This window comes from Actinomadura sp. 21ATH (assembly GCF_041951345.1).
Lineage (GTDB): Bacteria > Actinomycetota > Actinomycetes > Streptosporangiales > Streptosporangiaceae > Spirillospora.
Map to the genome: position 1 here is coordinate 1,126,428 of NZ_JBGNUR010000001.1, position 56,557 is coordinate 1,182,984.

Genomic DNA, 56,557 nt, shown 5'->3' on the forward strand with positions numbered 1-56,557 from the left:
CGCGGTCGCTGGCCGTGGGCGGTGTCGCGCTCTACAACGCGTGCGACAAGGTCGTCGACAAGGCGCGGCGGCTGGCGGCGCACCTGCTGGAGGCGGGCGAGCAGGACCTGGAGTTCAGCGGCGGCCGGTTCAGCGTGCGCGGCGTCGCCGAGGAGGGCCGCACCCTCCAGGAGGTCGTGACGGCGGCGTTCGCGGCGCACGACCTGCCGGACGGGATGGAGCCGTCGGTGGACGCGGACGCTACGTTCGACCCGGAGAACTTCTCGTTCCCGCACGGCACGCACCTGTGCGCGGCGGAGGTCGACACCGAGACCGGCATGGTGCGGCTGCGCTCGTACGTGGCGGTCGACGACGTCGGCAAGGTCGTCAACCCGCTGATCGTCGAGGGCCAGGTGCACGGCGGGCTCGCGCAGGGCATCGCGCAGGCGCTGTACGAGGAGGCCGTGTACGACGCGGAGGGCAACCTGACGACGACCACGATGGCCGACTACCTGGTGCCGTCGGCGGCCGACCTGCCGGAGTTCACCACCGACCGCACCGAGACGCCGGCGACGTCCAACCCGCTCGGGGTGAAGGGCGTCGGCGAGGCCGGGACGATCGCGTCCACGCCCGCCGTGGTCAACGCGGTCGTCGACGCGCTCCGCCCGTACGGCGTCGACGACGTGCCGATGCCGTGCTCGCCCGAACGCGTCTGGCGCACCCTCCGCGAAGCGCAAGGCAGATCGGCGGGCGGCGGAAGCGGCGTGCAGCCGGGCGCCGGCGGCGGTCTCGGATCCGCATCTCCCCCGGCCGACCGACCCCGACCGACCTCCCGGGGAGGCGCACAGTGATCCCCGCGCAGTTCGAGTACGTGCGCCCGTCCTCGCTCGACGAGGCCGTGGCGGCGCTGGCGGAGGCGGGCGAGGACGCCAAGGTGCTGGCGGGCGGGCAGAGCCTGATGCCGCTGCTGCGGCTGCGGCTCGCCTACCCCGACGCGCTCGTCGACCTCGACCGGGTCGACGCGCTCCGCGAGATCCGGGACGAGGGCGACGCGCTCGTCATCGGCGCGATGGCCACGCACCACCAGGTCTTCCGCGACCCGCTGGTGAACGAGCACGCGCCGCTGATCGTGGAGGCGACGGCGACGGTCGCCGACCCGGCCGTACGGCACCGCGGCACGTTCGGCGGCTCGATGGCGCACGCCGATCCGGCCGCCGACCTGCCGGCGGTCGCGACGGCGCTGGACGCGGTGTTCCTGGCGCGGTCGGTGCGCGGCGAGCGCGCCATCCCCGCGGCGGAGTTCTTCGTGGACTGGATGACCTCGGCGCTGGAGCCGGACGAGCTGCTCACCGGCGTCCGGGTGCCCAAGCTCGGGCCGGGCTGGGGCGTCCACTACGAGAAGTTCCGCCGGACCGCCCAGGCGTGGTCCATCATCGGCGTGGCGTGCGCGCTGCGCCGCGACGACGGAGCGGTCGCCGAGGCCAGGATCGGGCTGACCAACATGGGCCCGGTACCGGTACGGGCGGCCGCGGCCGAGGAAGCGATCCGGGGCCGGCCGGCCTCGGCGGAGGCGTTCCGCGCGGCGGCCGACACGGCCGCCGAGGGAACGGCGCCGCCGGCCGACCTGCACGGATCCGCGGAGTACCGCGAGCACCTGGCCCGGGTGCTCACGGCGCGGGCGATGGCCGCCGCGGCGGCCGTCCCCCGCGAGGGGGCCGTCTGGCGGCGGGGCGGACGACGGTCGTAGGGTCACGGACAAGCCCCCGGATGAGAAGGACCGAACAACATGGAGCTCGACCACGAATTCACCGTCCCCGTACCGGTGGATCAGGCCTGGTCGGTGCTGCTCGACGTGGAGCGGGTGGCGGCCTGCATGCCGGGCGCCACGCTGGACTCGGTGGACGGCGAGGAGTACGCGGGCCGGCTCAAGGTGAAGGTCGGCGCGATGACCATCACCTATCGGGGGACCGCGCGCATCACCGCGGCCGACGAGAAGGCCGGCACGGTCACGCTCGACGCCTCGGCGAAGGAGGCCCGCGGGTCGGGCACGGCGGCGGCGACCGTGGTGTCGCGGCTGCACGACGAGGGCGGCTCGACGCGGGTGACGGTGCACACGAAGCTGAACGTGACCGGGCGCCCGGCGCAGTTCGGCCGCAACATCCTGTCGGAGGTGGGCGGCAAGCTCGTCGCACGGTTCGCGAAGGCGCTCGCGGAGGAACTCGAGAACCCCACCGCGCCCGCAGCCACCGACACGGCGTCCACCGGCACGGCGTCCACCGGCACGGGCCCGGCGGACACGACGCCCGCGGAACCGAAGGCCGCTGACACGACGTCCACCGGCACGGGTCCCGCCGACACGACGGCCGCCGACACGTCCACCGGGACCGCGGGCAGCGTGGGCAAGGCGGACGCGGGCGAGACGGCGCCGGGCGAGATCGCCGCGGCCGCGAGCGCGCCCGCCGCACCGCCGTCCATCACGCCGAAGGTCCCGCAGCAGCGGCCCGCCAGCCCGATGGAGTCGACGGACGCGCCCGACGCCGTGGTGTCGCCGATCCGGCCGCGCCGGGAGAGCGACGACGACGCGATCGACCTGCTGGAGGTCGCGGGCCCGTCGGTGGCCAAGCGCGCCGTCCCGGCGGCCGGCGCGCTGCTCGCCCTCGTCCTGGCGATCCGGTTCCTCGCCCGCCGGCGGCGCCGGAAGTAGCCGGCGGCCGGGCGCGCCCGCCGAGGCGAAGGGCAGGAAAAAGCCAGGTCAACGATCCCATCGCCACCGGCGCAGCGACTGGCACCGCGCGCCCGCGATGCAATCGGCTGGTCCCGTGGACACGATCGAGATTCAGCGGATCGTCGAGGTCGAGGACGACAACTGGTGGTACCGCGAGCGCCGCCGCATCGTCGCCCGCGAGCTGCGCCGCACCGGGGGGCGCGGCCTGGCCGTCGACATCGGCGCGGCCGGCGGCGGCAACACCCGCGTGCTGAAGGACCACGGCTGGCGCGCCGTCGCCGTCGACTCCTCCGCGACCGCCGTGGACCTCTGCCTCGCGCAGGGCATCGAGGCCGTCCACGCCGACGCGTGCTACCTGCCGCTGCCGTCCGGGGAGCAGGACCTCGCGCTGGCGCTGAACGTCCTGGAGCACGTCGACGACGACCGCGCCGCCGTCGCGGAGATCGTCCGGGTGCTGCGGCCCGGCGGCGCCGCGCTGGTCGCCGTGCCGTGCGACATGGCGCTGTGGTCCGCGCACGACGTGGCGCTCGGCCGCGTCCGCCGCTACTCCCGGCGCGCGCTCACCGACCTGCTGGAGGAGGCGGGGCTGTCCGTCGACCGGATGTGGAGCTGGAACGTGCTGCTCCGCCCGCTGATCCGGCTGCGCCGGCACCGCACCCCGCACTGCGAGGACATGGCGCACCTGCACCCGTACCTGAACGAGGCGCTGCACCTGGTGACGGCCATCGAGCGGCACCTGCCGGTGAGGTCGTGGCCGGGCGTCACGCTCTTCGCCCGCGTCACCCGTCCCTGAAAGCGCGGACGGCGACCGCCTCCGCGGGGTGGCCGGATGACTGCGGCGGCGGGTCGAAGCCGAAGTTGACCCGGCGGCCCGCGGCGAAGCGCCGCGCGCCCTGCCAGAACCGGAAGATCAGCGCGAGCTCGAACAGCAGCAGCATCCCGCCCGCGATGGCGACGGCCGGGATGACCTGCCCGGTCAGCGGGCCGATGATGAACGCGGCCATCTGGAACTCGATGCCGCTGATCAGGTGCATCCGGATCCGGCGCCGCAGCAGGTACGCGCGGATCCGCGCGTACCCGCCCCGCGGCCGCGGAGCGGGCTCCGGCCCGGCGTCCGCGTCGTTCTCGGCCTCCGCGTCCGCCTCCGCCTCGGCGTCGGCCTCCGCGGCCGGCCCCGCGTCCGCGGCGCGCAGCACGATGTCGGGGGACTCCTCGGCCAGCGCCGCCGCGGCCTGCCGGGCCGCCTTCTGCCGCTCCGCGCGCATCGACCGGCGCGCCTTGGCGACCTGGGAGCTGTTGAGGTAGCGGAACATGTCCAGGCCGAGGATCGCGAAGCCCACCCACAGGTACGCCTCCTGGCCGGTGGCCGAGTACATGCCGACGGCCAGCGCGATCGCGCACACCGCGTCCCGTACCCGGTCCAGCATGAAGTCCAGCCAGCCGCCGAACGGCGAGCCCAGCCCCTTGAGCCGCGCGATCTTACCGTCGCAGCAGTCGAGGACGAACCCCACGTGGTACAGCAGCGCGCCGGCGACCAGCCACCACGTGGACGCCTGCGCGAAGCAGACGGCCGCGCCGATGCCGAGCGCGAACGCGACCATCGTGATCTGGTCGGGGGTGATCCGCGTACGGGCCAGCAACTGCGTCAGTCGTATCGCGAAGGGGTCGACGAGCAGCACGGTCCACCACGCGTCGCGCTCCTTGCAGACGGCTCGGACTTCATCCAGAGAGAACCTGCCCATGCGCGCCAGCATGGTGAGAAATCTTACTCGGGCGGGCCCGCATCGCGCTTGAAGCACCATTGCGAGACACAGACTTGACCTCCGCGTGATGCGTCCCCCGGCGGCGGGAACGTCACTCGCCGCGTCCCCGCACCCGCACATCCGTCGCCGAGTCGTCCTCCACGGCGTTCCGCACCACCGCGGCCAGCGCCTCGAACTCGGCGGCGCGCGGCGAGCTGGCGCGGTGGCCGAGCCCGATGCGGCGGTACGGCGCCGGCGCCGCGAACCGGTGCGCCTCCAGCCCGGGCGCGCGGCGGGTCTCCACCGGCAGCGCCGTCTCGGGCACCAGCGTCACGCCCAGCCCGCCGGAGACCAGCTGCACCAGCGTGGCCAGGCTGGTCGCGTACGTCGCGGCCGCGGCCCGCGCGCCGACCTGGCGGCACACGTCGAGCGCCTGGTCGCGCAGGCAGTGCCCCTCGTTGAGGAGGATCACGTCGAGGTCGTTCAGCGCGGTCCTCGGGAGCACGCCGGGCAGCTCGTACGAGCGCGGCGCGACCAGGACGAAGTCCTCGTCGTACAGGGTGAGTTCGGTCACCCCGGACACCGGGGAGGGCGGCGCGAACACCACCACGTCGAGCCGCCCCGCGACCAGTTCCGCGATGATCGCGTCGGTCTGCTCCTCGTGCACGGTGAGCTCCAGGTCGGGGAACTCCTCCGCCAGCCGCGGCAGCACCACGGGAAGCAGGTAGGGCGCCACGGTCGGGATCACGCCGAGCCGCAGCGGCCCCACCAGCGGCCCGCCCGCGGCCCGCACCTCCTCCACCAGCCGGTCCAGCTCGCCCAGCACGCGCTCGGCACGGCGCGCCACCCGCTCACCCGCCGGAGTCAGCAGCACCCGCCGTGTCGTACGCTCCACCAGCCGCGCGTTCAAAGTCTCCTCAAGAGCCGCCACGGCCCCTGACAGGGCCGGTTGACTCATCCGCAACGCCGCCGCCGCGTCCCGGAAGTGCAGATGCTCCGCGAGGGCGAGAAACGCCCTGAGCTGCGCGACCGTCGGCCTACTGATAGCAAACCCCTATCACTCTCAGGAGATAGATCGATTCTCCCGAGGTTAACCGCCCGCCCGCCCGCACGCCCCGTCGGCGGCGGGCCGGCCTGGTGGCGCGTCACCTTCCGTCATTGAAGACTACTCAGCGCTACTCATCTGTTACGGTCACGCCATGCCCCCCGACGCGGCGACGAGCGATGCCCTCCCGATTCCGGTCGGCGCCTACCTCCGCCTCTCCGAGGACAAGGCCCTGAGGCGCAGTGCCGCGGACTGGCGAGAGGAAGGCGACCAGGTCGCCGACCAGCTCACCAGGATCACGGCCATGGCCGACGCGAGCGGCTGGACCATCGTCCGGGTCTACAACGACAACGACACGCCGGCGTCCGATCCGCTGGCCGTCCGCAGGGGTTTCGAGCAGATGCTCCGAGACCTCGAAGCCGGAGTGATCCGCGGAGTCGCGTTCTACCACGCCGACCGGCTCGTCCGGCTGGACTACGACGCCGCCCGCATCACCCGCCTCTTCCTCACCACCCCCGGTCTCGTGGGCGCCGCCGTTGAAGGCGGCATAGACCTGTCCACGCAGGAGGGGCGCGCCATGCTCATGATGCAGACCGTCATGAGCGGCATGGAGGTGGCCCGCACCAAACGCCGCGTCGCCGTGACCCACGAGCGGCTCGCCGGTAAGGGCGTCATGCGCGGCGCCCCCAGGGCGTTCGGCTGGGCCGAGGACCGGCTGACCCTTCATCCCGCCGAGGCCGAGGATCTCGCCGAAGCGATCCGCGCCGTCCCCGGCGGCAAGACGGTCGGTGCGGTCCGCAGAGAATGGATCGCGAAGGGGTACGCGCCCGTACGGACCAAGAACAGCCGATCCGCACACAACCTCACTCATTCCACCGTGGAAGCCCGGCTGGTGAATCCCCGCAATTGCGGATACGTCACTTACCTGCCGCAGACCGAGCGGCGAGGAGGCCGGAAGCCCTGGACGCCCGACCACGTCGTCTACAAGGGCGGCGAGCCCGTCACCGGCCCGTGGACACCGGTCGTCACTCCGGCGGAATGGGCGGCCTGCGTCGAAGCCATCAAGGCCCGCAAGGACGCGCGCAGGGCGGGCCTCGCAAAGCCGCACGAGACGTCCACGAAATATCTGTTGTCCGGTATCACCCGGTGCGGCAAGTGCATGTTCCCTCTGGCCGCCAACTGGTACAGCAAGAACTCCCCCTCCTACGAGCGTTACGGCTACCGCTATGCCTGCCTGAGCAGTCTGGGCGGGTGCGGCGGCGTGTCCCGAGTCGGGCCGCCGATCGAGGAGTTCGTGGAAGAGGCGTTCCTCGGGGAGGTCCGCCGGTCCCTGAGAGCGGCGGTCGAGGAGGAGCGGGACGAGACCGTCCACGACGTGCGCCTGGCGGAGATCCAGCACGAGATCGAAGAGGTCGGCGATCGGCGGAGGGCGCGGCGCATCCCGCTCTTCCTGGCTCTTGACCTGGTCGAGGACCTGGAGCGGGAGCGGGCGGAACTGGCGCGGCGGCGCCGGACGCTCATGGCGCCGAGAGTCCGGCGCAGGACCGAGTACCCGACTCTGCTGAGAGATTGGGAGCATTACTCCGTCGCCGAGAAGAAGCACCGGATCAAGCAGGACATCCGCGCCGTGGTCGTCCAGCCGCAGGGCCGGGGGCGGCAGCCCTTCGATCCCCGGCTGATCGAGATCGAGTGGATGCCTGCGGGGACCCCTCGGTGACCAGGCGGTCTGTGATGTGCGACTCACCGGACGGAGCGGCCGGGACGAAGCACTCCTCCCGGCTCGGGTGATAGGACCTGCCTATCGACGCGATCCGATTGAACGATTTCTCAAGTCAATCTTGAGCTGCCACGCTAAGTGACATCCCACGGTCGCGGCCTGGCCCGTCTCGCCGGAGCCTGCCTGGCCAGAGGCCAGATGACGTGGATCACAATCACGGAACCAAGGAGCGTAATTGCTTACCGTCGGTGACCAGTTCCCCGAGTTCGAGCTGACCGCGTGCGTCTCGCTGGACGCTGACAACGCCTTCGAGACGATCAACCACAAGACCTACGAGGGCTGGAAGATCGTGTTCTTCTGGCCCAAGGACTTCACGTTCGTGTGCCCGACGGAGATCGCCGAGTTCGGCCGGCTGAACGAGGAGTTCGCCGACCGCGACGCGCAGGTGCTCGGCGCCTCCGTCGACAACGAGTTCGTCCACTTCGCGTGGCGCAAGGACCACCCGGACCTGCGCGAGATCCCGTTCCCGATGCTGTCGGACCTGAACCGGGAGCTCTCCTCGGCCCTGGGCATCCTCACCGCGGACGGCGTCGCGCAGCGCGCCACCTTCATCGTGGACCCGAACAACGAGATCCAGTTCTCCATGGTGACCGCCGGCTCCGTCGGCCGGAACGTCAAGGAGGTCCTGCGGGTCCTGGACGCCCTGCAGAGCGACGAGCTCTGCCCCTGCAACTGGAACAAGGGCGAGGACACCCTGGACGCCACCAAGCTGCTGGCCGGCGCCGGCGCCTGAGCTCCGCTCCAGGGACGAAGCACGACGGCGGCCGGTCGCACGCGCGGCCGGCCGTTCCGCATGAAGGGACAAGAACGTGAGCGTTGACGCGCTGAAGAACGCCCTCCCGGGCTACGCCAAGGACACCAAGCTGAACCTCGGCTCGGTGACGAGCACGTCCCAGCTGTCCGACCAGCAGCTGTGGGGCACCGTCCTGAGCTGCGCCATGGCCACCGGCAGCGCCCGGGTCATCGCGGAGCTGGCCGAGGAGGCGGGCGACTACCTGTCCGCCGAGGCGTTCGAGGCCGCCAAGGCCGCGGCGTCCATCATGGCCATGAACAACGTGTACTACCGGGCCACCCACCTGATCGGCGACGACACCTACGCCACCCTCCCCGCGAAGCTGCGGATGAGCGTCATCGGCAAGCCGGGCGTCGAGAAGCTCGACTTCGAGCTGTGGTGCCTGGCCGTCTCGGCGGTCAACGGCTGCGGCCGGTGCCTGGAGTCGCACGAGAAGGTGCTGCGCGACGGCGGCATGTCGCGCGAGCTGATCCAGGAGGCGCTCCGGATCGCCGCCGTGGTGAACGCCACGGCCGCCACGCTGGAGGCCGAGGCCGCGCTGGCCCCCGCCGGCGTCTGAGCGTGACGGAAGGCCCGGGTGGAGTCGTCCACCCGGGCCTTCGCGCGTCCTATTCCCACTCGATGGTGCCGGGCGGCTTGCTGGTGACGTCCACCACGACCCGGTTGACCTCGCGGACCTCGTTGGTGATCCGGGTGGAGATCCGCTGCAGCACCTCGTAGGGCAGGCGGGCCCAGTCGGCCGTCATCGCGTCCTCGCTCGTGACGGGGCGCAGGACGACCGGGTGGCCGTACGTGCGGCCGTCGCCCTGCACGCCGACGGAGCGGACGTCGGCCAGCAGCACCACCGGGAACTGCCAGATCTCGCGGTCCAGCCCGGCCCGGGTCAGCTCCTCGCGGGCGATCGCGTCGGCGTCCCGGAGGATGTCCAGCCGCTCGCGGGTGACCGCGCCGATGATCCGGATGCCGAGGCCGGGGCCCGGGAACGGCTGCCGCCACACGATCTCGGCGGGCAGCCCGAGCTGCTCGCCGAGCGCGCGCACCTCGTCCTTGAACAGCGAGCGCAGCGGCTCCACCAGCTGGAACTGGAGGTCGTCGGGCAGGCCGCCGACGTTGTGGTGGGACTTGATGTTGGCCGCGCCGGTGCCGCCGCCGGACTCGACGACGTCCGGGTAGAGGGTGCCCTGGACGAGGAACTCGACCGGCTCGTCGGCGGCCTCGCCGACGACGGCGCGGGCGGCCTCCTCGAAGACCCGGATGAACTCGCGACCGATGATCTTGCGCTTCTCCTCGGGGTCGGTGACGCCGTCCAGCGCCGCCAGGAACCGCTCCTGCGCGTCCACCACGTGCAGGTTGACGCCGGTGGCGGCGACGAAGTCCTTCTCGACCTGCTCGGCCTCGCCCTTGCGGAGCAGGCCGTGGTCGACGAACACGCAGGTGAGCTGGTCGCCGATGGCGCGCTGGACGAGCGCGCCCGCGACCGCCGAGTCCACGCCGCCCGACAGGGCGCAGATCGCCCGCTTGTGGCCGACCTGGGCGCGGACGGCCTCGATCGACTCATCGGCGATGTTGACCATGGTCCAGTTCGGGCGGCAGCCGGCGCCCTCGTACAGGAACCGGCGCAGGATCTCCATGCCGTGCTCGGTGTGCAGCACCTCGGGGTGGAACTGGACGCCGAAGAAGCCGCGGTCGCGGTCCTCCATGCCGGCCACCGGGGTCACCTCGGTGCTGGCGGTCACGGTGAAGCCGTCCGGGGCGCGGCTGACGAAGTCGCGGTGGGACATCCACACCGCCTGCTCCCCCGGCAGCCCGGCGAACAGCATCCCCGGCGCCGCCACGGCCACCGTGGCGCCGCCGTACTCGGCGACGTCGGAGTTCTCCACCGTGCCGCCGAGGGCCTGCGCCATCACCTGGTGCCCGTAGCAGATGCCGAACGTGGGGACGCCCAGGTCGAACAGGCCGTCCGGGGCGATCGGCGCGCCCTCCTCGTACACCGAGGCTGGGCCTCCGGACAGGATGATGGCCTTGGGCTTCTTCGCGAGCATCTCGGCCGCCGGCATGGTGGACGGGACGATCTCGCTGAACACATGGCACTCGCGCACCCGCCGCGCGATCAGCTGCGCGTACTGCGCGCCGAAGTCGACGACGAGGACGGTGTCAAAGGACTGGTCTACGGCCACCAAGAACGCCTTTCGCGGGACCTGAATCGGTGGAGAACCTCCAGTCTATGGGCGGCCCGCCCCTGCTAGAGGAACCCCGTCGGCCTGCGGTGATGCAAGACACGCCCGCCGGTCGGTCACATTTTGCATCCGGCCGGTAACGGTCCGCCTGCTTTTCGCCTGTCGGGGAACACGAGGCCGTGTCGTTCTGATACCAATCAGTCACGTTCTGTGTCCACCCACTTTCCCGGGAGTGCCGTGAAGCCGCTCGTCGCCGCCACGCTGATCGCCGCCCTTGCGCCCGCCGTACCGGCCACGTCCGCCGCTCCCGGGCCGGCCCCGGCGCCCGCCGCCGCGGGGCCGGACTGCCCGCCGGCGGCGGCCCGCGTCCGCCCGGGCTCCCAGGTGCGCGAGCGGAACGAGCTGACCCCCGCGGAGGCGACCGGTGTCGAGCGCGAGCTGCGCGCCCTGCTGGACCGGCTGGGCCTGCTGGCGCCGCAGGCCCCGTCGCCCCGGGACCCGTCGCCGCGCCCGCCGTACCGCGCCGAGGGCCGGGTGAACGTCCCGGTCTACTTCCACGTCCTGCACGACGGCGCGTCCGGCAACGTGTCGCGTGCCACGGTGCAGCGCCAGATCGAGGTCCTGAACCGGGCGCACGCCGGTTCGGGCGCCCGCGCGGCCGCGACCGGCTTCACGTTCACGCTCAAGGGCGTGACGCGTACGGACAACGCCGGCTGGTACCGCGATCCCGAGCGCCACGAGGCGACGTTCAAGCCCCGCCTCCGCAAGGGCGACGCCCGCACCCTGAACCTGTACAGCGCGGACATGGGCGAGGACCTGCTGGGCTGGTCCACGTTCCCGTGGAAGTACCGCGCCGAGCCGAAGATGGACGGCGTGATCGTCCACCCGGGCAGCCTTCCCGGCGGCACCATCCCCAACTTCGACCAGGGCCACACCGCCACGCACGAGGTCGGCCACTGGCTCGGGCTGTACCACACGTTCCAGGACGGCTGCGGCGGCGAGGGCGACCGCGTCGCCGACACCCCGGCGGAGCGCGACCCGGCCAACGGCTGCCCCGACGGCCGGGACACCTGCCCCACCCCGGGCAAGGACCCGGTGCACAACTACATGAACTACTCCCACGACAAGTGCATGCACGAGTTCACGAGGGGCCAGTCCACGCGCATGCACCAGATCTGGACCGCCTACCGCGCGGGCAACGGCTCGGTCTGACGCTCAGCCGTCCACTTCGAGGGGCTCGGCCGCCCAGGGCGCGTCGGCGGCGGTGAGGCGGCCGCGTGGTACGCGGGCCCGCGCCAGGACGTCCAGGACGCGTGCCGGGTCGCAGCCGTACACGCCCGCGCCCCAAGCGCTGTTGGCCTCAACGACCGCCCAGCCGTGGCCCGCGATCCGGCCCACGTCGATGACGATTCCGGCGGGCACGTCGACTTCCGCCAAGACCTCGGCGGAGTAGTCGCGCGCTTGCGACCGTTCCTCCGGGGAGGCGTGCCACCGGCCGTCCGCGCCCTGGGCGAGTTCGCCTCCCCGGAGGTACGGGGACAGCGTGACGACCCGGCTCTCCAGGACGAAGCACCGGAACTCGACCTCCCACGTCACGGGGTCGGCCACCAGCACCGGAGTGTCGTCGGGCCGGGCGGCCGCGGGCGGGAGGCCCGCGCCGTCCGTGTAGACGGCGCCCGCGAAGCCTTTGCGGCCGTCGGCCGGCTTGACGAAGACCGGTCCCGGCAGCGTCCGGGCCTCGCCCAGCGTGCTGAGTTCGATCCGGCGGCCGAGGTGGCGTGCGGGCAGGGCGGGCAGCCAGCCGGCCGGCGCGTCCAGCATCGCCAGCCCGAGCCGGGCGGCGATGACCTCGACGAAGAGCGGCTCGCCGTACGGCACGACATCGCGGCCGAGCAGCCAGTCGGGGACGCGCCAGCCGCCCAGCCGTTCCACGCCCCAGCCGGCGGCGACGGCGGCCGTGCGGAGCGTGCGCGAGTCGGTGGTGTAGCGCGGGGACAGGACCAGTGTCGGCATTGTCCTGAGACGGTACCGCCCGCCGTCCGGATCCACCGGACGGCGGGCGGCCGGCCTCAGCCGGTCCCGACGATGGGGAGGCGGAGGGCGGCCGGCGCGTCGGCGGGGACGGCCGGGTGCTTGGGCGGCACGGCCTGGATCCGCCGGTAGGCGGCGCCCGGTTCGGGACGGGTGTCCTCGCCTCCCTTGTTGGGCCAGAACGCCATCGCCCGCTCGGCCTGGGCGGTGATGGTGAGCGAGGGGTTGACGCCCAGGTTGGCGGAGATCGACGAGCCGTCCACGATGTGCAGGCCGGGGTGGCCGTGGACGCGGTGGTACGGGTCGATGACACCCGTGTCCGGGGAGTCGCCGATGACGCAGCCGCCGAGGAAGTGGGCCGTGAGCGGGATGTCGAACAGGTCGCCCCAGGCGCCGCCGGGCATCCCGCCGGTCTCCTCGGCCAGCAGCCGCACGGCCTCGTGGCCTTCGGGGATCCAGGTGGGGTTGGGCTCGCCGTGGCCGCGGGTCGCGCGGACGTCCCAGCCGAAGGGGCCCTTCTTCGGCTCCAGGGTGATGGAGTTGTCGCGGTTCTGCATGACGAGGGCGATGACGGTGCGTTCCGACCAGGTGCGCATGTCGAGGAGCTGGAGGAGGTCCTGCGGGCGGCGCGCGATGTGGCCGGCGAACTTCAGGACGCGCGGCCGGTGCTTCTCGCCGGGGCGGTCGCCGTCCACGAGCAGGGTCTGGAGCATCGCCATCAGGTTGGAGCCCTTGCCGTACCGCACGGGCTCGATGTGGGTGTCGGGCGCCGGGTGGAACGACGAGGTGATCGCGACGCCGCGGGAGAAGTCCGGGCCGGGCCGGCCGTTGCGGCGGCCGGCGCCGAGGATCGCCTCGGAGTTGGTGCGGGTGAGCGCGCCGAGGCGGGGCGACAGGTTCGGCAGCCGCCCGGTCCTGCGGAGCTTGTGGAGGAGCTTCTGCGTGCCGTACGTCCCGGCGGCGAAGACGACCTGGTCGGCCGTCAGCGTCTTGCGGTGCCGGCCGAACGACCCGGTGCGGACGATCTCGACCCGGTAGCCGCCCTCCGGCCGCGGCGCCACGTCCGTCACCCGGCTCAGCGGCATGATCCGGGCGCCGGCGCGTTCGGCCAGGTAGAGGTAGTTCTCGGTGAGCATGTTCTTGGCGCCGTGCCGGCAGCCGACCATGCACTCGCCGCACTCGGTGCAGCCGCGGCGGCGGGGGCCGGCGCCGCCGAAGTACGGGTCGTCGCTCTCGACGCCCGGCCCCGCGCCGAAGTGCACGCCCACCGGGGTGCGGACGTAGGTGTCGCCCTTGCCCATCCGCTCGGCCACCCTCTTGATCGCCTTGTCGGCGTCGGTGGTGGTGGGGTTCTGGACGACGCCGAGCATGCGGCGGGCCTGGTCGTAGTACGGGGCGAGCTCGTCCTGCCAGTCGGTGATGTGGGCCCACTGCCGGTCCTTGAAGAACGGCTCGGGCGGCACGTACAGCGTGTTGGCGTAGTTGAGGGAGCCGCCGCCGACGCCGGCTCCGGCCAGCACCATCACCCGGCTGGACTTCGCGCCCCGGATCAGGTGGATGCGCTGGATGCCGGTGAGGCCGAGGGCGGGCGCCCACACGTACCGGGAGATCTTCCAGTTGGTCTTCGGCAGGCCGGGGTGGCGGGCGCCGGGCCCGGCTCCGGGGCCGGGGGTGTCGTAGCGGCGGCCCGCCTCGATCACCCCGACCCGGTAGCCCTTCTCGGTCAGCCGCAGCGCGGTGACGCTGCCGCCGAACCCCGATCCCACGACCAGGACGTCGAAATCGGTCATTTGATGCGCAGCCGCTTCATGGTCCTGATGCCGGACGCCATGACGTCGGCGAACTTCTCGTACGACAGCGAGCCGGGCGGCTCCAGGTCCGCGATGTGCTGGCTGGCGATCGTCTGCGGTTCGGTGAACTTCAGCAGGCCCTCCGCTCCGTGCCGGCGGCCGACCCCCGACTGCTTCATCCCCCCCATCGGGGCGTCGTACGAGGCGTACGCGGCACCGAAGCCGTCGTTGACGTTGACCGTGCCGGCCTGGATGCGGGCGGCGACGCGGCGGCCGCGGGCGGCGTTCTTCGTCCAGACGGAGGCGTTGAGGCCGTAGTCGGTGTCGTTGGCGCGCTCGATCGCCTCCTCGTCGGAGGCCACCTTGTAGATCGCCACGACGGGGCCGAACGTCTCGTTCGCGCACAGGTCCATGTCGCCGGTGACGCCGGTGAGGACGGTCGGCTCGTAGAACAGCGGGCCGAGGTCGGGGCGGGCCCTGCCGCCGGCGAGGACGGTGGCGCCGGCCTCGACGGCCTGGTCGACGTGCCGGGTGACGGCCTCCAGCTGGCGCGGGTACGTCAGCGAGCCCATCTCGACGGCGAAGTCCAGGTCGGTGCCCAGCTTCATGTTCCGGACGAGTTCGGCGAACCGCGGCACGAACCGGTCGTAGATCGCCTCGTGGACGTACATCCGCTCGATCGAGATGCACAGCTGCCCGGCGTTGGTGAAGCAGGCCCGGATGGCGCCGCGGGCGGTGCGCTCGACGTCGGCGTCCGCCAGGACGATCATCGGGTTCTTGCCGCCGAGCTCCAGGGAGTAGCTCACGAGGCGGGGCGCGACCTTCGCGGCGATGGCCTTGCCGCCCCGGGTGGACCCGGTGAACGAGACGTAGTCGGCCTCCTCGATCAGCGGGTCGCCGATCTCGGCGGGGTCGCCGACGACGATCTGCCACAGGTCGCGCGGCAGGCCGAGCGAGACCAGCAGGTCCAGCACCCACAGGCTGGACAGGCAGGTCTGGGTGTCGGGCTTGTGGATCACCGCGTTCCCGGCCATGAGCGCGGGGGCGATGTCGCTGGCGCCGAGCGCGAACGGGTAGTTCCAGGGCGCGATGAGCGCGACGACGCCCTTGGGGTGGCGCAGTTCCTGGACGCGGGTGAGGCCGGGCATCATGCCCTGGCGCCGCTTCGGCTTCAGCAGCCCGCTCGCGCGGCGCGCGTAGTACAGCGAGCACAGCGCGACGTCGAGGAACTCCTCCAGCGCGTGCCGGCGGGCCTTGCCGGTCTCGATCTGGATGATGTCGAGGATCTCGGCGCGCCGTTCGACGAGGGCGTCGGCGAGCCGCAGGAACGGTTTGACGCGCTCGCTGACCGGGAGCTTCGCCCAGGCGCGCTGGGCCTCCCGCGCGCGCTCGTGGGCGCGGCGCACGTCGCCGGCGCTCGACAGCGGGACGGTGGCGAGGTCCTCGCCGGTGAACGGGGTGGGGATGGTGGTGCTCTGGCCGCCGCCCGCGACGATGTGGGAGGTCAGCCGCTCGATCAGGGCCTGGGGAAGGCTGTGCGCCGCCGCGCTTCGGGCGGGGACCGTGGGGGATGCCATACCGGGCAGACTATGACCCCCCGGCCATTCGTGACTACCCACCAGTAATACCGGCCTCTCGGTGATGTGGGTCACCCGAGATTCGGCAACTGCCGGATTGACCATGCCCTGCCGGTGTATTCCGGATTGTGACGGAGACCAGCGCCGCCACCGCCGGCTTCCCCGGGCCCTCGCTGCCGCGTGCCCGGGCGGCCGGCGGGGCGCGCACGAGAGAGGGTGACTTCATGATCGACGCCCAGAGCAAGGGCGCCGACCCGTACGAGGGCGGCAGCGGCGAGGCCGACGACCGGAGGGTGCACGGCAGGAGCAACGGGGTACGGCGGGAGCGGCGGGAGCAGACCAGGACGGCCCTGCTCGGCGCGGCCGAGCGGCTCTGGGCGGAGCACGGCATCCACGGGGCGTCGCTCGACGACATCGCGTCGGCGGCCGGGCTGACCAAGGGCGCCGTCTACTCCAACTTCTCCGGCAAGACCGACCTGCTCCTCGCCCTGCTGGAACGCTGGACCGCCCAGCTCAACGGCCCTGAGGCGTACACCGACCTGCGCGACCCGGCCGTCCCGCCGGAGGAGCGGTTCGAGCGCGCCGGACGCGCGTACGCGCGCTGCCTCGGGGGCGAGAACGCCCGCCTGCTGGCCCTGATGCTGGTGGAGTTCTGGCTGTACGGGATGCGCGACTACACGGCCGGCTGGCGGGTCGCCGAGTGGTACGCCGAGCGCCGCACCACCCTCGCCCGCAACCTGCGCGAGGTGGACGGCCTGCGCGCCCAGGAGCGGGCGACGCTCGCGGTGGCGCTGGACTTCGGTCTCGCCCTCCAGCACCTGCTGGATCCCGAGCGGGCGCCCGCCGACCTCTACGCGCAGGGCATGCGGCTGGTGCTCGGCCGGGCCCTTACCTGAGAGTGACACCTTGCTAACGGGCCGCACCGCCCGCCGCCCGCCGCCGTCCCGGGGACGCTCCACGGTCCCCGGGCCGGCGCGGTCCCGGCGCCGGTCAGTACGGCGCCGGCCACAGGACCGGCAGGGCGCGGGTCACGGCGTGGCGGTCGGGACGATGTCGGGCGCCCCGCGGCGGCGGGCGTCCGCCTCCTGGTCGCCCTCCTGGCTCTGCGAGGCGCGCTCGGCCTCGATCCGCTTGCGGTAGTACTCGATCTCCCGGTCGCGCTGCTTCTTCGACCAGCCCAGCACCGGGGCGACCAGGTCGGCGGCCTCCTGGACGACGCCGAGGCCGCGGTCCCACGTCTCGATCGAGATCCGGGTCCGGCGGGCCAGCACGTCGTTCAGGTGCCGCGCGCCCTCGTGCGACGCCGCGTACACGATCTCGGCGCGCAGGTAGTCGTCGGCGCCGGACAGCGGCTTGCCCAGGTCGGGCTGCTCGCGGATCAGCTCCAGCAGGTCGTCGACCAGCACCCCGTACCGCTGCAGCAGGTGCTCGATCCGCGCAACGTGCAGCTTGGACACCGCGGCCAGCCGGTAGCGGGCGTTCCACATCGCCTGGAAGCCCTCGCCGCCGACCAGCGCGATGCCGTCGGTGCACGACTCGGCGACCTTGCCGTCCAGGCCGTGCGCGACCGCGTCGATCGCGTCCTTGGCCATCACCCGGTACGTGGTGTACTTGCCGCCCGCGACCAGCACCAGCCCCGGAACGGGATGCGCCACGACGTGCTCGCGCGACAGCTGCGAGGTCTCCTCGGTCTCCCCCACCAGCAGCGGCCGCAGCCCCGCGTACACGCCCTCCACGTCGTCGTGCGTGAGCGGCGTGTTGAGGATCGCGTTGACGTGCTCCAGCACGTAGTCGATGTCGGCGCGGGACGCCGCCGGGTGCGCCTTGTCCAGGTCCCAGGCCGTGTCCGTGGTCCCGATGATCCAGTGCCGGCCCCACGGGATCACGAACAGCACCGACTTCTCCGTGCGGAGGATGATGCCGGTCGAGGAGTGGATCCGGTCCTTGGGGACGACCAGGTGGATGCCCTTGGAGGAGCGGACGTGGATCTGCCCGCGGCCGCCGACCAGCTCCTGGATGTCGTCGGTCCACACGCCCGTGGCGTTCACGACCTGCTTGGCGCGGACCTCGGCGGTGGTCCCCGCCTCCAGGTCACGGATCTTGACGCCGGTCACCCGCTCGCCCTCACGCAGGAAACCCACGCACTGCGTCCTGGAGGCGATCTTCGCGCCGTACGCGGCGGCCGTGCGCAGCACCGTCATCACGTACCGGGCGTCGTCGACCTGCGCGTCCCAGTACTGGATGGCCCCCGCGAACGCGTCCTTGCGCAGCGAGGGGGCCAGCCTGAGGGCGCCGCGCCGGGTCAGGTGCCGGTGGTGCGGCACGCCGCGCGAGCTGCCCATCTGGAACGCGAGCGCGTCGTACAGCGCCACCCCCGCGCCCAGGTAGCCGCGCTCCCACACCCGGTGCGTCGTGGGGAGCAGGAACGGCACCGGCCGGACGAGGTGCGGCGCGATCTGCAGCAGCAGCGCCCGCTCGGTCAGCGCCTCGCGCACCAGGTCGAAGTTGTACTGCTCCAGGTAGCGCAGGCCGCCGTGGATGAGCTTGGAGGAGCGCGAGGACGTCCCGGACGCGAAGTCGCGGGCCTCCACGACCGCCACCGACAGCCCGCGGGTGGCCGCGTCCAGCGCCGCCCCGGCGCCGACGATGCCCGCGCCGACCACGACGACGTCGAACTCCTCGCGCGCCATCCGGTCGAGGGAACCCGCCCGCTCGGCCGGTCCCAGGCGTGCGCTGCCCAGTCCGGTCACCGGTGATCCCGTCATCGCGATTCCCCCTGTGCGGTCGGCTGTCCGAAGAGCTACCTACCCCACAGTAAGGACGCGTCCACCCCGGGATTCACCGTTTCGGCCGAGAGCGCGGTCTCGGGGTGGTGAGACGCCCCACATCCCGCCGCGGCGGGACCGGGCGGCCCGGCCGTCAGGCGGGCGGGGCCACCACGACCTGGACCCGCTGGAACTCCTTCAGCTCGGTGTACCCCGAGGTGGCCATCGCCCGGCGCAGCGCGCCGATGAGGTTCATCGAGCCGTCGGCCACGTGCGACGGGCCGTACAGGATCTGCTCCATGCTGCCGATCGTGCCCAGGTCGATCCGGGTGCCGCGGGGCACGTCGCCGTGGTGCGCCTCGCTGCCCCAGTGGAACCCGCGCCCCGGCGCCTCGGTGGACCGCGCGAACGGCGAGCCGACCATGACCGCGTCGCTGCCGCAGGCGAACGCCTTGGCGATGTCGCCGCTGTTGGTCATCCCGCCGTCGGCGATCACGTGCACGTACCGGCCGCCGGACTCGTCCAGGTAGTCGCGCCGGGCCGCCGCCACGTCCGCGACGGCGGTCGCCATCGGCACCGCCACGCCCAGCACGGTGCGGGTCGTGTGCCCCGACCCGCCGCCGAACCCGACCAGCACCCCGGCCGCGCCGGTGCGCATCAGGTGCAGCGCCGCCGTGTACGTGGAGCAGCCGCCCACGATCACCGGGACGTCCAGGTCGTAGATGAACTGCTTCAGGTTGAGCGGCTCGGCCCGGCCGGACACGTGCTCGGCCGACACGGTGGTGCCGCGGATCACGAACAGGTCCACCCCGGCGTCGATCACGGCCTTGTGGAACTGCGCCGTGCGCTGCGGTGACAGCCGCGCCGCGACCGTCACCCCGGCCTCCCGGATCTCGGCGATCCGGCGGCCGATCAGCTCCTCCTTGATCGGCTCCTGGTAGATCTCCTGGAGCCGGTGGGTGGCCGCCGCGTCGTCCAGCGAGGCGATCTCGGCCAGCAGCGACTCGGGCTGCTCGTACCGCGTCCACAGCCCTTCGAGGTCCAGCACCGCGAGCCCGCCCAGCCGGCCGATCTGGATCGCGATGTCCGGGCTGACCACGCTGTCCATCGGCGCGACCAGCAGCGGCATCTCGAACCGGTAGGCGTCGATCTGCCAGGCGACGCTGACCTCCTCGGGGTCGCGCGTCCGCCGCGACGGGACGATGCCGATCTCGTCGAAGGCATAGGCCCGGCGCCCGCTCTTGCCCCGGCCGATCTCAACCTCAGCAGCCACTGCCAGTCTCTCTTTCCATCGTGAACGTGCGGACTTCCTGCCCGCCCACGGCGGAGAACGGAGCGAACGGAGCCCCGGCGAGTTTACCCAGCCCGGTGCGGGTCTAGCGCCCCTGGTAGTTGGGGGCCTCGACCGTCATCTGGATGTCGTGGGGGTGGCTCTCCTTGAGGCCCGCGGACGTGATGCGCATCAGCTGACCGCGCTCCTGGAGCTCGGGGATCGTGCGGGTGCCCGCGTACCACATCGACTGGTGCAGGCCGCCGACGAGCTGGTGGGCGACGTTGGCGAGCGGGCCCCGGTAGGGGACCTGGCCCTCGACGCCCTCGGGGATCAGCTTCTCCTCCGACGACACGTCCGCCTGGGCGTAGCGGTCCTTGGAGAACGAGCCCCCGCGCTCGCGGTTGCGCATCGCGCCGAGCGAGCCCATGCCGCGGTACGACTTGTACTGCTTGCCGTGCACGAAGATCAGCTCGCCGGGCGACTCCTCGATCCCGGCCAGCAGGCTGCCCAGCATGACGGTGTCGGCGCCGGCCACGATGGCCTTGGCGATGTCGCCGGAGTACTGGAGGCCGCCGTCGCCGATGACCGGGATGCCGGCCTCGCGGGCGGCGCGGGCGGCCTCGGAGATCGCGGTGATCTGCGGGACGCCGACGCCCGCGACCACGCGGGTGGTGCAGATGGAGCCGGGGCCCACGCCGACCTTGACGGCGTCCGCGCCGGCCTCGGCCAGCGCCTTCGCGCCCGCGTAGGTGGCGACGTTGCCGCCGACGACCTGGACGCTGGAGTTCGCCTTGATCGCGGCGATCGTGTCGGCGACGCCCTTGGAGTGGCCGTGCGCGGTGTCGACGATGATCACGTCGGTGCCCGCGTCGATCAGCGACTGGGCCCGGCGGATCGCGTCCTCGCCCACGCCCACGGCGGCGGCGACCAGCAGCCGGCCGTCGGCGTCCTTGGTGGAGTCGGGGTACTGCTCGCTCTTGGTGAAGTCCTTGACCGTGATCAGGCCGCGCAGCCGGCCCTCGGCGTCCACCAGCGGCAGCTTCTCGATCTTGTTGCCGGCCAGCAGCGCGAACGCGTCCTCGCGGGACACGTCCACCGGGGCGGTGATCAGCGGCATCGGGGTCATGACCTCGCGCACCGGGCGGGCCAGGTCGGTCTCGAACCGCATGTCGCGGTTGGTGACGATGCCCACGAGCACACCGCGCACGTCGGTGACCGGAACGCCCGAGATGCGGTAGCGGGAGCACAGCTCCTCGACGTCGGCCAGCGTCGCGTCCGGGAGGCAGGTCACCGGATTGGTGATCATCCCGGCCTCGGAGCGCTTGACCCGGTCGGCCTCGGCGGCCTGCTCCTCGACCGGCATGTTGCGGTGGAGGACGCCGATGCCGCCCTGGCGGGCCATCGCGACGGCCGTGCGGGACTCGGTGACGGTGTCCATGGCCGCCGACACCAGCGGGATCCGCAGCTCGACCGACCGGGTCAGCCGGGTCGTGGTGTCGGCCTCCCCCGGCTGCAGATCGGAATAGCCCGGAAGCAGGAGAACGTCGTCGAAGGTCAGGCCCGTCGGGATGACGGCGGGCTCGGCGGCGGGATTCATGACTACCTTCCCCTTGGGCGTCTGGGTGTACGGCCAGGTCACGGCGGCCTTGCTCCATGGTAGGACCTGGCCCGGCGGCGGGAGCGGCACTTGCCGCTCGCGGCCTAGTGGTCTTCGTGACACCCGTGGCGTCGTGACATGTGGGAACGTCCAGGCCGCGGGCGGCATTCCCGCGCGGGTCCGGAACGCCCGGCACGCCCGGCCACGGGGGTCGCCGGACCTGGCCGTTCCGGGGCGGATGCGGCCCGGGGGGTGCACCGGGACCGGCCCGGAGCAGTAGCGTGGGGGTGTGCACGACGATGCTCCGCTGGACCCGTTCGCCGGCGACCCGGAGGACCCGGCCGCCTCGCTCGGCGACCCGGGCGAGGACGTCGCGCCCCTCAGCGTGACCGAGCGGGAGGACGTGCTCGCCGATCTCGCCGACCTCGAGGTGTTCCGGGCGCTGCTGGAGCCGCTGGGCGTGCGCGGGCTGACCGTGGACTGCGGCGACTGCGGCAAGGTCCACTACATCGACTGGGACCTGCTGCACGGCAACCTGCGGCACCTGCTCGACCAGGGCCTGCCCCGGGTGCACGAGCCGGCGCTGGCGCCGGACCCCGTCGACTACGTCAGCTGGGAGTACGCGCGCGGCTATGTCGACGGCGTGATCGACAGCGAAGAGGGCCGCGAGGACTCCTGACGGCCGGGCGGGCCCGTTCCCGCCCCGGTGACCCGTGCCCCGGTGCCCCGTTCAGAAGCGGTCGCCGAGGTCGCGGTACGGCGGCTTCAGGCGCCGCTGGACCCGCTCCCGGACGCCGTCCAGGCCGCGCGGAACGCGGGCATGGCCCGCGCCGTACCCGGCGGGACGCGGACGCGCCCACCAGCCTTCGGCGTCCCGCCCCTGCCCGGGGCCCGTTCCGGGACGGCGCGGGCGCGTGCCGTGCTCGGCGATCTGGGCGATCCGCTCCTTCACCTGTTCCGGGGTGCGCCTGGCCTCCCGGTCCGGCCCGTCCTCGGCCGCGCGCGGGCGGGGGCGTGCGGCGGGCTCGGCGGCCGGTACGGGCCGTGCCGGCGGTGCGGCGCGCGGCAGCAGCGTCGTGACGGACTCCACGGGCTCGGGCGCGCGCGGGATCTTCTGCTCGGACGGGCCCATGGCCCGCTGGGAGGCGGGCGGGCCGCCCGTGCCGCCGCCCGCCGCGGCGACGCCGCCGGTGGCCAGCACGGCGCCGGCCACGCCGAGCGCGACGATCGTCCGGGAGCCGCGGCGGCGCGGGCCCGCGGGCGGTACGGGCCGGTCGCCGTCGCCCGGGTCGCCCGGCGCGGGCTCCGGCGCCTCCTCAGGGGCCGGTGCCGGGGCCGGGGCGTGGGCGTGGCGGACGGGGGCCAGCTCGTCGACATCCCTGATCAGCGCCCGCAGCAGCCGCGCGGCGGGGTCGTCGGAGCCCACCGGGCCGCGGGCGGCGAGGGCGTCGATGAGCGCGTCGGTACGGCGCACGCCGCCCAGGTCGCCCGCCAGGGCCGGGAAGGCCACCACGGAACCCGTGGCCGGCGTGCTCGGGGACGGCCGCCCCGGGGTCGAGAGCTCGGCCGGATCCGGGGCGCCCTGGCTCCGTTCCGTCAAGCGATCGACTCCTCTCGGGCCATCGTGCGGAGCCGGGCCAGGGCGCGGTGCTGCGCGACCCGTACCGCTCCGGCGGTCATGCCGAGCACATTACCGGTCTCCTCGGCGGACAGGCCCGCCACGACCCGGAGCAGGACGAGCTCCTGCTGGTTCTCGGGGAGCCGGGTGAGCAGGTCGCGGGCGCGCTGCGCCTCGATGTGCCGCACCACGGTCTCCTCCGGCCCGGGCCGGTCGTCGGGGCCGTCGGGCAGGTCCTCGGTCGGCACGGCCGCCCGGACCGCGCTGCGCAGCGCGTCGGCGATCTTGTGCGCGGCGATGCCGAAGACGAACGAGGCGAACGGGCGTCCCATGTCGCGGTAGCGGGGCAGCGCCGACAGCACCGCGATGCAGACCTCCTGGGCCACGTCGTCGGCGATGTGGTACTGCCCGGACACCCGGCCGAGCCGGGCCCGGCAGTAGCGGACGACCATCGGGCGGACGTGCGCGATCAGCACCTCGATGGCGCCGGGATCGCCCTGGACGGCCAGGGAGGTGAGTTCCTTGAGGTCCCCTTCGTCGGCTCTCGCCATGCGCGGCGCCCGGCCCCCGCGGCCGGCATCGCGGGGTGGTCGAGGAGGGGTCGCCCCCTCCGAGGGCTCTCCGGCGCGCGCGGTCGTGGTCCCGGCGAAGCATCCCTCGGTCACGTTCAGCATGATGCCCAGCGGGCCGGGGCCTGTCTCCACTGTCGTCGACAACGGAATGGTCACAGTGCGGGGACAGGGCTTCCAGAGGCACCGGGCGTGTCCGGGCGAATCTGGAGCGTGACCTTGCTTACCGACATCAGAGACATTGAATGACAAAGAGGGAGATTCTCGCCCGTAAGGCAAGAATCTCCCTCCGGTGTCACGGCCGGACCCGGCCGCGACGCGAGGTACGCGAGGTACCCGTCAGTGCCCGTGGCCGTGACCGTGGCCGTGGCCGCCGCCGGCGGACTCCTCTTCCTCCTCCGGCTTCTCGACGACGAGAGCCTCGGTGGAGAGCAGCATGCCCGCGATGGACGCGGCGTTGGTGACGGCGGAGCGGGTGACCTTCACCGGGTCGATGACGCCCTGCGCGATCAGGTCGCCGTACTCGCCGGTGGCCGCGTTGTAGCCGTGGCCGGCCTTCAGCTCCTGCACCTTGGAGACGACGACGTAGCCCTCCTGGCCGGCGTTCTCGGAGATCCAGCGGAGCGGCTCGACCAGCGCGCGGCGGACCGCCTCGGCACCGGTGGCCTCGTCGCCGGACAGGCCGAGGGCGTCGAAGCCCTCCTTGCCCACGTGCACCAGCGCGCTGCCGCCGCCGGAGACGATGCCCTCCTCGATGGCCGCGCGGGTCGCCGAGATGGCGTCCTCCAGGCGGTGCTTCTTCTCCTTCAGCTCGACCTCGGTGGCCGCGCCGACGCGCAGCACGCAGACGCCGCCGGCCAGCTTGGCCAGCCGCTCCTGCAGCTTCTCGCGGTCCCAGTCGGAGTCGCTGTTCTCGATCTCGACCTTGATCTGGTTGACCCGGGCCTCGATCTCGGACTGCTCGCCCTCACCGTCGACGATGGTGGTGGCGTCCTTGGTGACGGTGATCCGGCGGGCGCGGCCCAGGTCGTCCAGGCCGATGCTGTCGAGCTTGAGGCCGATGGCCTCGCTGACGACCTGGCCGCCGGTCAGGGTGGCCATGTCGCCCAGCATCGCCTTGCGGCGGTCGCCGAAGCCCGGGGCCTTGACCGCGACCGAGGTGAAAGTGCCGCGGATCTTGTTGGCCACCAGCAGCGCCAGCGCCTCGCCCTCGACGTCCTCGGCCACCACGAGCAGCGGCTTCTTGGTCTGGGCGACCTTCTCGGCCAGCGGCAGGAACTCCTGCACGTTGGAGATCTTGCCGTCCACGATCAGCACGTAGGCGTCCTCCAGGACGGCCTCCATGCGCTCGGGGTCGGTGACCATGTGCGGCGACAGGTAGCCCTTGTCGAACTGGAGGCCCTCGGTGAACTCCAGCTCCAGGCCGAAGGTGTGCGCCTCCTCGACGGTGATGACGCCGTCCTTGCCGACCTTGTCGAACGCCTCGGCGATCAGGTCGCCGATCTGGGCGTCCTGGGCGGAGATCGTCGCGACGTGCGCGATCTCGCCCTTCTCGTCGACCTCGCGGGCCGACTTCAGCAGCTGGTCGGAGACGTACTGCGCGGCCGCGTCGATGCCCCGCTTGAGGCCCAGCGGCGAGGCGCCGGCGGCCACGTTGCGCAGGCCCTCGCGGACCAGCGCCTGCGCCAGCACGGTCGCGGTGGTGGTGCCGTCACCCGCGATGTCGTTGGTCTTGGTCGCCACTTCCTTGGCGAGCTGGGCCCCGAGGTTCTCGTACGGGTCCTCCAGCTCCACCTCGCGGGCGATGGTGACGCCGTCGTTGGTGATCGTCGGCGCGCCGAACTTCTTGTCGATGACGACGTTGCGGCCGCGCGGGCCGATCGTCACCTTGACGGCGTCGGCGAGGTGGTTCACGCCGCGCTCGAGAGCCCGGCGAGCGTTCTCGTCGAACTCCAGGATCTTCGCCATGGGAAAAACTCCAGTCCTGTACGGCGATCCGTGACGCAGACCGCCCCGGCCGCCCCTGAATTCGGGCGGGTCCGGGGCGGAGCGTCACGTCTCGTGAGAGATCGGTGAGTTACTTCTCGATGACCGCGAGGACGTCGCGGGCCGAGAGGACGAGGTACTCCTCGTTGTTGTACTTGACCTCGGTGCCGCCGTACTTGCTGTAAAGCACCACGTCGCCGACGCTGACGTCGAGCGGCACGCGCGCGCCCTTGTCGTCGACGCGGCCCGGGCCCACCGCCAGGACGGTGCCCTCCTGGGGCTTCTCCTTGGCGGTGTCGGGAATGACCAGGCCCGACGCGGTGGTGGTCTCGGCCTCAAGCGGCTGGACGACGATGCGGTCCTCGAGCGGCTTGAGAGCAACCTTGGTGGCGGTCGTCACGATCTGACCTCCCCTTCGATTGGTCCTCGGCCGGCCATGGGAGACCGGCCGGCACTGGTGGCAGAAGAGGCGACCCCGGACCGGCCTGTCGTCGCGGGTGCCAGACCGAACCTTGTCGCTGTGGTTGGCACTCTCACACTGAGAGTGCCAGTCATGGAGACTATTCCGTGACCGGTGGCCCGTCAACACGGACACGGCGCCCCCGGGCGGGCCTTTGTCCGGCGCTAACGTCCACCCTATGGACATCCAGGCGTTCCGCGGTCTGCTCGCGCCCGAAGGCCAGGTCGTGCTGGCCGCGGCCACCGGCTCGGACGTGTCCGAGAGCGGCCTGCTCGCCACCGCCTCCAAGCTGCGCGAGCGCCACCCCGCCGAACTCGTCTCGGCGGCGCTCACCCAGGTGCGGCTGCGCGAGCGGGCCAGGCCCAAGTTCGGCCCGGACGCCGCCCGGATGTACTTCACGCAGGCCGGGCTGGAGCAGTCCACGCGGGCGGGCGTCGCCGCGTACCGTGCCCGCCGCTTCGCCGCCCACCTGTCGCTACCCCGTGACCGCGTCCTCGAACTCGGCTGCGGGATCGGCGCCGACCTGCTCGCCCGGGCGCGCGCCGGGATCGGCGGGGAGGCGGTCGAGCTGGACCCGCTGACCGCCGAGGTCGCGCGGGCCAACGCCGCCGCCTTCGGGGTGGACGGGCCGGTCACCGTGCGGGAGGGCGACGCGGCGCTGGAGGACCCCGCCGGGTACGCGGCCGTCTTCGCCGACCCGGGGCGGCGCGGCGCCCGCGGCCGCGTCTTCGACCCGCGCTCGTACGAGCCGCCGCTGGACACCGTCCTGGAGCTGGCGCGGCGCGCCCCGGCCGCCTGCGTGAAGGTCGCGCCCGGGATCCCGTACGAGGCGATCTGGCCGGCGGGGCGGGCGGAGCCGGGCGACCGGGTGGAGGCCGAGTGGATCTCGGTGGGCGGGGACGTCAAGGAGGCCGCGCTGTGGCTCGGCGGCCTCGCCGGCGCCGTGCCGCGGCGGGCCACCCTGATCCGCGGCGAGGGCGAGATCGTCTCGCTGGCCCCCGAGCCCGGGCTCGGCGAGCCTCCCGTCGGGGACTGGGGCCGGTTCCTGTACGAGCCGGACGGCGCGGTGATCCGCGCGCACCTGGTGGCCGAGGTGGCGGACCGGGTCGGCGGCCGGCTGGCGGACCCGCGGATCGCGTACGTCACCGGGGACGCGCTGGAGCCGACGCCGTTCGCCGCCGCGTACGAGATCGAGGACGTGCTGCCGTTCTCGGTGAAGCGGCTGCGGGCCGAGCTGCGGCGGCGCGGCACCGGGGCGCTCACCGTCAAGAAGCGCGGCTCGGCGGTCGACGTGGACCGGCTGCGCCGCGATCTCGGCTTCGGCCGCCGGGGCGCGGGGCACGGCGGCGGCGCAGAGGTGACGCTGGTGCTGACCCGGGTCGGCGACGACCCGGTGGCGCTGCTGACGCGCCCGGCGCCCGCCCCGGCGCCATTTCCGGACCGAAGATCTTCGTAGGCCGGAGAACGCCAAGGGCGGGCGCGTGCCAGCCCACGGCAGAGCAAATCCCGAGCTATTTCCGGTAATCCTTGGGGCGGCCGAAACAACTCGTCCGAGAAACGAGTGATGCGGCCGGAATGGCGGGCGGCGCAGGTCCCGCCCCGCGACCCGCAAGTGCTGCTGGACAAGGCCGGACGTCCTGCGGGCCACGTCCGCGCGGGCGCCGCGTTCATCCGAATGGCGGCACTTCCGGGAAATGTCGCACCGGCCCCGATCGCCCGCCTTTTTCCGGACCCCGATAACGCGCGTCCCGACCGATCGGCGGTACCCGTTTTCGAGGGGCCCTACACCGCACTACAGTTAGCGCTTCACGATTTCACCGCCGCCCGCAATTTCGAAGGCGACGGCACAAGAGGGAGCATCGGGTGGAAACGAATCACAACTTCCTGCAGACGGGGGGTCAGCCGGTTTCGGACCGGATGCGGGAGTTGCTCGCCCGTGCGGCGCAGGACCACGTCTACGAACAGCGCTCACAGGGTCAGGTCCTCGACGAGATACGCCAGCGCCTGGAAGGCATGGAGTGGCTCCTCCGCGAGGTGCGGGAGCGGGAGCTGACCGGCCTCACCGGTCAGCTCGACGGCGTCCGCGGCCAGGTGGAGGAGCTGTTCGGCAAGCCCCCCGGCTGGGCCGAGGGGCTCGCCGAGCACATCGAGGCGGTCGGCGAGCGGGTCAAGCCGGTCGCCGAGCTGCCCGCGCTGTGGGCCGACGTGGGCGTGGTCGCCGAGAACGTCGACGAGACGCTCACGCGCATCCAGACCATGCTCGACTCCGCGCAGCACATCACCGACGCCACCGAGCAGGCGTCGCAGCGCATGGACGACATGTCCCGGCGCCTGGACCGGCTCCAGGGCAGCATGGAGGCGTCCTCCGTCCGGTTCAACCGGCTGGACAAGTCGCTGGCGGAGCTGGGCCACCGGGCCGAGCTGCTGGACCACTCCGTCAACGGCGTCACCTCCCGGGTCGACCAGTCCGTCGGCGAGCTGGCCGAGCGGTTCGAGCAGGGCCTGGACGCGGTCAACGGCCGGGTCGAGGGCGTCGGCGGGCGGCTGGACGGCCTGGACGGCCGGCTGGAGGGCCTGTCGGGCAAGCTGTCCGGGCTGGACGGCCGGCTGGAGGCCGTCGACGACCGGATCGCGCGGCTGCCGGCCGTCCTGGAGGTCGGGCAGCTGCACAAGATGCTGACCGAGCTGGTCGACCGGCCGGTGCTCGACCAGGGGCACCGCTTCGACGCGCTGGAGAAGCGGCTGGCCGACGCGGTCGACCCGCTGATCGACGAGCTGCGGGCGCGGCCGGACCGGCACGAGATCGAGACGGTGGTGGAACGGGCCGCCCGGACCGCCTACGGGGACGTGGCCGAGCGCATGGACGAGTTCTCCCGCCGCTTCGAGGAGGCGCACGAGAACGCGCGCAAGCGGATCGAGGGCATCCACGAGGAGGTCGCCCGCAAGGTGGACGGGGCGCTGGAGGAGTTCACCGCGCAGGTCGACCTGGTCTCCCGCCGGGTCGAGTCCGTCCACGGCGACGTCATCAAGCAGGTCGACGGCGTGCACGAGGACGTCGGCAAGCGGATCGACGAGATCCGCACCGGGGTGGCCGAGCAGGTCGGCGGGCTGCACGACGACGTCAAGCGGCGGGTCGGCGGCGTCCAGGAGGAGTTCGCGCGACGGGTGGACGGGATGCAGGACGAGGTGGGCCGGCGGGCCGAGGCCGTGCAGGCGGAGGTCGGCAAGCGGTTCGAGAGCGTGCAGGAGGAGGTCGGCAAGAAGGTCGACTCCGTGCACGACCACGTCACCAAGCAGGTCAACTCGGTCCACGAGGACGTGCTCAAGCGGCTGTCCACGCTGGAGGAGACGATGCTGGCCCTGGCGGAGGCGCTGCTGCGCCCCCGGCGCGACGGCAAGGACTGAACCGTTGGGGGCGCCCCTCGGCGGCGCCCCCACGGCCCGGAATTATGTCCGGCAATCCGGGGAAGCGCCCGAAACGATGATCCATAGCCATGTCGATGACGTGCACTTTGTTACGTTCCGTCTTCGCAAAATCACTGCCAATACCTATCGGAATCCGTTTTCATGGATCTCGTGACCCAAGCATCGGCTCCCTGCGCGCCGCCCGGCGCCCCGCCCAGCCGCACCACCCTGCGCTGGGTTGAGGAGTGCCTCGGCCGCGGCGCCGAGGTGCGGATGGTCCGGCCCCTCGCCGGCGGCGCGGCGCACGCCAACCACGCGCTGCTGGTCGAGAGCCGCTCGGGCAGCGCCCACCGGCTCGTCCTGCGCCGCTGGACGCCCCGCGCCCGCGGGGCCGGATCCCCCGTCCCCCGCGGCACCGACGCCGACTTCTCCCCCGAACGCGAGATCGCGGCGCTGGCCCTGCTCGCCGGCTGCGAGGTCCCGACGCCCTCCCTGGTCGCCGCCGACCCCGCCGGCGCCTACTGCGACGCGCCCGCGCTGCTCATCACCCGGCTGAAGGGGCACCCGCCGCGGCCCTCCCCCGACGACCTGCCCGAGTACCTCATCCAGCTCGCCGCCGCACTGCTGGCGGTGCACTCGCGCGGCGGCGCGTCCACGATGCCGCCGTACGTCCCGTACAACCGGCTCGACCAGCGCCGGGCACCCCGGCACGCGCTGCGCCCCCAGCTGTGGGAGCGCGCCTTCGAGATCGCGGCCGGTCCCTCGCCCGAGGCGGCCCACCGGTTCATCCACCGCGACTACCACCCCGACAACACGCTGTGGTCGTACAGCCGGCTGACCGGCATCGTCGACTGGTCCGACGCCTCGTACGGCCCGGTCGCCGTCGACATCGCCCACATGCGCCTCAACCTCGCGCTGCGCTACGGCCCGCCGGCCGCCGAGCGCTTCGTCGCCGCGTTCGACCAGGTGTCGGGCGGCTACCGGCACCACCCGTACTGGGACGTCCGCTGCCTCCTCGACCTCCTCCCGGAGAACGACGGCCGCATCATCGACGAGCCCACCATGCCGCTGGTAGAGGACTACCTCGCCCAGCTGCTCGCTACAGCGTGATCGAACCGATCGGCAGGCTGGAGTCGGCCGGGAGGGCCAGCTCCGAGGCGGGCAGGCCCGCGCCGACCAGCTCGGCGCCCAGCGCGGCGACCATCGCGCCGTTGTCGGTGCACAGCTTCGGGCGCGGCACCCGCAGCCGCACGCCGGCGGCGTCGCAGCGCTCCTGAGCCAGCGCGCGCAGCCGCGAGTTGGCCGCCACGCCGCCGCCGATCAGCAGGTCCCGCACCCCGTTGTCCTTGCAGACCTGGAGGGCCTTGCGGGTCAGCACGTCCACGACGGCCTCCTGGAACGACGCGGCGACGTCGTTCACCGGGACGGGCTCGCCCGCGCGCTCCTTCGCCTCGACCCAGCGCGCCACGGCCGTCTTGAGGCCGGAGAACGAGAAGTCGTAGGTGCCGTCGTCGTACTTCCCGCGCGGGAACGCGATGGCGGCCGGATCGCCCTCGCGGGCCCGCCGGTCGATGACCGGGCCGCCGGGGAACCCGAGGTCGAGCACCCGGGCGACCTTGTCGAACGCCTCGCCCGCCGCGTCGTCCACGGTCGAGCCCAGCGACCGCACGTCGCTGGCGATGTCGGGGACGAGCAGCAGCGACGAGTGCCCGCCCGAGACGAGCAGCGCGACGCACGGCTTGGGCAGCGCGCCGTGTTCGAGCTGGTCGACGGCCACGTGCGCGGCCAGGTGGTTGACGCCGTACAGCGGCTTGCCGAGCGACAGCGCGTACGCCTTCGCCGCCGCGACCCCGACCATCAGCGCGCCCGGCAGCCCGGGGCCGGCGGTGACCGCGAACGCGTCGACGTCCTCGAACCTCACCCCGGCGTCGGCCAGCGCCCGCTCCACGGTCGGCGTCATGGCCTCCAGGTGCGCCCGCGAGGCCACCTCCGGCACCACGCCGCCGAACCGGGCGTGCTGGTCCACGCTGGACGCGATCGCGTCGGCCAGCAGCGTGTGCCCGCGGACGATCCCCACGCCGGTCTCGTCGCAGGACGTCTCGATCCCCAGCACCAGCGGCTCGGAGTCAACGGTCACGGTGTCTGTCCCTCCTGCGAGAAGCCGATGGGCCGGGCGGTGGCGAGCTCGCGCCGCATCACGATCGCGTCCACGTCCGCCGGCTGGTAGTAGCGCTTGCGCAGGCCGACCCGCCGGAAGCCGAACCGCTCGTACAGCAGCCGCGCCCGGTCGTTGTCGGCGCGCACCTCTAGGAACACCGCCTCGCTGTCGCGGCGGGCCGCCTCGTCCAGCAGCTCGGTGAGCAGCGCCGCGCCGATCCCGGCTCCCTGCCGATCCGGCCGCACCGCGATCGTCTGCACGTCGGCCTGCCCGCCGGCCGCGGCCAGGCCCGCGTAGCCGACGAGCGCGCCGCCGGCCTCCTGCGCCACCACGTAGTGGCGGGTACGCGGCTGCTCGGCCAGCTCGCCGCGCAGCATGTCCTCGGACCACGCGTCGTCGGGGAAGAGCGTCTCCTCCAGCCGCAGCACCCCCGGAAGGTCGTCCTCGCTCATCGTCCGCAGCGTCACCTCCCCCGCCCCGCGGGAGCCGCGCTCCGGACCGTCCATCCCCTCATCGGACCGGCCACCGCCGTCCGGACCGGCCCCGCCGGTGACATCGTCCTCACCCACCGGGGGTCACCTTCTTACGGGGGCCGGGCTCCTTGGCGTCGGGACGGCGCAGGTAGAGCGGCTCGGGCGGCAGCAGCTCGGGGCCGGGCCGGCCGGACAGGCGCGCCACCGCCAGCTCCGCCAGCGCGTCCGCCGACGGCAGCAGCGGCGCCGCGTCCCGCCCGGGCGCGCCCAGGACGTCGGAGTACAGGGCCGCGCCCTCGCCGATCACCGGCAGCCCGGCCGCGGCGGCGTCGGCGGGCGGGCCCACGTGCGGGCCGCCCGAACGCACGGCGGCCGACTCGTACCGGGCCCAGTACACCTCCTTGCGGCGCGCGTCGGTCGCCACGGCGAACGGCGCGTCGCGCCCGGAGGACCAGGCGATGACGTCCAGCGTGCACACGCCGTGCACCGGCACCCGCAGCGCCTCGCCCATCGCCCGCGCCGTGACCAGCCCGACGCGCAGCCCCGTGTACGGGCCGGGCCCGGTACCGACGGCGATCGCGCTCAGATCGGCGGGAGCGGCGCCCGCCTCGGCCATCACCGCGGCGATGGACGGTGTGAGCAGCTCGGTGTGCCGCCGCCTGTCCACGGTCTCCGCGGCGCCGCGGCGCCGCACGCCCTCGCCCGGGGACCACTCGTACAGCGCCACGGTGACCGCGGCGGTAGCGGTGTCAAAAGCCAAGACCAGCACGGACTGAAAGCGTACTGCAGGAGCGGCGCGGGCACTCCCACGTCCGCGCGGTCGCGCGAGGTCAGCCCTGGTTCAGGCGCTCCGCGACGCTCTCGGCCGCCTCGGTCGCGCCGTCCATCGCGGCGGACGCCCCCAGCGGCTTCCCGTCGTCGCCGCCCGAGTAGTGGATGGTGATCAGGACGTTGACCATGCGGACGTTGGCGATCGCCTCGCCCGAGCCCTGGCCCTCGTCCACGCTGTAGACCACGTACCCCTCGTCGCCGACGCCGTCGAGCGACTGCTTGTCGGTCAGCTCCTGCCCGGCGAGCAGCGCCTGGCCCGACTCGTCGGCCTTGCGCTCGTTCCCGAACCGCTCCTTGGCGACGTCCGCCGGCGGCCGGCTCTGCGCGCCCTCGATCGCCCGCAGCTCCACCGTAAGCTGGCGCTTGTTCTCGCCGGTGTAGGCGCCCCACACGCACTGGTTCTGCCGGTCGCTGCTCTGGTAGTTGTCGGCCTGCGTACGGTCGGCGTTGGGCGCCAGCTTGTCGGCGACCTCCTTGCCGAGCACCTCGCAGGCGTCCGGGACGATCGCGCGCTCGGCCTTGTTGGTCGGCGAGCCGTTCGTGGCGCCGCTGCCGACGACCTGGCCCGCGTCCTTCTCGCCCACGCCGACGCCGTTCAGGATCGCGAACGCCGCCAGCACGCACGCGCCCACCCCGGCCGCCACGCCCGCCAGCACGAGCGTGAAGCGCCGCGCCGGCTTGGGCTCGCGCACGACCCGGTGGCTGCCCGTGCCCGACCGGTACCCGCCGCTGCCGGGTGACCGCCGCGACGGAGGCGGCTGCTGCTGCCGGGAGGCGCGGCCGTACGACCCGCCCCGCGCCCCGTACTCGCCGCCGCCGGACTCGTACTCGCCGCTCTGGACGCTCGCCCTGCCCGGAATGCCGTACCCGCCGGTCTGGGTGCTCCCGCTTCCCTGCGCGCCCGCGCTCCTGGACGGGATCCCGTAACCGCCGGTGTCGGTGCTCGAACGGCCGCCGCCGCCCAGGGCGCCGTACCCGCCGGTGTCGGTGCTCCCGCCGCGCGTCCCGTACCCGCCGGTGGACGACGGGTGACCGCCGCCGGCCGTGGCTCCATGGCCGCCGCTCTCGCGGCCCGCGCCGTACTCGCCACTCGGAGTGGACCCGTAGCCGCCGCTCTGAGCGCTCGCGCCACCCGCGGATCCATAACCGCCGCTCTGGACGCTCGCCCCGCCCGCAGAGCCGTAACCACCGCTCTGCGTTCCCGCGCCCCCCGCGGACCGGTAACCGCCGCTCTCGGCGCCCGCGGATCCGTAGCCGCCGCTCTCAAGGCTCGCAGCGCCCGTTGAGCCGTAGCCGCCGGTGCCCGCGCCGCCCGTGGGGCTGTAGCCGCTTTCGGTGCTCGCGCCGCCTGTCGATCCGTAGGCGCCGCTCGTGGAGCCGTAGGCGCCGCTTTCGATGCCCGCGCTGCTCGGGAGCCTGTAGCCGCCGCTCTGGGTGCTCGCGCCGCCCGCGGATCCGTAACCGCCGCTCTGAGCGCCCAGGCCGCTCGCGGTGCCGTAGCCGCCGCTGTCTGAAGGGAGGCCGTAGCCGCCGGAGACGGAGGGGCTGGAGGGGCTGGAGGGAGTGCCGTACTCGCCGCTGGGGGCGGCGTAGCCGCTGTCGACGCTGTACTGGCCGGTGGGGCGGTATTCGGCGGGGGGAACGGGGTAGCCGCCGCTCACCGTGCGGTACTCGCCGCTGCGCGGGTCGTACTCCGTGCCACTGTCCGGTACGCGTCCGTAACCACCGCCGGTCGGGGCCGCGCCGTCCGCGGCGTCGTATCCGTCGGAGCGATGACTCCCACTGCGCTGGTTACCACTCACCGGAACCCACTCCCGAGGGAAAGTTGATATGTCGCGAAGGTGAGGTTCGTTCCGGCAAAGAGTATGACATCCAGCCGTAAAGTGGTCCTCTCGGCAAGCGGAAAAACGCGAGTCCTTCTCAGATCAGCCGAGATCGCGGTGCAGGCCGGCCCACCGGTCGCCGACCCCGTTGATCTTTACTTTCCGGGTCTCGCCGGGACCCTCGCCGCGGAAAATGATCACTTCCAGGCGCGCTTCGGCCAGCCCTTCCGCGAGCCCTTCGCCCCATTCCACGACGGTCACGGATTCGGCCGCTTCGGCGTCAAGATCAAGGTCGTCGAGTTCCGCGAATCCGCCCAGCCGATAGGCGTCCGCGTGCACCAGCGGCGGCCCCCCGGCCAGCGCCGGATGGACCCGGGCGATGACGAACGTGGGCGAGGTGATGGGCCCCCGCACCTTCAGCCCCTCGCCGATGCCCTGCGTCAGGGTCGTCTTGCCCGCGCCCAGCTCGCCGGTCAGCACCAGCAGGTCGCCCGCTCGCAGCAGGCCGCCCAGCCGCTCGCCCAGCCGCCGCATCTCCTCGGCCGTGGCCACCTCCAGGGTGACGCTCACGCTCCGCTCCTCGTTCGTCTCGGGGCCGCCGCGCGGCGGCCGTCCTCTCGCTCCCGTCCCCCGCGCCGCACGTGACCCTCCGGCCACATCCGGTCACGCGGCCGGGCATGTCTCCGGACCGCAGGCTCCTCGGGCCCTCGGGCCGCACGTTTCCAGGCCGCACGCTCTCAGGCCGCACGTCCTCAGGCCGAACGCTCCTCGCGTTCCGCGCCGGCACGGTCGAGGAGGCGGCGCACGCCGCCGGTGACCACGCCGGGGTATTCGAGGGGCAGCACGTGCCCGGCCTCGCCGACCTCAACGTACTCGGCGTCGGGCAGCGCGTCGGCGATGCTCCGGCCGTGCTCGGCGGGGGTGAGGCGGTCCTCGCCGCCGGCCATGACCACGGCCGGGACGCGGGCGAGGGTCTCCAGGGCGGCCGACTTGTCGTGCGCGATCAGCTCCGGGTAGAACTCGGCGATCACGTCGATCGGGGTGGCCCGGATCATCTGCTCCAGGAAGTCGACCACCGTCGGGCTCACGTACTTGTCGGCGAACGCCATCCGCTTGGTGACCACGAACGCCACGTCCGCGCCCAGCCCGCGGACGCGGTCGACCAGGTCGGCGCGCCGGCCGAGGCCGCGCAGCGTGCCGGGGGCGAGGGGGCGCAGCACCTTGGCCAGGACGAGCGGGAGGCCCAGCGTCATCTCGGTCAGCTTGCCGCAGGAGGTGTTGACCAGCGCGACACCGACGACGCGGGGAGAGTCGGTGGACGCCTCGAAGAGCTCGGGGTGGTTCAGCGCCAGTGCCATGATCGACATGCCGCCCATGGAGTGGCCGACCAGGACGACGGGCGCGCCGGGGCTCACGGTGGCGCTCAGCACCGCGTACAGGTCGTCGCCGGTCTGGTCGATCGTCGCGTGGGTGGGGACGCTGCGGCCGGAGCGGCCGTGGCTGCGCTGGTCCCAGAACACCAGGCGCGGCCGGCCCGGCGAGTGCCGCAGGTCGCGGCGCTGGTAGTGCCAGGTGTCCTGGGTGAGCGCGTAGCCGTGGCTGAAGACGATCGTCAGCGGCGCGTCGTCCGGGCCGTCGACCTCCACGTGCAGGTCGAGCCCGTCGGACGCCTCGACGGTCAGCGGCTTCCCGCGCAGCTCGCCGAACGGCTCGTCGGCGTCGGGGTCGGGGCGGAGCCTGACCCGCCCGACCGCCAGCCGGCGCAGGCCCACGGCGGCGCCGATCCCGGCCGCGCCGACGCCCGCCACGGCGCCGGCGATGCCGACCTTCCTCCTGCGGCTGCTGACCATCCTCGCCCCCGCCCTGTCAGCCATCCTCGCCACCTCCGGAATACACCCGGGGCACCCGGGAACCGATCCGGGTGACGATCTCATACGAGATCGTTCTCAGCGCGTCCGCCCACTCCTGAGCGGTGGGCTCCCCGCGGTCGCCGGGCCCGAACAGGACGATCTCGTCGCCGGCGGCGAGCGGGTCGTCCTCCAGATCGATCACGAACTGGTCCATGCACACCCGGCCGGCGATCCGGCGCCGGCGGCCGCCCGCCAGGACCTCCAGCAGGTTGGACCCGTGCCGGGGGACGCCGTCGCCGTACCCGGCGGGCACCACGCACAGGGTCGTCTCCCGCTCGGTGACGTAGGTGTGGCCGTACGAGACGCCGCTGCCCCCGGGCACCCGCTTGACCAGGGCGGCACCGGCGACCAGGGTCATCGCGGGCCGCAGCCCGAACGTCCCCTCCGCCGGCACCGGGGACAGGCCGTACGTGGCGATGCCCGGCCGGACCAGGTCGAAGCGGGCGTCGGGCCGCGTGAGCGTCGCGGCGGAGTTGGCCAGGTGCCGGACCTCCGGCCGGGCGCCCGCCTTCTCCGCGTACTCGACCATGTCCTTGAAGACCGCGAGCTGGCTCGCGACCGAGGGGTGGCCCGGCTCGTCGGCGCACGCGAAGTGCGACATCAGCCCCACGACCTCGACGTGCCCGGCCGCCTCGGCGGCGAGCGCGGCCTGCACCAGCGGCGGCCACTCCGCGCCCCAGGCGCCGCCGCGGGACATGCCGGTGTCGGCCTTGAGGTGGATCCGCGCGGGCCGGCCGGCCCGTTCCGCGGCGGCGGCGATCTCCTCGACCAGCCAGGGCGCGCCCGCGGTCAGGTCGACCCCGGCGGTGACCGCCTGGTCGTACGGTTCGCCGGGGACGCCGAGGCAGACCAGGATCGGCACGCCGGTCACCCCGGCGCGGCGCAGCTCCAGCGCCTCGGCGAGCTTGGCGACGCCGAGCCAGGTCGCGCCGCCGGCGAGCGCCGCGCGCGCGGCGGGCACCAGCCCGTGGCCGTACGCCTCGGCCTTCACCATGGCCATGACCGCGGCCCCCGCGGCGCGCTCCCGCAGCAGCGCGATGTTGCCGCCGATCGCGTCGAGATCGACGCGTGCCTCTGCTGGACTCCTCATGGTCACCCAGTGTGCCGCCCCCGGGGCCGTGAACGTGCCTGCTCACGCGCCTTGCGGCCACTTCACCGTCAACCAGTGAGCACCCGCGGTGCTCTCTACCCGGTTTGGACGCATTTGCCCGCCCGGGGGTTCAGCACGGTATCCGGCCCGGTGCTCACCAGACGGCGCGGAACGCGTCCGGCAGCGCCTCGACGACGTCGTACGCGCCGATCGGGGCCTCGGCGCCGTCCCCGCCCGTCCCGGCGGCGGCCATGCGGCCCGCGAGCCCGTGCAGGTACGCGCCGGACGCGGCGGCGTCCAGCGCGGACATCCCGCCCGCCAGCAGCGCGCCGATCAGTCCCGACAGCACGTCGCCGGTGCCGGCCGTGGCCAGCCGGGGCGTGCCGGTCGGGTTGACCCGCACGGGCCGGTCCTCCTCCGCGACCAGGGTCGTGGAGCCCTTGAGGAGCACGGTCACCGGGAGTTCGGAGGCGGCGCGGCGGACGTGCTCCAGCCGGCGCGCCTCGATCGCCTCCCGGTCGGCGTCGATCAGCCGGGACAGCTCGCCCGCGTGCGGGGTCAGGACGGTCGGCGCCGGGCGGCGCAGCAGGTCGCGGCGGCGCGCCACGACGGTCAGCCCGTCGGCGTCCACCAGCACCGGCACGTCGGTGCCCAGCACCGCCTCGACCAGGACCTCGGCGTCCTTGCCGGTACCGAGCCCGGGGCCCACCACCCACGCCTGGACGCGGCCGACGCGCTCCAGGGCGTCCGGCCGGGACTCGATCACGGTGGTCACGGCCTCGGGGAAGCGCTGCCGGACGAGCTCGACCGGATGCCGCACGGACGCGAACCGCACCATGCCCGCGCCGCCGCGCACCGCGCCGCCCGCGCAGAGGACGGCCGCCCCGGTGAACGCGTCGCCGCCCGCGAGGACGCCCACCACGCCGCGCCGGTACTTGTCGGACTCGGGTCCCGGCTCCGGCGGCCGCACGTCCTCGGGCCAGGCCGCGACGACGTCGGGATCGGGCAGGTCGGGGCCGAGCCCGATGTCCACCAGCTCCACGACGCCGCAGCAGGCCGCGCCCGGATCGATCAGCAGGCCCGGCTTGTGCGTCCCGAAGGTCACGGTCACGTCCGCGCGCACGGCGGGGCCCTCGACCCGGCCCGTACCGGCGTCCACGCCGCTCGGGACGTCGCAGGCGACCACGATCCCGGTGGAGCCGGTGGCCTGCCGGGCCAGGGTCGCGTGCGGCTCGCGCAGCCGGCCGGTGCCGCCGATGCCGGTGAGCCCGTCGATGATCAGGTCGGCGGACGCGATCGGTCCCGCCGCCTCGCCGGCCGGCAGCATCCGGCCGCCCGCCGCCCGCAGCGCCGCCAGCCCGCCCTCGTGGATCCGCGTCCCCGCCTGCACGGCGCGGACGCGGGCGCCGCGCCGGGCCAGCCGGGCCCCCGCGTACAACGCGTCCCCGCCGTTGTCGCCGCCGCCGACGAGCAGGATCACGTCGGCGCCGTACACGCTCTCCAGGAGCCGGGCGCAGACGGAGGCCAGCCCGGCGGCGGCGCGCTGCATCAGGGCGCCGTCCGGCAGCCGGGACATCAGGGCCTGTTCCGCGGCGCGGACCTTGCCGACCTCGTGCGCGTACCTCATCCCCTACCCCTCCCCGAACCCCGGTGGTCTCAGTCCGTGCCCCGGTCCGACTCGGCGATCACCACGGCCGTGGCGATGCCGCCGTCATGGCTGAGCGAGACGTGCCAGTGGTCCACCCCGCGCGCGCCCGCCGCCGCCGCGACCGTGCCGGCGACGTGCAGGCTGGGGCGGCCGTCGTCGGCCCGCCTGACCTCGGCGTCGGTCCACAGCAGCCCGCGCGGCGCGCCGAGCGCCTTGGCCAGCGCCTCCTTGGCCGCGAACCGGGCGGCCAGCGACCGGCCGGGCAGGCCGCGCTCGGCCTCGGTGAACAGCCGCGCCCGCAGGCCGGGCGTGCGTTCCAGGGAACGCTCGAACCGGGCGATGTCCACGACGTCGATGCCCACACCCACGATCACCCGTCCAGGGTGCCACGATCATCCGGGCCCGTGCCGCAGCCGGTCCGGAGGGCCGGGGTTTCGCGTCGAGTGCGGCGCGTTGCCGTGCAAGTTACAGTTTCAATCACCGCGGTTTTCCCGCACGCCGTTCCCTCGATCGATTCGCCCCGGCAGGAGAGGCCGCCGCGATGAGCGCATCCCCACGTCCTTCCGTACGGCAGCGCAGACTCGCCGCCGAACTGCGCCGGATGCGCGAGCAGCTCACCTACACCGGGGACGACGTCGCCGAGCGGCTCCACTGGTCGACCGCCAAGGTCAGCCGGCTGGAGAACGCGCGTACCGGGGCGAAGCTCGCCGACGTGCGGCTGCTCCTCGACCTGTACGGGGTGGACGGCGAGCGCCGCGACGAGATCCTCGCCCTGGCCCGGGACGCCGCCGAGCGCGGCTGGTGGGAGGACTACCGCGATCTGCCGGGCCCGTACGCGGAGTTCATCGGGATGGAGGCCGAGGCCCACGCCGTGACGGAGTGGGGCAGCATGGTGGTGCCGGGCCTGCTGCAGACCGAGCGGTACGCCCGCCAGGTCATCGAGGGCTGGAACGCCATCGCGACGCTGACGCCCGCGGAACTGGACCGGCGGGTCGAGGTCCGAATGCGCCGCCAGGAACTGCTGGGCGAGCCGCGCCGGCTGGAACTCTCGGTGGTGATGGACGAGGCGGTGCTGTTCCGCCGGGTGGGCGACCGGGACGTCATGCGCGAGCAACTGGATCACCTGCACCGCGTGACCGAACTCCCCAACGTGAAACTCAGAATCCTACCGCTCGATACGCCGCACGAGGTCATCGCGGAATCATTCATTCTTTTGGAGTTTCCGCCTGCGTACGACACTCTCTTCCCTGATATTGTGCACACCGAAAGCCTGACTATCAGTCACTTCGTGGACGAGGCCGTGACCTACATGTACCGCCTCGCTTACGACACTCTCGCCGCGCGGGCACTATCCCATACCGAGTCGCGGCAGCGGATTCTCCAAGCCAGGAACAACTGGTAAGAATCTTCATCGGTGTCACTCATCTTCAGGAAAGGTGTTAAGTGTCCCATATTTCCACTTCTATCCCGTCGTGGCGCCGAAGCCGCCACTGTGGCGCCAGCAACACCTGCGTGGAAGTGGCCCTCTTCGAGCGTTCGGACCTGCCGATCGCGGCCCGTGATGCCAAGAACGGCCCCGAGGGACCCACGTTGAGATTCTCACGAAGCGCATGGGGCGCCTTCGTCCAGAGAGCGAGAGAGGGCGCCTTCGACCTTCCCGGTTGATCGTTCCTTCTCACGCGGACGCAGAACCGCGAACCGAGTCTTGGCGATCGTCGGGCTCGGTTCGCCTGCACGACCCTCCTGCCCGCCCTCCCCCGCCCGCACCTGCCGGTCCCTGCCTACCCGGCCGTACCTGCCGGGCCGCACCGGACCCACGCGGACCCGCACCCGCCTCGCCGTACCCGCCACCCGCGCCTGCCGCGCCGCGCCCGTCCCGCCGCCCCCGGCCGCCCCGGCGGGCCCCGGGAGCCACGCGATCCGGACGTTCTCGCCCCCTCTTCCCTTGACTCGGACATTTGCTACCTTATTCGGCGAAGCTTCACGGTGAGATTTGGAAAAGGACACCGGGTACCCCGCCGAACGGGAGGTGAGCGGGATGGAGACGCACGCACATTACTTCCGCTGGAAAAAGAGCAGCGCATGCGGCCCCAGCGCGGCATGCATCGAAGTGGCACGCCTCACCAGGCAGGCCGTCGGTGTGCGGGACAGCCGCCGGACGGAGCCGTCCGCGCCGGTCCTGAACGTCGCCGTCACCGACTGGGCCCGCTTCGTGGCCCTGATCAAAAATGGAGACATGGATCGCCCCCGCTGATACAAAAGTGTCACCGCGGATGCGGTGGACACGGCAAGCGGGACCGCTTGACCAAAACGCGGTGCCGGACCCGGTGCCGCGGCTCGCGAACTGTCCTTACCGGCCGTTCGCACTAACGCAGCCGATATGTTCCTCGAACGGCCGGCGACTCCCCTGTTTTTCCCTTCGACTTCTGCACGTTTCACTGAGAATTGCAGAAGGGCCCGCGCTCCGTTCATCGGGCGCGGGCCCTCGCGTATGCGCAGCGGTCCGGTTCCAGCGGGCCGCGGCCGGGCTCAGGCGATGCGCGTCCCCCTCGCGACCGCGCGCACCGGCGTGCGCAGGCGGCCGGCGGCCACCCCGAGCGCCCCGCCGGCCAGCCCCAGCCCGAACACCAGCCCGAACGGCCACACCGGCCCGGCCTCGTCCTCGTCGTACGAGCCGGCCCGCGTCTCCCGGACCTCCTCCTGGATGTCGCCGAGCGGGTCGAACGGCTCGGGCACGTAGTGGTCGTCGCCGTACCCGGTGCCCGTCACCCGCGGCTCCGGGGCCGGCTGCCGGGGCGCCGCGTCGGCCAGGATCACGACCGGGTTCGGCACCAGCAGCCACCAGACCAGTTCCGGCCGCGTCCGGGTGTAGTACGCGTGGCGGTGATCGGTCGTGACCCGCGTCTCCGTCAGCGGCAGCGCCAGCCCGAACACCAGCGGCGTGCCGGCCAGCAGCCCGAACACCGTGAGGTACGACAGCAGCACCGAGGTGATGCTCCGCGCCACCAGGGCCGACCAGCCGAGCGACAGCGCGCACACGATCCCGATCAGCAGCGCCGTCACCGTGATCGTGACCGCGGCGCGGCCCACCCCGATCTCCCCCTCCAAGACCGGGACGAGCGCGCACGGCAGCGTGAGCAGCAGCACCAGCAGCCCCGTCCCCCAGGCCGCGGCGAGCTTGCCCAGCACGATGTCGCCGGGGGCCAGCCGGGTGATCTGCAGCGCCGCGAGGGTGCCGCGCTCCCGCTCGCCGTTGATCGACTGGGCGCCGAGCGCGGGCGCCACCAGCAGGGTGAGGACGAGCACGCCCAGCAGCACCCCGCCGAACATGGGGACCCCCGCGTTCTCCGCGTCCGCGCCCCCGCTGCTCTCCAGCGCGATCCGGAACAGCAGGCCGAGGCCGTTCACGACGGCGAACCAGATCCCCAGCAGCAGCTTCCAGCGGCCGGTGCGCAGCCGGGTCCGGATCTCTTGCCGGGCCACCAGCCCGATCCCGTACAGGCTCATCGCCCACCTCCCGGGCCGTTCACCTCAGGGCCGTTCGGCTCAGGGCCGCTCATCGGCGGTTCTCCGTCATCGCCATGTAGACCGACTCCAGCGCGCCGCCCGCGGGGCCGAACCCGGCCACCCGCAGGCCGTCCGCGACGAGCCCGGTCAGCAGGTCGGCGGCCGCGGCCTCGGTCAGCGGCCCCACCTCGGCGCCGCCCGGCAGCGGGACGACCAGGCCCGCCTCGGGTCGCGCGGCGAGCGCGGCGGCCAGGGCGTCCGGGTCGAGGGCGCGGATCCGCCAGCGGGCAGGGGCCGTCGCGGCGAACCCGGCCAGGTCTTCCAGCCGGTGCTCGCCGACCGTGCGGCCGTGGTCGACCAGCACCACCCGGTCGGCCATCTCCTCCAGCTCGCTGAGGATGTGGCTGGACACCAGCACCGCCACGCCGTCGGCCGCGAGGGTCCGCAGCAGGTCGCGCAGCTCGACGCGGGAGCGCGGGTCCAGCCCGGACGCCGGCTCGTCCAGCAGCAGGACGCGCGGCTTGTGGACGAGGGCGCGCGCCACGCCCAGCCGCTGCTTCTGCCCGCGCGACAGCACGTGCACCGGCCGCCCCTGGTAGTCGTCCAGGTGGACGAGGGCGAGCAGGGCCCGGATCCGGCGCGCCTTCTCGGCGGCGGGCAGCCGGTAGGCGTCGGCGAAGAACGCCAGGTACTCGTCGACGGTCAGCCGGTCGTACACCCCGAGCGTGTCGGGCATCCAGCCCAGCGCCAGCCGGGCGCCCGCGGCGTCCGTCCGCGGGTCGTGCCCGGCGACCCGGACCAGCCCGGCGTCGGGCGCGAGCAGGGTCGCGAGGATCAGCAGCAGCGTGGTCTTGCCGGCGCCGTTGGGCCCGACGAGCGCGGTCACCTGCCCGTACGGGGCGGTGAGGTCCATGCCCTGGAGGGCGTGCGCGTCGCCGAACCGGCGGGTGACGCCCCGCACCTCGACACCGAGTTCGCCGGCGCCGCGTTCACCGGTACCGAGTCCATCCGCACCGGGTCGATCCTGTGACGGCACCGCGCGCCACCTCCGCGTTAGTGAGGCCGGTCACCTCTTCGACGTACGGAGGCGGCGCACGGTTCGGTCGTTCTTCGACTATTCGGTCGTTCCCTGGCTATTCGACCGTGACGGACTTGGCCAGGTTGCGGGGCTGGTCGACGTCGTGGCCCTTGGCGGTGGCCAGCTCGCAGGCGAACACCTGGAGCGGGACGGTGGTCACCAGCGGCTGGAGCAGCGTCGGCACGGCGGGCACGCTGATCAGCGTGTCGGCGTACGGCTCGACCGACGCGTCCCCCTCCTCGGCGATCACGATCGTCCGGGCGCCGCGGGCGCGGATCTCCTGGATGTTGGAGACGATCTTGTCGTGCAGCACGTCGCGGGCGCGCGGCGGGACGACCACCACGACCGGCAGCCCCTCCTCGATCAGCGCGATCGGGCCGTGCTTCAGCTCGCCGGCCGCGAAGCCCTCGGCGTGCATGTACGCGAGCTCCTTGAGCTTGAGCGCGCCCTCCAGCGCCACCGGGAAGCCGACGTGGCGCCCCAGGAACAGCACGCAGCGCTCGCCCGACAGCGAGCGGGCCAGCTCCCGCACCGGCTCCATGGTCTCCAGCACCTTGTCCACCTTGTCCGGCATCTGCGCCAGCAGCTGGACCATGGCGAAGACCTCGTCGCCCCACTTCGTGCCGCGGACCTGCGCCAGGTACAGCGCGATCAGGTAGACGGCGACCAGCTGGGTCAGGAACGCCTTGGTGGAGGCGACCGCGATCTCCGGGCCGGCGTGGGTGTAGAGGACGCCGTCGCACTCGCGCGGCAGGGTGGAGCCGTTGACGTTGCAGATGCCCAGCAGCTTGGCGTGCTGCTCGCGGGCGTGCCGGACGGCCATCAGCGCGTCCATCGTCTCGCCGGACTGGGAGATCGCGATCACCAGCGTGCTCTTGCTGAGGATCGGGTCCCGGTAGCGGAACTCGCTGGCCAGCTCGACCTCGCAGGGCAGCCCGGCCCAGTGCTCGATGGCGTACTTGGCGATCAGCCCGGCGTGGTACGAGGTGCCGCAGGCCACGATGATGATCTTGTCGACCTCGCGCAGCTCCTGGTCGGAGATCCGCATCTCGTCCAGGCTGAGCCGGCCGTCGGAGCCGATCCGGCCGAGCAGGGTGTCGGCGACCGCCCGCGGCTGCTCGGCGATCTCCTTGAGCATGAAGTAGTCGAAACCGCCCTTCTCGGCGGCGGAGACGTCCCAGTCGACGTGGTACGCCTTGGTCTCGGCCGGGTTCCCGGCGAAGTCGGTGACGGTCACGCCGTCCGCGCGCAGCTCCACGACCTGGTCCTGGCCCAGCTCGATCGCGTCGCGGGTGTGGGCGATGAACGCGGCCACGTCGCTGGCCAGGAAGTTCTCCCCGTCGCCGACCCCGACGACCAGCGGCGAGTTGCGGCGGGCCCCGACCACCAGGTCCGGGTCGCCGGTGTGCACCGCGACCAGCGTGAACGCGCCCTCCAGCCGGGCGCAGACGGCCCGCATGGCGTCGGCGAGCCCGCCGCCGCTCTTGCGCAGCTCGTCCTCCAGCAGGTGGGCGACGGCCTCGGTGTCGGTGTCGGAGACCAGCTTGTGCCCGGCCTCCTCCAGCTCCGAGCGGAGCCGGGCGAAGTTCTCGATGATGCCGTTGTGGATGACCGCGACGTTCCCCGAGCAGTCGGTGTGCGGGTGCGCGTTGCGGTCGTTCGGCGGGCCGTGCGTGGCCCACCGGGTGTGCCCCATGCCGAGCGTCCCCGCCGGCGGGGGCTCCTCCTCCAGGGCCTTGCGAAGGTTGACGAGCTTGCCCGCGCGCTTGGCGGTGGCCAGCGCCCCGTCCGCCAGCAGCGCCACTCCGGCCGAGTCGTAGCCGCGGTACTCCAGCCGCGCCAGGCCCTCGATCACGACGTCCAGCGCCGGCTTCGAACCGACGTACCCCACGATTCCGCACATGGGCGCAAGCCTATTCGCTCCTCTCCGCGGGACCCACCAGCACATGCGCGAGGCGGGTGCCTATAGCGTGGCCAGCCGGTGAAACACCGGTGACCTCCTGGGGCCGGTGACTACTGTGTTGGCCATGACGAGCAGGTGCCGGCCATGACGAGCGGATGGGACAGCGTGCCGAGCCCTTACGTGGAACTCTCGCGGGACGCCTGGCGCGGCCTGCGCGAGAGCACCCCCCTGCCGCTGACCCCCGGCGAGCTGGACGCGCTGCGCGGGCTGCGGGACCCGATCGACATCACCGAGGTCGAGGAGGTCTACCTGCCGCTGTCCCGGCTGCTGAACCTGTTCTTCCTGGCCGACGGCGGGCTGCGGGACACCATCGGCGGCTTCCTCGGCGAGCGGGTCAAGCCGACGCCGTTCATCATCGGCGTGGCGGGCAGCGTGGCGGTCGGCAAGTCGACCACCTCCCGGCTGCTGCGCACGCTGCTGGCCCGCTGGCCCGAGCACCCCAGCGTGGAACTGGTCACCACCGACAGCTTCCTGCACCCGAACGCGGTGCTGACCGAGCGCGGGATCATGGACCGCAAGGGCTTCCCCGAGTCGTACGACCGCCGCGCCCTGGTCCGGTTCGTGTCGTCGATCAAGTCGGGCGCGCCGGAGCGGTCGATCCCGGTCTACTCGCACCTGGAGTACGACATCGTCCCGGGCGCGACGCAGACCGTGCGGCGGCCCGACATCCTGATCGTCGAGGGCCTGAACGTGCTCCAGGCGCCGCCGGCCGGGCAACTCGGCGTGGCCGACTTCTTCGACTTCTCGATCTACGTGGACGCCCGGGTGGAGGACATCCGGCAGTGGTACGTGGACCGGCTGTTCGCGCTGCGGCGGACCGCGTTCACCGATCCCCGCTCGTACTTCCACAAGTACGCGCACGAGCTGGACGAGGACGAGACCGCCGCGTTCGCGCAGCGGGTGTGGCGGGACGTGAACGAGATCAACCTGGTGTCCAACATCCTGCCGACCCGGGCCCGGGCCACGCTGGTGCTGCACAAGGGCCGCGACCACAGCATCCAGCGCGTCCGACTCCGCCGTATCTGACCCGGTTCGCCTCGCCCGGCGTATCCGCTCCTGTAGTGCCCTTTCCGGGGTCTGATGTCCGCGGGCTGCTCTACCGTGGCCCGACATGGAGATCATCGACGCCGGAGCCGTGCCGGAGACCCCCGAACCCGCCGTTGAGGAAGCGCGCGCCGCCGATCTCCCCCCGCTCCTGGTCTCGCCGCCCTGGACCTGGGAACCGGTCGTCCGGGAGGGCCTGGAGGCGCCCGAGGTCCCCGTCTCGGTCTCCTGGGACGACTACCAGCGCAGACGCCTCGCGGACGAGGGGCGCGCGCGGGGCCGCAAGGACGCCGACTGGGAGGCCGCCGCCGAGCGGTTCCGCACCGGCCGGGCCCTGACCGAGCTCACGTCCAAGGGCCGCGGCCCCCTGTACACGGGCCTGCTGCTGCACGGCCCGGAGCGTCTCGCGCGCGAGCTGTTGGACGACCGCCGCTACTGGGACGAGTTCGACGACCTCCAGGCACTCGGCGGGATCATCGTCCGGCACGAGGTCCGGGCGTACCCGCTGGCGGTGCGCGTCGCCGCGAAGGGGGAACCTGGCTCCGCCGACCTCCTCGTGCCGTTCCTCGGCGCGGAGGCGGCGGAACTGATGATCGGCATCCCGCCGGACCGGCACGGCCGCCGGCCCACCGGGACGTCCTGGGCCCGGCGGCACGGCGCCGGCGCCGTGCCGCTGCTCCTCCCGCACGCCCTCGGCGCGCCCGGCCCCCGGCGCGAGGGCGCCGAGGAGCTGCTCCGCCAGGTCGTCACCTGGCACGGCCACGAGGCCGCCGCCCGGGCGGCGCACCCCTTCGGCCCCGAGGCCGTACGGGCGATGGAGATGCTGCGCTACCCGGCGAGCGTGCCGCCGGCGGACGGGGACCGGGCTCCCGAACGCCTGCCGCGAATCCTGCTGCGCGGCCGCGGCAGGGCCCTGCCCGCGGACGCGACCCGGCACTTCACCACGCTGCTGCTCCTGTCCCGGCCCGGCCGGCCGCACTCGTTCGTCGAGGAGGTCATCGAGCTGTGCGATCCGCGCTCGCTCGCGGAGTTCGCCTGGGCGCTGTACCGGGTCGCGCCGACGGACCGGCACAACTGGATCCCCGACGGCTTCCAGTTCGCGCTGGGCCGCCTCGGCGACGACGAGACGGCCCGCCGCGTCCGGGACGTCATCAACGGCTGGGAGCCCTGGTGGCCCGGCGGGCAGGCGGCGCTGAACGCCCTGAAGGTGTTCGTCGCCATGGGCACGGACGCCGCGTTCCGCACCCTGCACGGGATCGTGGAGAAGCCGCATCCCGCCAAGCACGTCCAGAGGTACGGCGATTACGCGCTCCACCTCGCCGCCAAGACGCGCGGCCTCACGGTCGAGCGGCTGATCGACCGGCTCGTCCCGGACTTCGGGCTGGACTCCGACGGCGGCATGGACCTCGACTACGGGCCCCGGTCGTTCCGGGTCGGCTTCGACGAGCGGCTCGTCCCGTACGTCGTCGACGGCGCCGGCAAGCTCCGCAAGACGCTGCCCAAGCCCGGGCCCAAGGACGACGCCGCGCTCGCCGGCCCCGCCCACCGGCGCTTCACGGAGCTGAAGCAGGGCGTCCGCGAGGTGGCCGCCAAGCAGCGCGACCGGCTGCACGAGGCGATGCTGTCCGGGCGGGAGTGGCCGCTGGAGGAGTTCCGCGCCCTGTACGTGGAGCATCCGCTGCTCCGGGAACTCGCGCGGCGCCTGGTGTGGCGCGCCGCACAGGACGGGACCGCCACCGCGTTCCGGATCGCGGAGGACCGCACGCTCGCCGACGTCGACGACAAGGAGTTCGTCCCGCCGCCGGACGCCCGGATCGCGCTCCCGCATCCGATCCTGCTGGGCGACGCGCTGGACGCGTGGCGGGAGGTGTTCGCCGACTACGAGATCGCGCAGCCGTTCGCCCAGCTCGACCGGCCCGTCCGGCGCCTCGGGGAGGCCGACCGCGCGAGCCTGCGGCTGCCCGGCTTCGGCGGCGCCGACGTCCCGGTCGCCGCGCTCAACCGGCTGGCCAGGGGAACCTGGAGCCTGCGCACCGCGCCTGAGCACTATGGCAAGCGCGCCCTGCTCACGTACCCCGCCGGCCGGGACACGCGGGTGGAGGTCCGGTTCGAACCCGGCATCCCCAAGCACCGCACCGCCCCGGACCCGCCCCAGCGGATCACCGAGGTCGAGTACGTCCGGGACGGCGACAGCCGCCACGGCAGGGAGCCGCTCCCCTTCGGCGACCTCGATCCCGTGATCGCCTCGGAGTTCCTCGCCGACCTCACCGAACTCACCAGGAACCAGGAGACATGACGGAGACCCCTGCTCCCCGCGTCAAGGAAGCCGCCGAGAGCTCCCTTCCCGGCATCCTCGCCGCCCCGCCCTGGACGCGCGAGAGCGGCCCCAAGGAGCCCGCCGTCCTCAAGCTGAAGGCCCCCAAGGAGCCGCCGGCCGTCGTCTGGGCGCCCGGCCGCCGCGAGGAGTGGCTGAACGCCCCGTACGCGAACAAGTACCACCGGCAGGAGCGCCTCCCCGAGGACACCGACTGGGCGGGCCTGGCCGAGGAGTTCTCCAGCGGCCGGGCCCTGGAGGAGAAGGACGCCAAGGGACGCCGCCCCCTGATCACCGCCCTGCTCCTTCAAGCACCGCCGGAGATCGGTGAGCGGCTGCTCGCCGACGAGCGGTACTGGGGCGATCTCGGCGACTACGGCACCAGCGAGATCATCGAGGCCGCCGTCGCCCGGCACGAGCTGGCGGCCTACCCGCTCGCCCTGCACGCGGCGAAGACCCGCCGCGCCTTCTACTGGATGGACCCGTTCCTCAGCGCGGACGTCGCCCAGCTCATGATCAAGCATTTCGGCGTCTACCCGAACGGCGACCGGGCCGAACTCTGGTACAAGCTGCACGGGCGGGCCGCCGCGCGGCTGACCGTCCCGGACGCGCTGCGCAAGCCCGGCCCCAAGCGCACCCGCGCCGAGGAGGCGCTGCGCCTGGTCGCGCGGACGCACGGCCAGGACGCCATCGTGGCGGCCGCCGCGGAGTACGGCGAGGAGGCCGAACGGGCGATCGCGGCCCTGCGGACCGACCCGCTGGACCTGTACCCCGACCCGCTCCCCGACCTCCCCGACTCGCTCGACCCCGCGAACCTGCCGCGGCTTCTGCTGCGCGGGCGCGCGGAGGCGCTGCCGGAGTCCGCCACCCGGCACTTCATCACGATGCTCGCGTTCCAGGAAGGGGCGTACGAGGACCCGTACCCGGGCATCCCGCCGCTGGTCGAGCTGTTCGACCCCCGCTCGCTCGCCGAGTTCGCGTGGGCCCTCCGCGAGAACGACACCTATCGGGACAAGTGGGCGCGCCCCGGCTTCCAGTACGCCATCACGCAGTTCGGCGACGACGCGACCGCCGACCTCCTCGCGCCGATCGTCGGCCGGTGGTCGAAGGCGTTCGTCTGGGACAGGGGCGGGACCACCGCGCTGCGGCTGTTCTCCCGCCTCGGCACCGACACGGCCCTGCGCCACCTGGACCGGCTCGCGAAGAAGGCCGCCGACCAGGCCCGGATCCGGCCGAACGCCCAGCGCCTCCTCGACCGCGTGGCCGAGGAGCGCGGCCTCTCCCGCGAGCAGCTCGCCGACCGGCTCGTCCCCGACTTCGGCCTCGACGCCGAGGGCGGCCTGACGCTCGACTACGGGCGCCGCACGTTCCGCGTCGGCTTCGACGAGCAGCTCAAGCCGTACGTGACCGACGGGGACGGCAAGGCCCGCAAGACGCTGCCCAAGCCCGGCGTCCGGGACGACGGCGCGCTCGCGCCCGCCGCGTACCAGCGGTTCGCCGACCTCAAGAAGGAGGTCAGGACCGTCGCCGCCGACCAGCTCAAGCGGCTGGAGAAGGCCATGGTCTCCGGGCGCGGCTGGACGGCGGAGGAGTTCACGTCCCTCTTCGTCCGGCATCCGCTGATGTGGCACATCGCCCGCCGGCTGGTCTGGAGCACCGGGACGGCCACGTTCCGCGTCGCCGAGGACCGGACGCTCTCGGACGCCGCCGACGACGCGTTCACCCTCCCCGGCGACGCCCGCGTCACGCTGCCGCACCCGCTGAAGCTGTCCGCGGACGACCTGAAGACCTGGTCGGACGTGCTCGCCGACTACGAGATCCTGCAGCCGTTCCCGCAGCTCGGCCGGCGCGTGTTCACCCTCACCGCCGAGGAGGCGGCGGCCGAGCGGCTGGCCCGCTTCGAGGGCCTGACCGTCCACTTCGGCCGGATCATGGGGCTGACGGGCCGCGGCTGGGAACTCGGCGAGACCGAGGACGGCGGCTTCCGCCGGCAGGCCCTCCTCCAGCTCGCCGAGGACCGGTGGGTGGAGATCGGCTTCAGCCCCGGCATCCGGGTGATCTCCCCCGACGAGTACCCCGACCAGGACATCCGCTGGGTCGTCCTCGGCGGGCGCCGCCACGGGCGCGGCCTGACGTTCGGGGCCCTCGATCCGGCGGCCGCCTCCGAGGTCCTCGCCGAACTCGACCGCCTCACCGAGGCCGCCCGTACGTGACCGGAAGGGGGGCCGCGCTCCGGCGGCCCCCCTTCCTCAGTGGCTAGTAACTCTTGATCGCGTACCACCCCACGACCGCGGCGAACTCCTCCACCCCCGTCTCCGCCAGCGCCTCGGCCGCCTCCATCGCCCCCTCGGCCTCCCCCGCGACCTGCGCCCTGCGCGCCTTCATGTTCGCCACCGCGATCCGCTGGTTCGCGTCGGCGTACCCGCGCAGCTCCTCCTCGTACGCGGCGAACGCCCGCACATGGTCGCCGCCGGCCTCCTTCAGCTCGCCCGCCAGGACGTACCCGCCGACCATCGCCATGCTCGTGCCCTGCCCCGACAGCGGCGACCCGCAGTACCCCGCGTCGCCCAGCAGCACCACCCGGCCCCGCGACCAGGCGTCGAGCCGGATCTGCGCCGCCGAGTCGAAGTGGAAGTCCGGCGCCGTCCACATGTGCTCCAGCAGCTTCGGCATCACCCAGCTGTCGCCCTCCAGCTCGCGCGCCACCAGCTTCTTCTGCGCCTCGATGTCGCGGTGGTCGAACTCCAGCGGCCCGGCGGGGTCGAACATCAGGTAGGCGCGCGCCTCCGTGCCGTTCCGGACGCTCATCACCATCCCGCCGCGCAGCCCGCCGCCCGGCATCTGGTGCATGATCTGCCAGCCGTCCAGCCCGAGGAAGTTGGGGACGCTGAAGACGGCCATGCACGTCCCGAGCTCCTGCGGCGCCACCGGGCCGAACGCCAGCCGGCGCGTGTTCGAGTGCAGCCCGTCCGCCCCCACGACCAGCCCGAACGATCGCTCCAGCCCGCTGTCGAACGTCACCCGGACCCCGTCCGCGCCCTCCTCCAGCGCCGCGATCGAGTCGTCGAAGAGGTACTCGATCCGGTCGCCGCCCGCCGCCGTGATGATCCGCGCGAGATCGTCCCGCAGGATCTCCACGTCCGGGCTCGCCAGATCGCCGCCGCTGACCGTCCGCTCCTCGGACCGGTAGAGCTCCTCGCCCGCCGCGTCCACCACGGACATCCCGCGCATGCCCGTCGTGCGGGCGCGCAGCTCGTCCAGGACGCCCATCCGCTCCGCCACGTCCAGGGCGGGCCCCCGCACGTCGACCGCCTGCCCGCCGGGCCTGATCCCGTTCCACCGTTCGACGACGGTCACGTCGAAGCCGTACCGGTCCAGCCAGTACGCGAGGGCGGGCCCGCCGATCCCGGCGCCGGAGATGAGAATGCTCGTGTTCGTCATGCCCCGAGACTCGCCGCCCCCGCTGACGCCCCCCTGACCACCCGCTGACGCCACCCGATCAGCCAACGGTCAGCCCCCGCCGATGAGGAACCAGACCTCCGTAGCGCTCCCCGCCCTCCGCACGAACCCCCACCGCACCGACAGCTCGTCGAGCAGCGCGACCCCGCGCCCCGAAACGGCCCCGGCACCCGCCCTGCGCAGGCACGGCGTGCCGTCCGCGCCCTGATCCACCACGGCGACCCGCACCCACTCCGGGGCCCACCGCACATTCAGCAGGAACGTCCCGCCCGGCCGCCCGCTGTACGAGTGGTGGACCGCGTTGGTGCAGACCTCGGACGCGAGCAGCATCGCGTCCCACCGGCAGGGATGCCCGTCCCCGAGCGCGTCCCCCACGAACCGCCGCGCCACCCGCACCTGCGCGGGCACCCCGGCGAACCTGACCTCCTTCTCCAGCTCGTTCACCGCGCCATCGCCCTGGCGACCACGTCCACGGCCCGGGCCTCGTGGACGAGCACCGAGCCGCCTGAGAAGACGTACGCCCAGGTCCCGTACTGCGGCACCGGCACGCACGCGACGTACCGCACGCTCTTCCCCGACACCCGCAGCAGCCCCGTACCGCCGACCTCCATGACCGCCGCCGGAACGCCGCACACGTTCAGCCGCCCGGCCAGCCACTCCAGCCAGGCCACGCGCTCACCACTCTGTGGCACGTTCACCGAAACCCACCCACCCTCACCTTCGTAGTCATACAGTGACACTGTGTGGCCACAGATCCAGTGATCGCAAGTGCTTCTGAACAAATTGTGGAGCGAGGATGCCTTACACCCCCACTGTGCGCGCCCGCCGCGTCGCCCGCGAACTCAGGAACCTCCGCCTCGGCGCCGGCCTGACCGGCGATCAGGTCGTCACAGAACTCGGCTGGGACACCGCGAAACTCAGCCGCATGGAGACCGGCAAGATGCGCATCACCTCCGGCGAAGTGATGGAACTGCTGGAGGTCTACGGAATCACCGGCGAAAAGCGCACCGAACTCGTACAACTCGCCCGCGAAGCTCGCCAGAAGGGCTGGTGGCACTCCTACTACGACGTACTCAAGAAGGGCTTCAACGACTACCTCGCCTTCGAAGCAGAGGCTCTGACCTGCCGCACTTATGAGACCGTACTGATCCCCGGAATCCTGCAGACCGCGGACTACGCGCATGCGGTACTGAAGGGTACGCAGCCGCGCAAGCCGGCGGAGATCGAACGCGGAGTGGAACTCCGCGTCGCGCGACAGGGGCGCATCACCACCTCTGACCAGCCACTGCACGTCTGGGCCGTCATCGATGAAGCCGCCCTGCACCGGCTGGTCGCCGGGGCGGACGTGATGAAGGCTCAACTCGGACACCTCGCCGAGTTGAGCAAACTCGGCAACGTCTCCCTCCAGGTACTGCCGTACCGTGCGGGCGTCCACGCCGCCATCGACGGCCCTTTCGTCCTCTTGACCTTCGACGGTTACCCCGATGTGCTGTACATGGAGCACCTCATGGGCTGCGTATATATGGAGAAACCAGCCGAAACCAGGCAGGGTAAGCTGGTATTCGATCACCTGGTCGCTTCTGCCCTCAACACGTCAGATTCGGCACGACTGATCGGTCAGGTGGCCTCGGGCCTGTTCTGACCACAGGAAGGACACCGACACCGATGTCCCCTCCCGCCCCCTCTGTCGTCAGATGGCGAAAAAGCACGTACAGCGGCAACGGCGGCAATTGCGTGGAAGCCGCCGCGCTCGTCGGAGCCGTCGGCATCCGCGACTCCAAGAACCCCACGGACCCCTTCCTGACACTCGGGCGGGACGAGTGGGCGGCTCTCCTCGGCGAACTTAAGCGCCTGAGTGCCCACAGTGATACGGGTTCAAGCGGATTTGGGGATCGGGACGGCGGCACCTGAGACGCGGATACGGGGGTCGCCGGCGCGGAGTTCGCCCCGGAGGAGCCCGGGACGTCCCATGTCCTCGCCCTGGTGGAGGGTGAGGGCGGCGGCGGGGGCGACCTCGCCGATCTCCCGCAGGTACGCGCCGAACGCGGCCGCCGCGGCGCCGGTGGCCGGGTCCTCCACCACGCCGCCGACCGGGAACGGGTCGCGGACGTGGAAGACGTGCGCGGACTCGCGCCACCCAGCTGCACGGTGGTCAGGTCGTGCCCGGTCATGAGCGGATTGTGAAGGCCCGGCCGGGTTGCCGCCGGCGGGGTCGGTCGCGAAGGCCGTGTAATGCAGCACGTCACCGCTCAGCTCGCTCATGAGGCCATCGAACACCCGCCCCCGTCCAGCGGTCCACCGGGCCCTCGGCGACGCCGCCGCAGGAGTGATTGACCTCAACCGCGGTCGAGATTGCAGGATGGCACGGCCGGGGGCTGTCGATCGCCGCCGGACCAGGCGAAGAGACCGGCCACGATCGCTGTGCAGGAGCGTTCATGAGACTCGAGATATACGCGGATGTGCTGTGTCCCTGGTGCTACATCGGCAAGAGGCGCCTGTCGGCGGCGTTGGCCCAGCGCACCGGCCGCGACCGCGTCGAGGTGGTCTGGTGCGGCTACGAACTCGCGCCGGAGGAAGGCCGGACTCCCGGCCCGACCGCCGCCGAGGCCATGACCGGCTGGTGGGGCGACCAGGCGTCCGCCCGCATCGCCCGGATCCGGTCGCTGGGCGCGGCGGAAGGTCTGGAGCTCAACCTGCATCTGGCCCGCCCGGTCAACACCTTCGATGCGCACCGGCTGGTCAAGCTGGCCGCCGAGCGCGGCCGGGCCGACCAGATGATGGAACTGCTGCTGCACGGCTATCACACCGAGGGGCTCAACGTGGCCGACGCGCAGGTCCTGCAGCGCCTGGGCGGTGAGGCCGGGCTGGACGGCGACGAGGTGAGCGCCGTCCTGGACGGCGACGGCCACGCCGAAGACGTACGCGCCGACCGGCGCCGCGCGACCGGGCACGGCGTCACCGGCGTCCCCAGCCTGGTGATCGACGACCGCCCGCCCGTCTCCGGCGTTCAACCCGTCACGGACCTGCGACGGCTGCTGGAGGACGATCCGACCGGCCGGTCGGGGACATCGCCCCAACCGATGCCCTGACCCGCGCGTCCGGACTCACTCGGCGCTGGCGACCGACAGTGACCGGAGCCGTACGACGGCCAGCAACGCGGCGGCGAGGGTGGTCAGGGCCAGCAGCGGCAGCGCGACGCCGAGGGCGACCGTGGACGTCACGTACGAGGTCCCGGTCAGGGCGTCGGTGACCGAGACGGCCCACTGCTGGATGGAGGCCGACTTGGCGCCCGGCGCGAAGTTGCCCAGCAGGGACTCCCAGACCAGCGCGTACAGCAGGCCGATCGTCACGGCGTTGCGGCTGACGACCGCGAGCGCGACGAACACCGCGCTGTACGCGACGCCGCCGGCGAGGACCCCCACCGCGAAGGCCGGGGTCATCATCTCGGTCGTCCCCGCCATGACCAGCCCGGCCAGCAGCGTCGGGACCGCCGCGAACAGCGAGACCAGCACGATCGCCACGGCCAGCTTGGTCAGCACCACCACCTGCCGCGGGATCGGCTTCGTCAGCACGTACATGATCTGGCCGTCGTCGATCTCCGGGCCGATCACTCCGGTGCCCGCGATCAGCGCCAGCAGCGGCAGCAGCGTGGCGACGCCGAAGCGCTGCAGGACGTTCGCCGTGACCTCCAGATCGTTCTCGCCGATCATCCGCAGCGCGCCCGCCAGCATGAGCAGCACCGCGGGCAGCACCAGGAGCAGCAGCGCCCGCCGCCGGCCGAGCATCGACCGGAACGTGATCATCGCGATAGTGGTATTCACCGGGCCACCAGGTAGGAGAAGACGCTTTCGAGGGACTCGTCGGACGGGGAGACCTCCCAGAGGCGGACGTCCGCGTCCCGGGCGATGCGCGGGAGCACCAGGGTGAAGCGCTGGAAGTCGGTCGCCTCG

General features: G+C 72.9%; 53 protein-coding genes (2 of these 53 only partly in view). 22 read left to right on the forward strand and 31 right to left on the reverse strand.

The features are described from left to right. The 4 genes from ACA361_RS05360 to ACA361_RS05375 form a co-directional block, all read left to right on the forward strand. Positions 1-830: the 3' portion of a xanthine dehydrogenase family protein molybdopterin-binding subunit gene (locus tag ACA361_RS05360; protein ID WP_375010649.1), read on the forward strand. Its footprint begins 1,615 nt before the window's first position; only the last 830 of its 2,445 coding nucleotides appear in the window; its start codon lies beyond the left edge, outside the window; it ends in the stop codon at positions 828-830. Continuing rightward, a complete protein-coding gene (locus ACA361_RS05365) occupies positions 827-1,726 on the forward strand; it encodes an FAD binding domain-containing protein (protein ID WP_375010650.1) in 900 nt (299 codons plus the stop codon). The genes ACA361_RS05360 and ACA361_RS05365 overlap by 4 nt, the downstream gene beginning before the upstream one ends. Positions 1,727-1,765: 39 nt before the next feature. After that, positions 1,766-2,683: an SRPBCC family protein gene (locus tag ACA361_RS05370; RefSeq protein ID WP_375010651.1), complete on the forward strand. Its 918-nt coding sequence runs from the start codon at positions 1,766-1,768 to the stop codon at positions 2,681-2,683. A gap of 115 nt (positions 2,684-2,798) precedes the next feature. Beyond that, positions 2,799-3,497, forward strand: coding sequence for a class I SAM-dependent methyltransferase (locus ACA361_RS05375; protein WP_375010652.1), 699 nt, complete (start codon positions 2,799-2,801; stop codon positions 3,495-3,497). Here ACA361_RS05375 and ACA361_RS05380 read toward each other — a convergent pair. Next, positions 3,484-4,446, reverse strand: a complete 963-nt coding sequence (locus tag ACA361_RS05380) for a CDP-alcohol phosphatidyltransferase family protein (RefSeq protein ID WP_375010653.1) — start codon at positions 4,444-4,446, stop codon at positions 3,484-3,486. The two genes, ACA361_RS05375 and ACA361_RS05380, sit on opposite strands and share 14 nt — an antisense overlap. A 112-nt stretch (positions 4,447-4,558) precedes the next feature. Beyond that, positions 4,559-5,491 (reverse strand): LysR substrate-binding domain-containing protein, encoded by a 933-nt coding sequence (locus tag ACA361_RS05385; protein WP_375010907.1) that lies wholly within the window; start codon positions 5,489-5,491, stop codon positions 4,559-4,561. A 154-nt stretch (positions 5,492-5,645) separates the two neighbouring features. Here ACA361_RS05385 and ACA361_RS05390 point away from each other — a divergent pair, with 154 nt between their 5' ends. The 3 genes from ACA361_RS05390 (at position 5,646) to ACA361_RS05400 (ending at position 8,620) form a co-directional block, all read left to right on the forward strand. Further along, complete coding sequence (locus ACA361_RS05390; protein WP_375010654.1) at positions 5,646-7,208, forward strand: recombinase family protein; 1,563 nt, start codon at positions 5,646-5,648, stop codon at positions 7,206-7,208. A 235-nt stretch (positions 7,209-7,443) separates the two neighbouring features. Continuing rightward, a complete protein-coding gene (locus tag ACA361_RS05395; RefSeq protein ID WP_375010655.1) occupies positions 7,444-8,001 on the forward strand; it encodes a peroxiredoxin in 558 nt (185 codons plus the stop codon). Between the two features lie 76 nt (positions 8,002-8,077). Beyond that, positions 8,078-8,620, forward strand: a complete 543-nt coding sequence (locus ACA361_RS05400) for a carboxymuconolactone decarboxylase family protein (RefSeq protein ID WP_375010656.1) — start codon at positions 8,078-8,080, stop codon at positions 8,618-8,620. A gap of 49 nt (positions 8,621-8,669) precedes the next feature. On the opposite strand, the gene guaA is transcribed toward ACA361_RS05400, so the two are convergent. Beyond that, a complete protein-coding gene (guaA, locus tag ACA361_RS05405) occupies positions 8,670-10,238 on the reverse strand; it encodes a glutamine-hydrolyzing GMP synthase (RefSeq protein ID WP_375010657.1) in 1,569 nt (522 codons plus the stop codon). 237 nt (positions 10,239-10,475) lie between these two features. Between guaA and ACA361_RS05410 the strand changes: the two genes are divergently transcribed. Beyond that, the gene (locus ACA361_RS05410) at positions 10,476-11,450 is read left to right on the forward strand and encodes a zinc metalloprotease (protein ID WP_375010658.1); all 975 of its coding nucleotides are present in this window, start codon (positions 10,476-10,478) and stop codon (positions 11,448-11,450) included. Between the two features lie 3 nt (positions 11,451-11,453). On the opposite strand, the gene ACA361_RS05415 is transcribed toward ACA361_RS05410, so the two are convergent. From ACA361_RS05415 to ACA361_RS05425, 3 genes are read right to left on the reverse strand one after another with little or no spacing between them, the layout of a single operon-like run. Further along, positions 11,454-12,251: an ATP-grasp domain-containing protein gene (locus tag ACA361_RS05415; protein WP_375010659.1), complete on the reverse strand. Its 798-nt coding sequence runs from the start codon at positions 12,249-12,251 to the stop codon at positions 11,454-11,456. A gap of 56 nt (positions 12,252-12,307) precedes the next feature. Continuing rightward, positions 12,308-14,059 (reverse strand): GMC oxidoreductase, encoded by a 1,752-nt coding sequence (locus ACA361_RS05420; RefSeq protein ID WP_375010660.1) that lies wholly within the window; start codon positions 14,057-14,059, stop codon positions 12,308-12,310. Further along, positions 14,056-15,636: a succinic semialdehyde dehydrogenase gene (locus tag ACA361_RS05425; RefSeq protein WP_375010661.1), complete on the reverse strand. Its 1,581-nt coding sequence runs from the start codon at positions 15,634-15,636 to the stop codon at positions 14,056-14,058. Before ACA361_RS05425 ends, ACA361_RS05420 begins: the two co-directional genes overlap by 4 nt. 128 nt (positions 15,637-15,764) lie before the next feature. On the opposite strand from ACA361_RS05425, the gene ACA361_RS05430 reads away from it, so the two are divergent. Continuing rightward, positions 15,765-16,532 carry a TetR/AcrR family transcriptional regulator gene (locus tag ACA361_RS05430; RefSeq protein ID WP_375010662.1) on the forward strand — a complete coding sequence of 256 codons (768 nt, stop codon included), beginning with the start codon at positions 15,765-15,767 and terminating at the stop codon, positions 16,530-16,532. A 132-nt stretch (positions 16,533-16,664) separates the two neighbouring features. Here the strand turns inward: ACA361_RS05430 and glpD are convergent, their stop codons facing one another. From glpD to guaB, 3 genes are all read right to left on the reverse strand, one after another. Further along, complete coding sequence (glpD, locus tag ACA361_RS05435; protein WP_375010663.1) at positions 16,665-18,401, reverse strand: glycerol-3-phosphate dehydrogenase; 1,737 nt, start codon at positions 18,399-18,401, stop codon at positions 16,665-16,667. Between the two features lie 154 nt (positions 18,402-18,555). After that, complete coding sequence (locus ACA361_RS05440; protein ID WP_375010664.1) at positions 18,556-19,674, reverse strand: GuaB3 family IMP dehydrogenase-related protein; 1,119 nt, start codon at positions 19,672-19,674, stop codon at positions 18,556-18,558. Positions 19,675-19,777: 103 nt separating this feature from the next. Beyond that, complete coding sequence (gene guaB / locus ACA361_RS05445; protein ID WP_375010665.1) at positions 19,778-21,271, reverse strand: IMP dehydrogenase; 1,494 nt, start codon at positions 21,269-21,271, stop codon at positions 19,778-19,780. Positions 21,272-21,560: 289 nt separating this feature from the next. Here guaB and ACA361_RS05450 point away from each other — a divergent pair, with 289 nt between their 5' ends. After that, entirely contained in the window at positions 21,561-21,950 is a 390-nt protein-coding gene (locus ACA361_RS05450) for a DUF5319 domain-containing protein (protein WP_366617467.1), read from the forward strand. Between the two features lie 51 nt (positions 21,951-22,001). Here ACA361_RS05450 and ACA361_RS05455 read toward each other — a convergent pair whose 3' ends face one another. The 4 genes from ACA361_RS05455 to groES form a co-directional block, all read right to left on the reverse strand. After that, positions 22,002-22,871 (reverse strand): anti-sigma-D factor RsdA, encoded by an 870-nt coding sequence (locus ACA361_RS05455; RefSeq protein WP_375010666.1) that lies wholly within the window; start codon positions 22,869-22,871, stop codon positions 22,002-22,004. Further along, positions 22,868-23,440, reverse strand: a complete 573-nt coding sequence (locus ACA361_RS05460) for a sigma-70 family RNA polymerase sigma factor (RefSeq protein ID WP_366617470.1) — start codon at positions 23,438-23,440, stop codon at positions 22,868-22,870. Before ACA361_RS05460 ends, ACA361_RS05455 begins: the two co-directional genes overlap by 4 nt. A gap of 357 nt (positions 23,441-23,797) precedes the next feature. Continuing rightward, a complete protein-coding gene (gene groL / locus ACA361_RS05465; RefSeq protein ID WP_375010667.1) occupies positions 23,798-25,426 on the reverse strand; it encodes a chaperonin GroEL in 1,629 nt (542 codons plus the stop codon). 109 nt (positions 25,427-25,535) lie between these two features. After that, positions 25,536-25,847, reverse strand: coding sequence for a co-chaperone GroES (gene groES, locus ACA361_RS05470; RefSeq protein WP_366617655.1), 312 nt, complete (start codon positions 25,845-25,847; stop codon positions 25,536-25,538). A 235-nt stretch (positions 25,848-26,082) separates the two neighbouring features. Here groES and ACA361_RS05475 point away from each other — a divergent pair, with 235 nt between their 5' ends. The 3 genes from ACA361_RS05475 to ACA361_RS05485 all read left to right on the forward strand — a co-directional run bounded on the left by ACA361_RS05475 (position 26,083) and on the right by ACA361_RS05485 (position 30,419). After that, positions 26,083-27,360 carry an SAM-dependent methyltransferase gene (locus ACA361_RS05475; RefSeq protein WP_375010668.1) on the forward strand — a complete coding sequence of 426 codons (1,278 nt, stop codon included), beginning with the start codon at positions 26,083-26,085 and terminating at the stop codon, positions 27,358-27,360. Positions 27,361-27,767: 407 nt separating this feature from the next. After that, positions 27,768-29,309 carry a hypothetical protein gene (locus tag ACA361_RS05480; RefSeq protein WP_375010669.1) on the forward strand — a complete coding sequence of 514 codons (1,542 nt, stop codon included), beginning with the start codon at positions 27,768-27,770 and terminating at the stop codon, positions 29,307-29,309. 162 nt (positions 29,310-29,471) lie between these two features. After that, complete coding sequence (locus tag ACA361_RS05485; RefSeq protein ID WP_375010670.1) at positions 29,472-30,419, forward strand: phosphotransferase family protein; 948 nt, start codon at positions 29,472-29,474, stop codon at positions 30,417-30,419. On the opposite strand, the gene tsaD is transcribed toward ACA361_RS05485, so the two are convergent. The 9 genes from tsaD to ACA361_RS05530 form a co-directional block, all read right to left on the reverse strand. Next, positions 30,409-31,446 (reverse strand): tRNA (adenosine(37)-N6)-threonylcarbamoyltransferase complex transferase subunit TsaD, encoded by a 1,038-nt coding sequence (gene tsaD / locus ACA361_RS05490; protein ID WP_375010671.1) that lies wholly within the window; start codon positions 31,444-31,446, stop codon positions 30,409-30,411. The genes ACA361_RS05485 and tsaD overlap by 11 nt on opposite strands. Continuing rightward, the gene (gene rimI / locus ACA361_RS05495; protein WP_375010908.1) at positions 31,443-31,973 is read right to left on the reverse strand and encodes a ribosomal protein S18-alanine N-acetyltransferase; all 531 of its coding nucleotides are present in this window, start codon (positions 31,971-31,973) and stop codon (positions 31,443-31,445) included. The genes tsaD and rimI overlap by 4 nt, the downstream gene beginning before the upstream one ends. Before the next feature lie 55 nt (positions 31,974-32,028). Further along, a complete protein-coding gene (tsaB, locus tag ACA361_RS05500) occupies positions 32,029-32,709 on the reverse strand; it encodes a tRNA (adenosine(37)-N6)-threonylcarbamoyltransferase complex dimerization subunit type 1 TsaB (RefSeq protein WP_375010672.1) in 681 nt (226 codons plus the stop codon). A 61-nt stretch (positions 32,710-32,770) separates the two neighbouring features. Continuing rightward, positions 32,771-34,432 carry a hypothetical protein gene (locus ACA361_RS05505; protein WP_375010673.1) on the reverse strand — a complete coding sequence of 554 codons (1,662 nt, stop codon included), beginning with the start codon at positions 34,430-34,432 and terminating at the stop codon, positions 32,771-32,773. A gap of 264 nt (positions 34,433-34,696) precedes the next feature. Beyond that, positions 34,697-35,164 (reverse strand): tRNA (adenosine(37)-N6)-threonylcarbamoyltransferase complex ATPase subunit type 1 TsaE, encoded by a 468-nt coding sequence (tsaE, locus tag ACA361_RS05510; protein ID WP_375010674.1) that lies wholly within the window; start codon positions 35,162-35,164, stop codon positions 34,697-34,699. Positions 35,165-35,346: 182 nt separating this feature from the next. Continuing rightward, positions 35,347-36,468, reverse strand: coding sequence for an alpha/beta fold hydrolase (locus tag ACA361_RS05515; RefSeq protein WP_375010675.1), 1,122 nt, complete (start codon positions 36,466-36,468; stop codon positions 35,347-35,349). After that, complete coding sequence (gene alr / locus ACA361_RS05520; protein WP_375010676.1) at positions 36,461-37,594, reverse strand: alanine racemase; 1,134 nt, start codon at positions 37,592-37,594, stop codon at positions 36,461-36,463. Before alr ends, ACA361_RS05515 begins: the two co-directional genes overlap by 8 nt. 154 nt (positions 37,595-37,748) lie before the next feature. After that, complete coding sequence (locus ACA361_RS05525) at positions 37,749-39,221, reverse strand: NAD(P)H-hydrate dehydratase (RefSeq protein WP_375010677.1); 1,473 nt, start codon at positions 39,219-39,221, stop codon at positions 37,749-37,751. Positions 39,222-39,250: 29 nt separating this feature from the next. Beyond that, positions 39,251-39,616 (reverse strand): holo-ACP synthase, encoded by a 366-nt coding sequence (locus tag ACA361_RS05530; RefSeq protein ID WP_375010678.1) that lies wholly within the window; start codon positions 39,614-39,616, stop codon positions 39,251-39,253. Between the two features lie 167 nt (positions 39,617-39,783). Between ACA361_RS05530 and ACA361_RS05535 the strand changes: the two genes are divergently transcribed. The 3 genes from ACA361_RS05535 to ACA361_RS05545 all read left to right on the forward strand — a co-directional run bounded on the left by ACA361_RS05535 (position 39,784) and on the right by ACA361_RS05545 (position 41,496). Further along, the gene (locus ACA361_RS05535; RefSeq protein WP_375010679.1) at positions 39,784-40,644 is read left to right on the forward strand and encodes a helix-turn-helix domain-containing protein; all 861 of its coding nucleotides are present in this window, start codon (positions 39,784-39,786) and stop codon (positions 40,642-40,644) included. 41 nt (positions 40,645-40,685) lie between these two features. Further along, positions 40,686-40,907, forward strand: a complete 222-nt coding sequence (locus tag ACA361_RS05540; protein WP_375010680.1) for a DUF397 domain-containing protein — start codon at positions 40,686-40,688, stop codon at positions 40,905-40,907. A 373-nt stretch (positions 40,908-41,280) separates the two neighbouring features. After that, on the forward strand, positions 41,281-41,496 hold the full coding sequence (locus ACA361_RS05545; RefSeq protein WP_375010681.1) for a DUF397 domain-containing protein: 216 nt from the start codon (positions 41,281-41,283) through the stop codon (positions 41,494-41,496). A gap of 275 nt (positions 41,497-41,771) precedes the next feature. On the opposite strand, the gene ACA361_RS05550 is transcribed toward ACA361_RS05545, so the two are convergent. The 3 genes from ACA361_RS05550 to glmS form a co-directional block, all read right to left on the reverse strand. After that, positions 41,772-42,749 (reverse strand): ABC transporter permease, encoded by a 978-nt coding sequence (locus tag ACA361_RS05550; RefSeq protein ID WP_375010682.1) that lies wholly within the window; start codon positions 42,747-42,749, stop codon positions 41,772-41,774. A 49-nt stretch (positions 42,750-42,798) separates the two neighbouring features. Beyond that, entirely contained in the window at positions 42,799-43,710 is a 912-nt protein-coding gene (locus ACA361_RS05555) for an ABC transporter ATP-binding protein (protein ID WP_375010683.1), read from the reverse strand. 172 nt (positions 43,711-43,882) lie between these two features. Beyond that, a complete protein-coding gene (gene glmS / locus ACA361_RS05560; RefSeq protein WP_375010684.1) occupies positions 43,883-45,730 on the reverse strand; it encodes a glutamine--fructose-6-phosphate transaminase (isomerizing) in 1,848 nt (615 codons plus the stop codon). Positions 45,731-45,874: 144 nt separating this feature from the next. Between glmS and coaA the strand changes: the two genes are divergently transcribed. From coaA to ACA361_RS05575, 3 genes are all read left to right on the forward strand, one after another. Continuing rightward, a complete protein-coding gene (coaA, locus tag ACA361_RS05565; RefSeq protein ID WP_375010685.1) occupies positions 45,875-46,816 on the forward strand; it encodes a type I pantothenate kinase in 942 nt (313 codons plus the stop codon). A gap of 85 nt (positions 46,817-46,901) precedes the next feature. Continuing rightward, a complete protein-coding gene (locus tag ACA361_RS05570) occupies positions 46,902-49,130 on the forward strand; it encodes a DUF4132 domain-containing protein (protein WP_375010686.1) in 2,229 nt (742 codons plus the stop codon). Then, positions 49,127-51,361 (forward strand): DUF4132 domain-containing protein, encoded by a 2,235-nt coding sequence (locus ACA361_RS05575; RefSeq protein ID WP_375010687.1) that lies wholly within the window; start codon positions 49,127-49,129, stop codon positions 51,359-51,361. Before ACA361_RS05570 ends, ACA361_RS05575 begins: the two co-directional genes overlap by 4 nt. 43 nt (positions 51,362-51,404) lie before the next feature. Here ACA361_RS05575 and ACA361_RS05580 read toward each other — a convergent pair whose 3' ends face one another. The 3 genes from ACA361_RS05580 to ACA361_RS05590 form a co-directional block, all read right to left on the reverse strand. Continuing rightward, on the reverse strand, positions 51,405-52,589 hold the full coding sequence (locus ACA361_RS05580) for an FAD-dependent monooxygenase (RefSeq protein ID WP_375010688.1): 1,185 nt from the start codon (positions 52,587-52,589) through the stop codon (positions 51,405-51,407). Between the two features lie 69 nt (positions 52,590-52,658). After that, entirely contained in the window at positions 52,659-53,051 is a 393-nt protein-coding gene (locus tag ACA361_RS05585; RefSeq protein ID WP_375010689.1) for an ATP-binding protein, read from the reverse strand. Further along, positions 53,048-53,305 (reverse strand): hypothetical protein, encoded by a 258-nt coding sequence (locus ACA361_RS05590; RefSeq protein ID WP_375010690.1) that lies wholly within the window; start codon positions 53,303-53,305, stop codon positions 53,048-53,050. Before ACA361_RS05590 ends, ACA361_RS05585 begins: the two co-directional genes overlap by 4 nt. Before the next feature lie 98 nt (positions 53,306-53,403). On the opposite strand from ACA361_RS05590, the gene ACA361_RS05595 reads away from it, so the two are divergent. Continuing rightward, positions 53,404-54,249 (forward strand): helix-turn-helix domain-containing protein, encoded by an 846-nt coding sequence (locus tag ACA361_RS05595; protein ID WP_375010691.1) that lies wholly within the window; start codon positions 53,404-53,406, stop codon positions 54,247-54,249. A gap of 23 nt (positions 54,250-54,272) precedes the next feature. Further along, positions 54,273-54,518, forward strand: coding sequence for a DUF397 domain-containing protein (locus ACA361_RS05600; protein ID WP_375010692.1), 246 nt, complete (start codon positions 54,273-54,275; stop codon positions 54,516-54,518). Here ACA361_RS05600 and ACA361_RS05605 read toward each other — a convergent pair. Next, on the reverse strand, positions 54,483-54,869 hold the full coding sequence (locus ACA361_RS05605) for a PhzF family phenazine biosynthesis protein (RefSeq protein ID WP_375010693.1): 387 nt from the start codon (positions 54,867-54,869) through the stop codon (positions 54,483-54,485). The genes ACA361_RS05600 and ACA361_RS05605 overlap by 36 nt on opposite strands. Positions 54,870-55,042: 173 nt before the next feature. Here ACA361_RS05605 and ACA361_RS05610 point away from each other — a divergent pair, with 173 nt between their 5' ends. Beyond that, positions 55,043-55,696 (forward strand): DsbA family protein, encoded by a 654-nt coding sequence (locus ACA361_RS05610; protein WP_375010694.1) that lies wholly within the window; start codon positions 55,043-55,045, stop codon positions 55,694-55,696. A gap of 15 nt (positions 55,697-55,711) precedes the next feature. Here the strand turns inward: ACA361_RS05610 and ACA361_RS05615 are convergent, their stop codons facing one another. Together ACA361_RS05615 and ACA361_RS05620 are read right to left on the reverse strand one after the other, a co-directional pair. After that, on the reverse strand, positions 55,712-56,410 hold the full coding sequence (locus ACA361_RS05615) for an ABC transporter permease (RefSeq protein ID WP_375010695.1): 699 nt from the start codon (positions 56,408-56,410) through the stop codon (positions 55,712-55,714). A 14-nt stretch (positions 56,411-56,424) separates the two neighbouring features. Continuing rightward, positions 56,425-56,557: the 3' end of an ABC transporter ATP-binding protein gene (locus ACA361_RS05620; RefSeq protein WP_375010696.1), read on the reverse strand. It continues 779 nt past the right edge of the window; the window shows 133 of its 912 coding nt (coding positions 780-912); its start codon lies off the right edge, out of view — the gene reads right to left on this strand; the stop codon is at positions 56,425-56,427.

Coding starts and splice junctions, on each gene's coding strand:
- ACA361_RS05370 (WP_375010651.1), top strand. CDS start 1,766: ATGGAGCTCGACCACGAATTCACCGTCCCCGTACCGGTGGATCAGGCC.
- ACA361_RS05380 (WP_375010653.1), bottom strand. CDS start 4,446: ATGGGCAGGTTCTCTCTGGATGAAGTCCGAGCCGTCTGCAAGGAGCGC.
- ACA361_RS05390 (WP_375010654.1), top strand. CDS start 5,646: ATGCCCCCCGACGCGGCGACGAGCGATGCCCTCCCGATTCCGGTCGGC.
- ACA361_RS05415 (WP_375010659.1), bottom strand. CDS start 12,251: ATGCCGACACTGGTCCTGTCCCCGCGCTACACCACCGACTCGCGCACG.
- ACA361_RS05420 (WP_375010660.1), bottom strand. CDS start 14,059: ATGACCGATTTCGACGTCCTGGTCGTGGGATCGGGGTTCGGCGGCAGC.
- ACA361_RS05425 (WP_375010661.1), bottom strand. CDS start 15,636: ATGGCATCCCCCACGGTCCCCGCCCGAAGCGCGGCGGCGCACAGCCTT.
- glpD (WP_375010663.1), bottom strand. CDS start 18,401: ATGACGGGATCACCGGTGACCGGACTGGGCAGCGCACGCCTGGGACCG.
- guaB (WP_375010665.1), bottom strand. CDS start 21,271: ATGAATCCCGCCGCCGAGCCCGCCGTCATCCCGACGGGCCTGACCTTC.
- ACA361_RS05460 (WP_366617470.1), bottom strand. CDS start 23,440: ATGGCGAGAGCCGACGAAGGGGACCTCAAGGAACTCACCTCCCTGGCC.
- groL (WP_375010667.1), bottom strand. CDS start 25,426: ATGGCGAAGATCCTGGAGTTCGACGAGAACGCTCGCCGGGCTCTCGAG.
- ACA361_RS05475 (WP_375010668.1), top strand. CDS start 26,083: ATGGACATCCAGGCGTTCCGCGGTCTGCTCGCGCCCGAAGGCCAGGTC.
- ACA361_RS05485 (WP_375010670.1), top strand. CDS start 29,472: ATGGATCTCGTGACCCAAGCATCGGCTCCCTGCGCGCCGCCCGGCGCC.
- rimI (WP_375010908.1), bottom strand. CDS start 31,973: ATGGACGGTCCGGAGCGCGGCTCCCGCGGGGCGGGGGAGGTGACGCTG.
- ACA361_RS05515 (WP_375010675.1), bottom strand. CDS start 36,468: ATGGCTGACAGGGCGGGGGCGAGGATGGTCAGCAGCCGCAGGAGGAAG.
- alr (WP_375010676.1), bottom strand. CDS start 37,594: ATGAGGAGTCCAGCAGAGGCACGCGTCGATCTCGACGCGATCGGCGGC.
- ACA361_RS05525 (WP_375010677.1), bottom strand. CDS start 39,221: ATGAGGTACGCGCACGAGGTCGGCAAGGTCCGCGCCGCGGAACAGGCC.
- ACA361_RS05535 (WP_375010679.1), top strand. CDS start 39,784: ATGAGCGCATCCCCACGTCCTTCCGTACGGCAGCGCAGACTCGCCGCC.
- ACA361_RS05545 (WP_375010681.1), top strand. CDS start 41,281: ATGGAGACGCACGCACATTACTTCCGCTGGAAAAAGAGCAGCGCATGC.
- ACA361_RS05550 (WP_375010682.1), bottom strand. CDS start 42,749: ATGAGCCTGTACGGGATCGGGCTGGTGGCCCGGCAAGAGATCCGGACC.
- glmS (WP_375010684.1), bottom strand. CDS start 45,730: ATGTGCGGAATCGTGGGGTACGTCGGTTCGAAGCCGGCGCTGGACGTC.
- coaA (WP_375010685.1), top strand. CDS start 45,875: ATGACGAGCGGATGGGACAGCGTGCCGAGCCCTTACGTGGAACTCTCG.
- ACA361_RS05570 (WP_375010686.1), top strand. CDS start 46,902: ATGGAGATCATCGACGCCGGAGCCGTGCCGGAGACCCCCGAACCCGCC.
- ACA361_RS05575 (WP_375010687.1), top strand. CDS start 49,127: ATGACGGAGACCCCTGCTCCCCGCGTCAAGGAAGCCGCCGAGAGCTCC.
- ACA361_RS05580 (WP_375010688.1), bottom strand. CDS start 52,589: ATGACGAACACGAGCATTCTCATCTCCGGCGCCGGGATCGGCGGGCCC.
- ACA361_RS05595 (WP_375010691.1), top strand. CDS start 53,404: ATGCCTTACACCCCCACTGTGCGCGCCCGCCGCGTCGCCCGCGAACTC.
- ACA361_RS05600 (WP_375010692.1), top strand. CDS start 54,273: ATGTCCCCTCCCGCCCCCTCTGTCGTCAGATGGCGAAAAAGCACGTAC.
- ACA361_RS05605 (WP_375010693.1), bottom strand. CDS start 54,869: ATGAGCGAGCTGAGCGGTGACGTGCTGCATTACACGGCCTTCGCGACC.
- ACA361_RS05610 (WP_375010694.1), top strand. CDS start 55,043: ATGAGACTCGAGATATACGCGGATGTGCTGTGTCCCTGGTGCTACATC.
- ACA361_RS05615 (WP_375010695.1), bottom strand. CDS start 56,410: ATGATCACGTTCCGGTCGATGCTCGGCCGGCGGCGGGCGCTGCTGCTC.